Annotated in this window: 60 protein-coding genes, 1 tRNA gene, 1 rRNA gene and 1 pseudogene (1 of these 63 running past the window's edge); 51 read left to right on the forward strand and 12 right to left on the reverse strand. The window is 62.1% G+C overall.

Going from position 1 to position 54,794, the window contains the following annotated elements; translation table 11 throughout:
- Positions 1-537: ribosomal RNA gene (locus tag F604_RS0100005) — 16S ribosomal RNA — on the forward strand; the annotation flags it as partial.
- A 91-nt stretch (positions 538-628) separates the two neighbouring features.
- On the forward strand, positions 629-1,111 hold the full coding sequence (locus tag F604_RS0100010) for an NUDIX hydrolase (RefSeq protein WP_019549867.1): 483 nt from the start codon (positions 629-631) through the stop codon (positions 1,109-1,111).
- Here the strand turns inward: F604_RS0100010 and meaB are convergent.
- From meaB to F604_RS0100030, 4 genes are read right to left on the reverse strand one after another with little or no spacing between them, the layout of a single operon-like run.
- A complete protein-coding gene (gene meaB, locus F604_RS0100015; protein ID WP_019549868.1) occupies positions 1,108-2,040 on the reverse strand; it encodes a methylmalonyl Co-A mutase-associated GTPase MeaB in 933 nt (310 codons plus the stop codon). The genes F604_RS0100010 and meaB overlap by 4 nt on opposite strands.
- Positions 2,041-2,072: 32 nt before the next feature.
- Positions 2,073-2,447, reverse strand: a complete 375-nt coding sequence (locus F604_RS0100020) for a RidA family protein (RefSeq protein WP_019549869.1) — start codon at positions 2,445-2,447, stop codon at positions 2,073-2,075.
- A 4-nt stretch (positions 2,448-2,451) separates the two neighbouring features.
- Positions 2,452-4,269, reverse strand: coding sequence for a protein kinase domain-containing protein (locus tag F604_RS0100025; protein WP_019549870.1), 1,818 nt, complete (start codon positions 4,267-4,269; stop codon positions 2,452-2,454).
- Between the two features lies 1 nt (position 4,270).
- Positions 4,271-4,483 carry a hypothetical protein gene (locus tag F604_RS0100030; RefSeq protein ID WP_015716565.1) on the reverse strand — a complete coding sequence of 71 codons (213 nt, stop codon included), beginning with the start codon at positions 4,481-4,483 and terminating at the stop codon, positions 4,271-4,273.
- Between the two features lie 86 nt (positions 4,484-4,569).
- On the opposite strand from F604_RS0100030, the gene murA reads away from it, so the two are divergent.
- On the forward strand, positions 4,570-5,865 hold the full coding sequence (gene murA / locus F604_RS0100035) for a UDP-N-acetylglucosamine 1-carboxyvinyltransferase (protein ID WP_019549871.1): 1,296 nt from the start codon (positions 4,570-4,572) through the stop codon (positions 5,863-5,865).
- Positions 5,866-5,921: 56 nt separating this feature from the next.
- Here murA and F604_RS0100040 read toward each other — a convergent pair whose 3' ends face one another.
- Positions 5,922-6,368 carry a hypothetical protein gene (locus F604_RS0100040; RefSeq protein ID WP_026328879.1) on the reverse strand — a complete coding sequence of 149 codons (447 nt, stop codon included), beginning with the start codon at positions 6,366-6,368 and terminating at the stop codon, positions 5,922-5,924.
- Positions 6,369-6,451: 83 nt separating this feature from the next.
- On the opposite strand from F604_RS0100040, the gene prfB reads away from it, so the two are divergent.
- Positions 6,452-7,550, forward strand: a protein-coding gene (prfB, locus tag F604_RS0100045) for a peptide chain release factor 2 (protein ID WP_126170943.1) whose coding sequence is annotated in 2 segments (ribosomal slippage) — positions 6,452-6,502 and positions 6,504-7,550 — 1,098 coding nt in all. Because the reading frame shifts where the segments join, the coding sequence is not laid out codon by codon here.
- A 1-nt stretch (position 7,551) separates the two neighbouring features.
- On the opposite strand, the gene phoU is transcribed toward prfB, so the two are convergent.
- From phoU to F604_RS0100060, 3 genes are read right to left on the reverse strand one after another with little or no spacing between them, the layout of a single operon-like run.
- Positions 7,552-8,214 carry a phosphate signaling complex protein PhoU gene (gene phoU / locus F604_RS0100050; protein WP_019549874.1) on the reverse strand — a complete coding sequence of 221 codons (663 nt, stop codon included), beginning with the start codon at positions 8,212-8,214 and terminating at the stop codon, positions 7,552-7,554.
- A 14-nt stretch (positions 8,215-8,228) separates the two neighbouring features.
- On the reverse strand, positions 8,229-9,122 hold the full coding sequence (locus F604_RS0100055; RefSeq protein ID WP_019549875.1) for a sensor histidine kinase: 894 nt from the start codon (positions 9,120-9,122) through the stop codon (positions 8,229-8,231).
- On the reverse strand, positions 9,119-9,832 hold the full coding sequence (locus F604_RS0100060; protein WP_019549876.1) for a response regulator transcription factor: 714 nt from the start codon (positions 9,830-9,832) through the stop codon (positions 9,119-9,121). Before F604_RS0100060 ends, F604_RS0100055 begins: the two co-directional genes overlap by 4 nt.
- 91 nt (positions 9,833-9,923) lie before the next feature.
- Here F604_RS0100060 and F604_RS0100065 point away from each other — a divergent pair.
- Together F604_RS0100065 and F604_RS0100070 are read left to right on the forward strand one after the other, a co-directional pair.
- Positions 9,924-9,998 (forward strand) — tRNA-Val (locus tag F604_RS0100065).
- Between the two features lie 119 nt (positions 9,999-10,117).
- Positions 10,118-10,447, forward strand: coding sequence for a hypothetical protein (locus F604_RS0100070; protein WP_019549877.1), 330 nt, complete (start codon positions 10,118-10,120; stop codon positions 10,445-10,447).
- Positions 10,448-10,681: 234 nt separating this feature from the next.
- Here F604_RS0100070 and F604_RS0100075 read toward each other — a convergent pair whose 3' ends face one another.
- Positions 10,682-11,818 carry a tyrosine-type recombinase/integrase gene (locus F604_RS0100075; RefSeq protein WP_019549878.1) on the reverse strand — a complete coding sequence of 379 codons (1,137 nt, stop codon included), beginning with the start codon at positions 11,816-11,818 and terminating at the stop codon, positions 10,682-10,684.
- Positions 11,819-11,820: 2 nt separating this feature from the next.
- Positions 11,821-12,567 (reverse strand): S24 family peptidase, encoded by a 747-nt coding sequence (locus F604_RS0100080; protein WP_081624226.1) that lies wholly within the window; start codon positions 12,565-12,567, stop codon positions 11,821-11,823.
- Between the two features lie 88 nt (positions 12,568-12,655).
- Here F604_RS0100080 and F604_RS11690 point away from each other — a divergent pair, with 88 nt between their 5' ends.
- The 9 genes from F604_RS11690 to F604_RS11695 all read left to right on the forward strand — a co-directional run bounded on the left by F604_RS11690 (position 12,656) and on the right by F604_RS11695 (position 18,944).
- On the forward strand, positions 12,656-13,126 hold the full coding sequence (locus F604_RS11690; RefSeq protein WP_169336149.1) for a helix-turn-helix domain-containing protein: 471 nt from the start codon (positions 12,656-12,658) through the stop codon (positions 13,124-13,126).
- Positions 13,119-14,717, forward strand: coding sequence for a hypothetical protein (locus tag F604_RS0100090; RefSeq protein ID WP_155984125.1), 1,599 nt, complete (start codon positions 13,119-13,121; stop codon positions 14,715-14,717). Before F604_RS11690 ends, F604_RS0100090 begins: the two co-directional genes overlap by 8 nt.
- A gap of 50 nt (positions 14,718-14,767) precedes the next feature.
- Positions 14,768-15,127, forward strand: a complete 360-nt coding sequence (locus tag F604_RS0100095) for a hypothetical protein (RefSeq protein WP_019549882.1) — start codon at positions 14,768-14,770, stop codon at positions 15,125-15,127.
- Positions 15,128-15,221: 94 nt separating this feature from the next.
- On the forward strand, positions 15,222-15,596 hold the full coding sequence (locus tag F604_RS0100100) for a thioredoxin fold domain-containing protein (RefSeq protein WP_126170302.1): 375 nt from the start codon (positions 15,222-15,224) through the stop codon (positions 15,594-15,596).
- Positions 15,577-16,107, forward strand: a complete 531-nt coding sequence (locus F604_RS0100105) for a hypothetical protein (RefSeq protein WP_019549884.1) — start codon at positions 15,577-15,579, stop codon at positions 16,105-16,107. The genes F604_RS0100100 and F604_RS0100105 overlap by 20 nt, the downstream gene beginning before the upstream one ends.
- A gap of 333 nt (positions 16,108-16,440) precedes the next feature.
- Positions 16,441-16,950: a hypothetical protein gene (locus F604_RS0100115; RefSeq protein WP_019549886.1), complete on the forward strand. Its 510-nt coding sequence runs from the start codon at positions 16,441-16,443 to the stop codon at positions 16,948-16,950.
- Positions 16,907-17,440, forward strand: coding sequence for a hypothetical protein (locus tag F604_RS13065; protein ID WP_155984126.1), 534 nt, complete (start codon positions 16,907-16,909; stop codon positions 17,438-17,440). The genes F604_RS0100115 and F604_RS13065 overlap by 44 nt, the downstream gene beginning before the upstream one ends.
- The gene (locus F604_RS0100125; protein ID WP_019549888.1) at positions 17,433-18,131 is read left to right on the forward strand and encodes a site-2 protease family protein; all 699 of its coding nucleotides are present in this window, start codon (positions 17,433-17,435) and stop codon (positions 18,129-18,131) included. The genes F604_RS13065 and F604_RS0100125 overlap by 8 nt, the downstream gene beginning before the upstream one ends.
- An 84-nt stretch (positions 18,132-18,215) precedes the next feature.
- The gene (locus F604_RS11695; protein WP_126170297.1) at positions 18,216-18,944 is read left to right on the forward strand and encodes a hypothetical protein; all 729 of its coding nucleotides are present in this window, start codon (positions 18,216-18,218) and stop codon (positions 18,942-18,944) included.
- A 51-nt stretch (positions 18,945-18,995) separates the two neighbouring features.
- On the opposite strand, the gene F604_RS0100135 is transcribed toward F604_RS11695, so the two are convergent.
- A complete protein-coding gene (locus F604_RS0100135; RefSeq protein ID WP_019549890.1) occupies positions 18,996-19,253 on the reverse strand; it encodes a hypothetical protein in 258 nt (85 codons plus the stop codon).
- A 195-nt stretch (positions 19,254-19,448) separates the two neighbouring features.
- Here F604_RS0100135 and F604_RS0100140 point away from each other — a divergent pair, with 195 nt between their 5' ends.
- From F604_RS0100140 to F604_RS12810, 10 genes are all read left to right on the forward strand, one after another.
- On the forward strand, positions 19,449-19,694 hold the full coding sequence (locus F604_RS0100140; RefSeq protein WP_019549891.1) for a hypothetical protein: 246 nt from the start codon (positions 19,449-19,451) through the stop codon (positions 19,692-19,694).
- Positions 19,695-19,792: 98 nt separating this feature from the next.
- Positions 19,793-20,488, forward strand: a complete 696-nt coding sequence (locus F604_RS0100145) for a TrbG/VirB9 family P-type conjugative transfer protein (protein WP_019549892.1) — start codon at positions 19,793-19,795, stop codon at positions 20,486-20,488.
- Positions 20,488-21,639, forward strand: coding sequence for an S-layer homology domain-containing protein (locus F604_RS0100150; RefSeq protein ID WP_019549893.1), 1,152 nt, complete (start codon positions 20,488-20,490; stop codon positions 21,637-21,639). The genes F604_RS0100145 and F604_RS0100150 overlap by 1 nt, the downstream gene beginning before the upstream one ends.
- A gap of 2 nt (positions 21,640-21,641) precedes the next feature.
- On the forward strand, positions 21,642-23,327 hold the full coding sequence (locus tag F604_RS12805; protein WP_019549894.1) for a COG1470 family protein: 1,686 nt from the start codon (positions 21,642-21,644) through the stop codon (positions 23,325-23,327).
- Positions 23,328-23,363: 36 nt separating this feature from the next.
- Positions 23,364-24,590 (forward strand): hypothetical protein, encoded by a 1,227-nt coding sequence (locus F604_RS0100160; RefSeq protein ID WP_019549895.1) that lies wholly within the window; start codon positions 23,364-23,366, stop codon positions 24,588-24,590.
- A gap of 109 nt (positions 24,591-24,699) precedes the next feature.
- Positions 24,700-26,622 (forward strand): hypothetical protein, encoded by a 1,923-nt coding sequence (locus F604_RS0100170; protein ID WP_019549897.1) that lies wholly within the window; start codon positions 24,700-24,702, stop codon positions 26,620-26,622.
- A complete protein-coding gene (locus F604_RS0100175; RefSeq protein ID WP_019549898.1) occupies positions 26,622-28,472 on the forward strand; it encodes a hypothetical protein in 1,851 nt (616 codons plus the stop codon). Before F604_RS0100170 ends, F604_RS0100175 begins: the two co-directional genes overlap by 1 nt.
- Positions 28,473-28,475: 3 nt before the next feature.
- Complete coding sequence (locus F604_RS0100180; RefSeq protein ID WP_019549899.1) at positions 28,476-29,237, forward strand: hypothetical protein; 762 nt, start codon at positions 28,476-28,478, stop codon at positions 29,235-29,237.
- The gene (locus F604_RS0100185) at positions 29,234-29,632 is read left to right on the forward strand and encodes a hypothetical protein (protein WP_019549900.1); all 399 of its coding nucleotides are present in this window, start codon (positions 29,234-29,236) and stop codon (positions 29,630-29,632) included. Before F604_RS0100180 ends, F604_RS0100185 begins: the two co-directional genes overlap by 4 nt.
- Positions 29,629-30,201 carry a hypothetical protein gene (locus F604_RS12810; protein ID WP_155984127.1) on the forward strand — a complete coding sequence of 191 codons (573 nt, stop codon included), beginning with the start codon at positions 29,629-29,631 and terminating at the stop codon, positions 30,199-30,201. The genes F604_RS0100185 and F604_RS12810 overlap by 4 nt, the downstream gene beginning before the upstream one ends.
- A 326-nt stretch (positions 30,202-30,527) precedes the next feature.
- On the opposite strand, the gene F604_RS11700 is transcribed toward F604_RS12810, so the two are convergent.
- A complete protein-coding gene (locus F604_RS11700; RefSeq protein ID WP_019549902.1) occupies positions 30,528-31,067 on the reverse strand; it encodes a hypothetical protein in 540 nt (179 codons plus the stop codon).
- Positions 31,068-32,470: 1,403 nt separating this feature from the next.
- Here F604_RS11700 and F604_RS0100210 point away from each other — a divergent pair.
- From F604_RS0100210 to F604_RS0100345, 26 genes and pseudogenes are all read left to right on the forward strand, one after another.
- Positions 32,471-32,812 (forward strand): TrbC/VirB2 family protein, encoded by a 342-nt coding sequence (locus tag F604_RS0100210; protein ID WP_019549905.1) that lies wholly within the window; start codon positions 32,471-32,473, stop codon positions 32,810-32,812.
- A 15-nt stretch (positions 32,813-32,827) separates the two neighbouring features.
- On the forward strand, positions 32,828-33,247 hold the full coding sequence (locus F604_RS0100215) for a hypothetical protein (protein ID WP_248644078.1): 420 nt from the start codon (positions 32,828-32,830) through the stop codon (positions 33,245-33,247).
- Positions 33,207-35,666, forward strand: a complete 2,460-nt coding sequence (locus tag F604_RS0100220; protein WP_019549907.1) for a TraG/VirB4 family ATPase — start codon at positions 33,207-33,209, stop codon at positions 35,664-35,666. Before F604_RS0100215 ends, F604_RS0100220 begins: the two co-directional genes overlap by 41 nt.
- Positions 35,663-36,718, forward strand: coding sequence for a hypothetical protein (locus F604_RS0100225; protein WP_019549908.1), 1,056 nt, complete (start codon positions 35,663-35,665; stop codon positions 36,716-36,718). Before F604_RS0100220 ends, F604_RS0100225 begins: the two co-directional genes overlap by 4 nt.
- Before the next feature lie 10 nt (positions 36,719-36,728).
- Positions 36,729-37,889 (forward strand): hypothetical protein, encoded by a 1,161-nt coding sequence (locus F604_RS0100230; RefSeq protein WP_019549909.1) that lies wholly within the window; start codon positions 36,729-36,731, stop codon positions 37,887-37,889.
- A gap of 3 nt (positions 37,890-37,892) precedes the next feature.
- The gene (locus F604_RS0100235) at positions 37,893-40,340 is read left to right on the forward strand and encodes a type IV secretory system conjugative DNA transfer family protein (protein ID WP_155984128.1); all 2,448 of its coding nucleotides are present in this window, start codon (positions 37,893-37,895) and stop codon (positions 40,338-40,340) included.
- Positions 40,341-40,377: 37 nt separating this feature from the next.
- Positions 40,378-40,812: a hypothetical protein gene (locus F604_RS0100240; protein ID WP_248644080.1), complete on the forward strand. Its 435-nt coding sequence runs from the start codon at positions 40,378-40,380 to the stop codon at positions 40,810-40,812.
- A gap of 2 nt (positions 40,813-40,814) precedes the next feature.
- Positions 40,815-41,000, forward strand: a complete 186-nt coding sequence (locus F604_RS0100245; RefSeq protein ID WP_019549912.1) for a hypothetical protein — start codon at positions 40,815-40,817, stop codon at positions 40,998-41,000.
- On the forward strand, positions 40,987-41,466 hold the full coding sequence (locus tag F604_RS0100250) for a lytic transglycosylase domain-containing protein (protein ID WP_019549913.1): 480 nt from the start codon (positions 40,987-40,989) through the stop codon (positions 41,464-41,466). Before F604_RS0100245 ends, F604_RS0100250 begins: the two co-directional genes overlap by 14 nt.
- Positions 41,463-42,206, forward strand: coding sequence for a winged helix-turn-helix domain-containing protein (locus F604_RS0100255; RefSeq protein ID WP_019549914.1), 744 nt, complete (start codon positions 41,463-41,465; stop codon positions 42,204-42,206). Before F604_RS0100250 ends, F604_RS0100255 begins: the two co-directional genes overlap by 4 nt.
- Positions 42,207-42,228: 22 nt before the next feature.
- Positions 42,229-43,188 carry an AAA family ATPase gene (locus F604_RS0100260; protein WP_019549915.1) on the forward strand — a complete coding sequence of 320 codons (960 nt, stop codon included), beginning with the start codon at positions 42,229-42,231 and terminating at the stop codon, positions 43,186-43,188.
- A 557-nt stretch (positions 43,189-43,745) separates the two neighbouring features.
- A complete protein-coding gene (locus F604_RS0100270) occupies positions 43,746-43,982 on the forward strand; it encodes a hypothetical protein (RefSeq protein ID WP_019549917.1) in 237 nt (78 codons plus the stop codon).
- 430 nt (positions 43,983-44,412) lie between these two features.
- Positions 44,413-44,787, forward strand: a complete 375-nt coding sequence (locus F604_RS0100275; protein ID WP_019549918.1) for a hypothetical protein — start codon at positions 44,413-44,415, stop codon at positions 44,785-44,787.
- A gap of 17 nt (positions 44,788-44,804) precedes the next feature.
- Positions 44,805-45,023: a hypothetical protein gene (locus F604_RS12815; protein ID WP_155984129.1), complete on the forward strand. Its 219-nt coding sequence runs from the start codon at positions 44,805-44,807 to the stop codon at positions 45,021-45,023.
- Between the two features lie 53 nt (positions 45,024-45,076).
- Positions 45,077-46,174 (forward strand): ATP-binding protein, encoded by a 1,098-nt coding sequence (locus F604_RS0100285; protein ID WP_019549920.1) that lies wholly within the window; start codon positions 45,077-45,079, stop codon positions 46,172-46,174.
- Positions 46,175-46,188: 14 nt separating this feature from the next.
- Positions 46,189-47,334, forward strand: coding sequence for a vWA domain-containing protein (locus F604_RS0100290; RefSeq protein ID WP_019549921.1), 1,146 nt, complete (start codon positions 46,189-46,191; stop codon positions 47,332-47,334).
- Positions 47,335-48,021: 687 nt separating this feature from the next.
- Positions 48,022-48,267 (forward strand): hypothetical protein, encoded by a 246-nt coding sequence (locus tag F604_RS0100295; RefSeq protein ID WP_019549922.1) that lies wholly within the window; start codon positions 48,022-48,024, stop codon positions 48,265-48,267.
- Between the two features lie 57 nt (positions 48,268-48,324).
- A complete protein-coding gene (locus F604_RS11705; RefSeq protein ID WP_051080474.1) occupies positions 48,325-50,223 on the forward strand; it encodes an ATP-dependent helicase in 1,899 nt (632 codons plus the stop codon).
- Between the two features lie 63 nt (positions 50,224-50,286).
- Entirely contained in the window at positions 50,287-50,517 is a 231-nt protein-coding gene (locus tag F604_RS0100305; RefSeq protein WP_019549923.1) for a hypothetical protein, read from the forward strand.
- An 8-nt stretch (positions 50,518-50,525) separates the two neighbouring features.
- The gene (locus tag F604_RS0100310; protein ID WP_126169812.1) at positions 50,526-50,816 is read left to right on the forward strand and encodes a hypothetical protein; all 291 of its coding nucleotides are present in this window, start codon (positions 50,526-50,528) and stop codon (positions 50,814-50,816) included.
- Positions 50,817-51,086: 270 nt separating this feature from the next.
- Positions 51,087-51,512 (forward strand): annotated as a pseudogene (locus tag F604_RS0100315) (Rad52/Rad22 family DNA repair protein); the annotation flags it as partial.
- 52 nt (positions 51,513-51,564) lie between these two features.
- Positions 51,565-51,966 carry a hypothetical protein gene (locus F604_RS0100320; RefSeq protein WP_019549926.1) on the forward strand — a complete coding sequence of 134 codons (402 nt, stop codon included), beginning with the start codon at positions 51,565-51,567 and terminating at the stop codon, positions 51,964-51,966.
- On the forward strand, positions 51,929-52,171 hold the full coding sequence (locus tag F604_RS0100325; RefSeq protein WP_026328882.1) for a hypothetical protein: 243 nt from the start codon (positions 51,929-51,931) through the stop codon (positions 52,169-52,171). Before F604_RS0100320 ends, F604_RS0100325 begins: the two co-directional genes overlap by 38 nt.
- 9 nt (positions 52,172-52,180) lie before the next feature.
- Positions 52,181-53,371: a sigma-70 family RNA polymerase sigma factor gene (locus tag F604_RS0100330; protein ID WP_019549928.1), complete on the forward strand. Its 1,191-nt coding sequence runs from the start codon at positions 52,181-52,183 to the stop codon at positions 53,369-53,371.
- 1 nt (position 53,372) lies between these two features.
- Entirely contained in the window at positions 53,373-54,557 is a 1,185-nt protein-coding gene (locus F604_RS0100335; RefSeq protein ID WP_019549929.1) for an ImmA/IrrE family metallo-endopeptidase, read from the forward strand.
- 87 nt (positions 54,558-54,644) lie between these two features.
- Positions 54,645-54,794 carry the 5' portion of a hypothetical protein gene (locus tag F604_RS0100345; protein WP_019549931.1) on the forward strand. It continues 63 nt past the right edge of the window, so 150 of the gene's 213 nt are visible here — the first part of the coding sequence; it begins with the start codon at positions 54,645-54,647; its stop codon lies beyond the right edge, outside the window.

Consider the following 54,794-nt stretch of genomic DNA (forward strand, 5'->3'; position numbering starts at 1 on the left):
AACCTAGGTGAAAGCCTGGGGTGCCCGCGAGGGAGCCCCAGCACAGGTGCTGCATGGCCGTCGTCAGCTCGTGTCGTGAGATGTTGGGTTAAGTCCCGCAACGAGCGCAACCCCTGCCCTTAGTTGCCAGCGGGTTGGGCCGGGCACTCTAAGGGGACTGCCTGCGAAAGCAGGAGGAAGGCGGGGACGACGTCTGGTCATCATGGCCCTTACGGCCTGGGCGACACACGTGCTACAATGCCCACTACAGAGCGAGGCGACCCAGTGATGGGGAGCGAATCGCAAAAAGGTGGGCGTAGTTCGGATTGGGGTCTGCAACCCGACCCCATGAAGCCGGAATCGCTAGTAATCGCGGATCAGCCATGCCGCGGTGAATACGTTCCCGGGCCTTGTACACACCGCCCGTCACGCCATGGGAGCGGGTTCTACCCGAAGTCGCCGGGAGCCTTAGGGCAGGCGCCGAGGGTAGGGCTCGTGACTGGGGCGAAGTCGTAACAAGGTAGCTGTACCGGAAGGTGCGGCTGGATCACCTCCTTTCTAAGGAGCATGATGCCCCTGCTCTCCCCTTTTTGAGGTCCTTTGGGGGCGCCTTCGGGCGCCCTTTTTTGTTGCCAGGAGGCGGAACAGCGTGCGGAGGAAGCGTCAGGTCCGGGTGGCCAGAAAGCGGGTGGTGTCCGCCGGGGGTGTGGTCCTTCGGGGAAGGGTTCCCGAGGTATTGGTGGTGTCCCTGAAGGAAGGACGGGTGGTGACCCTTCCCAAGGGGCAGGTGGAGCCTGGGGAGCGTTACCCGGAGACGGCGGTGCGGGAGGTGCGGGAGGAAACCGGGGTGGAGGCGGCGGTGGTTTCCCCCTTGGGCAAGGTGCGCTACTACTTCACCGTGCGGAACGGAGGAGAACCGGTCACGGTGAGCAAGGAGGTGTACTACTTTCTCATGGCCTATCGCGGGGGCGAACCCAGGCCCCAGCCCACCGAGGTGGAGGAGGCCTTTTTCCTGCCTGCCTCGGAGGCCCTGGAGCGCCTTTCCTACCCCAACGAGCGGGAGATGCTCTTAAAGGCCCTGGCCCGCTGGCGTCCCTCCCGGCAGGATTCCTCCCCGGAGCCTGGGGCCTAGGGGTCCAGAAGGGCCAAGGCGGCTTCCTCCGGGGAAAGCTCCCCCCGGGCCACCCGGGCTACCAGGTCGCCTGCGCCTTGGGTCCGCTTCCGCCCCCACTCCTGGATGACGCTTTCCACCTCAAAACGGGCCCGTTCCAGGCGGTGGGCCTCGAGGAGCCCGTGGGCCACGAGGTGCTGGTAATGGGCCTCCAGCCCCTCAAAGAGAGCTTCCACCCCTTCCCCGGTGGCCGCCACCGTGGGGTAGATGGGAGGGTGCCATCCCCCGGGCCGGGGAGGGGCCAGCTCCAGGGCGCTTTTCAACTCCTGGATGATCCTCTCCCCGCCGGGTAGGTCAAACTTGTTCACGGCGAAGAGGTCGGCGATCTCCATGACCCCGGCCTTGAAGGCCTGCACCGCATCCCCCGCCGCTGGGGTGAGGACGAGAAGGGTGGTGTCCGCCACCCGGGCGATGTCCACCTCGCTTTGCCCCACCCCCACGGTTTCCACGAAGATGCGGTCAAAGCCGAAGGCCTCCAGAAGGGCCAAGGCGGCCACCGTGGCCCCCGCCAGGCCCCCCAGGGCTCCCCTCGAGGCCAGGGAGCGGATGTAGACCCCCGGGTCCTGGTGGTGGCGCATCATGCGGATCCGGTCTCCCAGGATGGCCCCTCCGGTGAAGGGGCTGGAGGGGTCCACCGCCAAGACCCCTACCCGCTCCCCCCGCTTCCTGGCCTCCAGGATCAAGCGGTCGGTGAGGGTGCTCTTGCCGGCTCCCGGGCTTCCCGTGATGCCCACCACCTTGGCCCGGGCCTGTCCCCGCAGGCGCTTAAGGAGCTCCTGCCCCACAGGGTGTCCCGATTCCACCAGGGTGAGGGCCCGGGCCAGGGCCCGCACATCCCCTTGGCGAAAGCGGTGGAGAAGTTCTTCCGCTTGGCTTACCTGGGGCGTCATGCTGGTATTTTACGCTTTTTTACCTATCTGCCCTAATCCGCCAGGGCGATGCAGGCCACCTCCACCCGGACCCCTCTGGGCAAGGCCTTCACCGCCACCGTGGCCCGGGCCGGGTAGGGGGGCGAGAAATAGCGGGCGTAGACCTCGTTAAAAAGGGGAAAGTCCTCCATGTCCGAAAGGAAGCAGGTGGTTTGAACCACCCGGGAAAGGCTGGAGCCTGCGGCCTCCAGGATGGCCTGCAGGTTCTCCATGACCTGCTCCGTCTGGGCGCGGATATCCCCCTCCACCAGGGTGCCGTCGGGCTTCAGGGGAATCTGACCGGAAACGAAGACCAGCCCCCCGGCCCGCACCGCCTGGGAGTAGGGGCCGATGGCCTGGGGAGCTTTATCCGTGCTCACCGCTTCCATGCCCCTATCCTACGCCAAAGCGGAAGAGCTTCCCCGCCAGGTTGGCCACCAGGATCTCCTGGGCCAGGGGCAGAGGCGGTACCTGCACCGCCCCCAGACCCGTGGCTTCAAAGACCACCTGGCCCCTTTGGTCCACCGCCAGGAAGCGCCCCTCCTCCGTGGCCACGTACACATGCCCGGCAGCGTAGGAAAGGCCTGCCGTCACCTTGCCCACCTCGAGGCTCCACACCTCCTCCCCCGTGGCCTGGTCCAGGGCCCTCAAGACCCCGTCCCAGGCGGCCACATAGACCCGCTCCTCGTCCAGGGCCAGCCCGCCCCAGATCTCGCCCTCCACGGCGGTGTTCCAGAGGGTTTCCCGGCTCAAGGGATCAAAGGCGTAGATCTCCCCCTCCCAGGTGGGGATGAAGAGCACCCCCCGGTAGGCGGCCACGGGAGCGTGCACGGGGCTGGTTTTCACCTTGTAACGCAAGGCGCCCGTGTCCGGGTCCAGGGCGTAGAGGAACCCGTCCTCCGAGGCCAGGAAGAGGAGGCCCCGGTGGAAGGTGGGGCTGGCGGAGAGATGGCCTCCCGCCTGGAAACGGTAGAGGAGGCGGTCCCGCTCAAAGGCATAGAGGCTTCCGTCCCGGCTGGCCACGAAGACCCGCTCCCCCAAGACCAGGGGAGCGGCGGTGATCTCTGCCCCCGTGTCGGCGCTCCACTCCAGGGCCTGGGCCTTGAAGCGGCGCACCCGGCCGTCCCAGGCGGCCACGTATACCCCACCCCGCACCACCGGGGGAGCGGTGACCTCCTCGGGAAGGTTTTCCCGGCGTACCGTTCCCGAGAGGAGGTCCACCTCCACCAGGCCCCGCCCCGCCCCCAGGTAGACCCGGCCGTGGGCGTAGACCATCTCCCCGGGCCAGGCGGCCTCCCCTCCCAGGTCCACCTTCCCCTTCAGGGAAAGCCTGCGGGGGTCAGGGGCCAGGGGATAGTGGCCCGAGCGGCTGGACCCGGCCCGGGGGGTGGCAAGGCGAAGGGCCTGGAACTCCTGCAGGGGGCTCTTGAAGAGGCTGGGGTGGGAGGGTCTTTCCTCCGGGTGCTTGGCCAAAAGGGAGAGCACCGCCTCCGCCACCCCGGAAGGGATGGTGGGGTTCAAAGCCTGGGGAGGCTTAGGGGACTCGTAGACGTGCTGGAAGAGGATGGCCTGATCGTTTTCCCCCTCGAAGGGGGGTTTGCCGGTAAGGGTGCGGTAGAGGACCGCCCCCAGGCTGTAGAGGTCAGCCCGGGGGGTAAGGGGCAGGCCCTTGGCCTGTTCCGGGGCCATGTAGGTGGGGGTGCCCAGGGTGTACCCGGTGCGGGTCAGGTGGCGGCTTTCCTGCAAGAGGTAGGCTAGACCAAAGTCCATGACCTTGGGATGCCCCTCCTTGGTGAGGAGGATGTTTTTAGGGGTGAGGTCCCGGTGGAGGATGCCCTGGGCGTGGAGGTGGGCCAGGGCTTCCATCACCTGGATGGCTGCCTCGAGGATTCTTTCCCCTTCCGGGCCCTCCTCAAAGGGGCCGAGGCGGTCAAAGGTACCCCCCTCCACCAGCTCCATCACGAAGTAGGGGTGCCCCTCCACCTCCCCCAGGTCGAGCACCTGGACGATGCCCGGATGGAAGAGACGGGAAAGAGCCCGCACCTCCAGGAGAAACCGCTCCCTCTCGGGGGGAAGGGCCCGGGGGTGGAGGAGCTTCACCGCCACCTTGCGGCCCAGGCGCTCGTCCACCGCCCGCCACACCTCGGCCATGCCTCCAGAACCCAAGGAGGCCTCGAGGCGGTACCGCCCGCCCAGGACCATGCCCGTCATTTTATTCCTCGGGCTCCAGCTGCTTCAGGAGTTCGGCCAGCTCCTCCTTGTTGCCCTCCAGCTCCTGCACGATCTTGGCGATGGCCAGGCGCACCACCTCCGACTTGGAAACCAGCCTTTCGGGGCTGGAAAGGGCGTAGGCCGCCCGGGTGAGGAGGGCGTCCTGTTCCTCGGAGATGACCACCTGCAGCCGCTTCTTCTCCTTCTTGGGCATACCTTCCCTTGGGAGAGTGTAGCAAAGAACGCATGCTCTTGACAATGTGGATGGCCCCTTTTATTCTCACTTTGAGTAAGGTGTGTATGATGCTCAAGGACTCGCGGCGGGGCAGCAGGATCTTGCGGATTGAGGGAGGCCAGCCCCTTTCCGGCGAGTTGCGCATTTATCCGGCTAAAAACGCCGCCTTGCCCATCCTGGCGGCAAGCCTTCTCACCCCCGAGCCCATCACCCTCGTGGAGGTGCCCAGGCTGAGGGACGTGGAGGTGATGCTGGAGCTTCTTTCCCACCTGGGCACCCGTTACCAGTGGGAAGGACGCACCCTCCACCTGCACACCCCGGAGATCCGGAACACCCACGCCCCCTATGAGCTGGTGGGGCAGATGCGAGCCAGCTTCATCGTCTGGGGGGCCCTTCTTGCCCGGGTGGGGGAGGGGCGGATCTCCCTGCCGGGGGGGTGCGCCTTTGGGGCCAGGCCCGTGGACCAGCACGTGAAGGCCTTGCGGGCCCTGGGGGCCGAGGTGGTGGAGGAGGAGAACACCTTCTACGCCCGAAGGACCCGTCCCCTGGCGGGGAGGGTGGTCTTCGACCTGCCCACGGTGGGCGGAACCGAGCAGGCCATGCTGGCGGTGGCCCTTGGGGGCGAGGCCACCGTGGTGCAGGCGGCCATGGAACCGGAGGTGGAGGACCTGGGCCATTTCTTGCGGATGCTGGGGGTGGAGGTCCACGGCCTGGGTAGCCCCATCCTGCACATCCGGGGTGCCAGGCAGCTTGGTGGGGGTACTTACCGCATCATCCCCGATCGCATAGAGGCCGGCACCTACCTCCTGGCGGCGGCGGCCACCCGGGGGTCCATCACCCTAAGGGAGGTGCGCCCCGACCACCTGGATGCCCTTTTGGATAAGCTTCAGCAGTCCGGGCACCGGGTGGAGGTGGGGAAGGACTGGGTGCGGTTCTGGGCCGTACCGGATCCCAAGCCCTTCTTCGTGGAGGCCCGGGAGTACCCCGGCTTCCCCACGGATCTTCAGCCCATCGTTACCGCCTATCTGGCCACGGTTCCCGGGCAGAGCGCCATCACCGACCGGGTTTACCCGGACCGCTTCACCCATGTGGGGGAGCTGGCCCGGATGGGGGCGGAGCTCTACCTCCGGGACCGGACCCTCTTGATTAACGGCAAGCGGCTGCGCGGGGCCCAGGTGAAGGCCCTGGATATTCGCGCCGGGGGCGGGCTGGTGGTGGCCGCCCTGAGCGCCGAGGGGGTTTCCGAGATCGAAGGGGTCTACTTTCTGGAACGGGGGTATGAGCACCTGGAGGAGCGCCTGAAGGCCTTAGGGGCCAGGGTGGGTTTGGAGGAGACCCCCTTGGCCCTGGCGGCGGACTGATACCACCCCATGCGGGCTTGGGCCCGCACGGGGTAGTATGAAGCCCCCTGGCGCGCTTAGACGTAGAGGCGTAGGGCTTCGGGGAAACGGAACAGGAGGCGGTCCCGTACCTGCTCGGGGTGGTAGGCCTTTTCCACGTAGCCCGCGGCCCGGAGGGCCTCCAGCACCTCTTTGGCCACCTGACGGTCCCCCTCCAGGCGGAGGGCGAGGAAGGCCAGGGCCTCTTCCTCCTCATCCCCCTCCCCCACGAACTCGGGGTATTCCTGGTCCAGGGCCCGCATGAGGGCCTTGAGGTCCACGGGGCGGCGGGTGAAGGCCCAGCGGGGCCTTTCGCCCGGAAGGAAGTGGGCGTAACCCTGGGCCTCGAGGGCCCGGGCCAGTTCCAGGGCCTCCGGCTGGGGTATCCCCCGCCTTAACAAGAGGGTCACCAAAGCCTCCCGCTCCCCCGGCAGGCCCTGGGGATAGGCCTCTTGTAGGCTGGCGGCCAGCTTCTGTAAGTCCATAGCATAACTATCATACATCCTTAGCCTATTAGACGCAAGGGTGCTTGTATCGGGCTTCGCCTTTCCCTATACTGGGATGCGGTATGGACCTGGAACTCTTGCGCGAACGCCTGGATAGCCTCCGGGGGTATCTTTGACATCCCCGGAAAGGAAGCCCGTTTAAAGGAGCTGGAGAAACGCCTGGAAGACCCGGCCCTCTGGCAGAACCCGGAGGAGGCTAGGCGGATAAGCCAGGAGGCTGCCCGCCTGCGGCGCACGGTGGATACCTTCCGCTCCCTGGAGAGCGACCTCGAGGGCCTCCTGGAGCTGTGGCAGGAGTTTCCCGCAGAGGAGCGGGAGGCCCTTAGGCCTGAGCTTCTGGAGGCGGCCAAGAAGCTGGAAAGCCTTTACCACGAGACGCTTCTTTCCTTCCCCCATGCGGAGAAGAACGCCATCCTCACCATCCAGCCCGGGGCTGGGGGCACAGAGGCCTGCGACTGGGCGGAGATGCTTTTGCGGATGTACACCCGTTTCGCCGAGCGCCAGGGGTTCCAGGTGGAGGTGGTGGACGTGACCCCCGGGGCGGAGGCGGGCATCGACTACGCCCAGATCATCGTCCGGGGGGAGAACGCCTATGGCCTCCTCGCCCCCGAGGCGGGGGTTCACCGCCTGGTCCGTCCCTCCCCCTTTGACGCCTCGGGGCGCCGCCACACCTCCTTTGCCGGGGTGGAGGTGATGCCCGAGGTGGACGACACCGTGGAGGTGGTCATCCGGCCCGAGGACCTGCGCATCGACGTGTTCCGCTCCCAGGGGCACGGGGGCCAGGGGGTGAACACCACCGATAGCGCCGTGCGCATCGTGCACCTGCCCACGGGGATCACCGTCACCTGCCAGACCACCCGGAGCCAGATCAAGAACAAGGAGCTGGCCATGAAGGTTCTCCGCTCCCGGCTTTACGAGCTGGAGTGGAAGAAGAAGCAGGAGGAACTCAGGAAGCTCCGGGGCGAGGTGCGGCCCATCGAGTGGGGAAGCCAGATCCGTAGCTACGTCCTGGACAAGCAGTACGTGAAGGACCACCGCACGGGCCTCATGCGCTTTGACCCCCAGAACGTCCTGGACGGGGACCTCCTGGACTTCATCTGGGCGGGGTTGGAGTGGAAGGCGGGCCGCCGCCAAGGGGTAGAGGAGGTGGAAGCCGAGTAGCTTAGTAAACGTCCTCCGGGGCCTTGTACACCTCCCCGGTGAGCCAGTAGATGACCCTTTCGGCGATGTTCTCCAGGTGGTCCCCAAGCCGTTCGTAGCTCCGGGCCACCCGCATGAGGGTGAGGGCCTTGGTGAGGGTGCGGGGATCTTCCAGCATGTAGGTGATGAGCTCCCGGGTCACCTCCTCGTAGAGGCCGTCCACCTGGTCGTCCATCTCCACCACCTTGCGGGCAAGCCCGGGGTCCCGCTCGGCCACCGCCTTGCCCAGGGTGTCCATCATCTCCAGAAGCCTCTTGCCCATCTCGGGGAGGGTGACGTAGCGCTTAAGGGGGGGTTCCTGCGCCAAAAGGAGGGCGTCCTCGGCCACGTGCATGGCGTAATCTCCGGCCCGTTCCAGGTCGGTGAGGGCCTTGATGATGGTGAAGATGAGCCGAAGGTCCGAGGCCACGGGCTGGTGCCGGGCGATGACGGCTACGGCCTGGTTCTCGATCTTAAGCTCCAGGGCATCCACCTCCTGGTCCTTGGCGATGACCTCTTCGGCCTTGGCCCGGTTCCCCTCCACCAGGGCCTCCGTGGCCTTTTGGGTCATCTCCCGAACCAGGGAGAGCATCCTCAGGGTTTCCCCCACCAGTTCGTTTAGGGCTTTGTCCAGTACCTCGCGCATCTCGCCTCCTTGCCTCAGTTTAGAGGAAGAGCCACGCCAAAAACGTTCTCGGCCCCGTCCCTCAGGGCGTAGGCCTCCCCACCCAGGCCCTGGGCGATCCGGCGTACCAGGTAGAGGCCCAAGCCCTGCCCGGCTCCTCCCTGGAACCCCCGGTGGCGGGGCAGGAAGAGGAGTTCGTAATCCGGAAGTTCCGGCCCTTGGTCCCGCACCTCCAGCAAAAGGCGCCCCCCCTCTTCCCGGGAGAGGAGGCGGATGGGATCTTGGCCGTACTTGAGGGCGTTGTCCAGAAGGTTAAGGAGGATCTGGAAGAGGGCCTCGGGGTCGGTGTGGGCGGTGTGGGGCAGGTGGACCTCCACCCGCCTTTCCCGGATTTTCTCCCTAAGAAGCCTCTCCAGGCGAGGCCAGAGCTCCTCCAGGGGGAAGGTGCGCTTGGGGCCCGGTTGGATGAGGGAGAGGTCCCGCACCAAGCGGGATAGGCGGGCCACCTCCCCCTTGAGGAGGTCCAGCACCTCCTTCTCCTGGAGGGTCCTGGGGGTGAGGGCCTCGAGGAGGGGCCCCATCCCCGCCAGGGGGGTGCGAAGCTCGTGGGCCAGGGCCTGGGTGGCTTCCTCCAGGGCCTCCAGGCGCCGGCTTAGCTCCGTTTCGTCCAGAAGGTAGAGTCTGCCAGGAAGGGCCCTCACCCTAAGGGTACGGCTTCGCACCTCCAGGGTGCGCTCGCCCCCGTGGAGGGCCAGGGCCTCGAGGCGGTGGTCCCGGAGGGCGAGGAGTAGGGGGCGGCCCACCACCTTTTCCCGGCTCACCTCCAAAAGCTCCTCTGCCTTGGGGTTCAGGTAGAGGACCTGCCCGTCCCGGTGAAGGACCAGGCCCTCCAGGGCTTTCTCCCAGGCCTCGGCCAGAAGTTCGTTCACCCTTCCCCCTTGGTCTGGCTGGGACCGTGGTTCGCTTCTTGCGGGGCCACCTTGAAGCGGTACCCCATGCCCCGCACGGTTTCCAGAAAGCGAGGGGCCTTGGGATCTTCGTCTAGCTTCTCCCGGAGCTGGAGCACGTGCTGGTCCACCGTCCTCGGGGTGCCCAGGTAGTCCTGACCCCAGACCGCTTCCAGAAGCTCCTCCCGGGAGTAGACCCGGCCCGGGCGCTGGGCCAGGAAGGCCAGCAGTTCAAACTCCCGCCGGGTTAAGGGTAGGGGCCTGCCGTCCAGGCTGGCCTCCTTGCGCTCCAGGTCCAGGAGAAGGGGTCCGCGCCGGAGCACCTTTCGCCTGCCCGCACGGCGCAGGAGGGCCTCGAGGCGGGCCAAAAGTTCTTCGGTGGCGAAGGGTTTTACCAGGTAGTCGTCGGCCCCTCGGGAAAGCCCCTCCACCCGATCCCGGACCTCGGCCCTGGCGGTGAGCATGAGGACGGGAAGCTCGGGGTAGGCTCCTTGACGCATACGCTCCAGGAGCCGGGTGCCGGGTTCGTCGGGGAGCATCCAGTCCAGGACCACGGCTTCCGCCTCCCGCAACCTTGGCCAGGCTTCCTGGGAGGTGGCGGCCTCCAGCACCCTGTGTCCGGCTTTTTCCAGGGCCAGCCGCACCCCAAGCCGCACCGCTGGCTCGTCCTCCACCACAAGGACCGTGGCCACGACCTTAGTCTAGCCCGAGCCTTGTCAGAGGAAGGTCAGGGCCTTTGCTTGACAGGCCTCCTTGGCCCATGCTACCCTGCAAAAGGCCTGGGGGCGGCTAGCTCAGCGGAAGAGCGCTCGCCTCACACGCGAGAGGTCGTAGGTTCAAGTCCTACGCCGCCCACCACGATGGGAACGGAGAAATCCCCGGGTCAGTCCCCGGGGTTTCGGTTTTTCTTACCCCCTGTCTACCCCTTATCCCGGTTGGGCTCCTTGCCGAACGGCAAATGGGGTTAGCATGGGGGTGTGCGGGAACTCCACTGGGCTCTGGTGCCCGTCCTCTACCTGTGGGGCTCGTATCTCTCCGGTAGTCCGGGCAAGGGCCTCACGGTGGAGAACTACTCGGGCCGGGGAAAGCAGGGCAAACTGCGCCTGTTCGGCGGGCTTATCCAGTCCACCGACCAGCTCAGGGGAACGATCAACCCTTCGGGGGCCCTTACCTCGGGGTACATGGAAACCTACGACTACGACCTGCGCTTTGCCGATAGCGCCCTCGCCCCGCCCAACTTCCCCACCGTTACCATCTTCGACGTGCAAAAGATCCTGCCCACCCCCCTGTCCTTCCGGGAATTCTAGCTGGCTATTTAGCTTAACTCTTCTGCCCTTGACCTGCGCCCCTCCCGGGAGCATCCGGGAAAGTCCAGCACCCGGGATATCCACCCAGGTGAAGAAGGTGTTTGCCACGCGCAATCCCTGGGAGTCCTGTTCCCGGAAGTGGGTACGCTTTGGGGAAAATGCCCACCAGGACGGCACAAAAGCGTCCCCACTTTTTCCAGGCGTACCCACTGTGATGGTGATTACATTCCGGGGCTATTCTTTCCCTTCCGGTTTGGGCAGGAGTTTCAGGGAGCGGAGGGTGGCTTTGAGGTCTTCCTGGGACACTCTGGCGTAGTGCTGGAGGGCGGTTTGGAGGCTTTTGTGGCCTGCGAGGGCGGCGGCGAGTTTGGGGTTTCCGGTTTGGCGGATGATGCGGGTGATGAAGGTGCCCCGGAGGTCGTGGAGGCGGGCTCTGGGCACGCCTGCTTTTTTGAGGATGTCCAGCCAGACCCGGCGGAGGTTTTCCGGGCGGATAGGGGTGCCGTTGAGGGAGGGGAAGACCAGGCCGTGGGGGTGGTAGAGGCCGTCTTCCCGCAGGTGTTCCCGGTGCTGGCGGAGGAGTTCCACGGCTTCCTGTGGGAGGGGGAGGGTGCGGTTGGAGCCGGAGGTTTTGGTGGGTCCCAGGACCACCTTACCGGTGAGGAGGTTGGGGACGAGGGCCTGGCGGATGTGGATTTCTCCCTTTTCCAGGTCCACATCGGGCCAGGTGAGGCCCAGGACCTCACCCCTTCTGAGGCCCAGGGCGGCCAGGAGGTAGAAGGCGGGGAAGAGGCGGTGCCCTCGGGCGACTTCCAGGATGCGGGCCAGTTCCTCCTCGGTGATTTCCCTGCCGGTTTCCCGGCTGGGGAGTTTGGGTAGCTGGGCCAGGTCCACGGGGTTGTGGGTGGTTCTGCCGTAGCGCACGGCCCGCTCATACGCCCCGTGGAGGAAGTTGCGCACGTGGGTGATGACGCTTCGGGAATACCCCCGGCCTGCCAGGTGGCGGAAGAAGGCTTCCAGGGTTTCCGGGGTGATACGGTCCAGGGTGGGGTTGCCGAGGTGTTCCTGGACGAGGGCGATGTAGCGGGTGTAGTGGTAGAGGGTGTTGTGGCGGCGGCCTTCGGTGCGGAGGGCTTCGGTGTGGGCTTCCAGCCAGTCCAGGAGGGGTGGGGGTGAGCCTTCCAGGGGTGTGAGGCCGTAGGCGAGGGCGAGTTTACGGCGGAGGAGGTCGGCCCGTTTGTCGTTTTCCCGGGTTTTGGGGCCTTTGAGGTAGAGGCTTTTGCGCACCCCGGCCACGGTGATGCGGATTTCGTAGGCCCGGAGGTCCTTGCGGTAGCGGACAGAGCCTTCGCCTTTGGGACGGCGGGGCATGGTTACCGAAGCAGATGGCGGCCCGGTTTGCCGTTGGGGAGGGACCGGACCACCTGGATTACCGGACCCCAGATTTTGGAGCCTTCGGGGACGGGTTCATCGGCGTATCTGGGGTTGAGGCTGTGCATGATGGCTTCACCTTTGGGGCCGTAGTAGAGTTGCTTGACGGCGATGCCGTTGCCGGGGATGCCGATGGCTACGATGGTTCCCGGGCCGTAGGCTCCCTCGGTCCAGACGATGGCGATGTCGCCTTCGTAGAGGAGGGGTTCCATGGAGTCGCCTACGATGCGGACCCCGAACACCCGGTTTTCCTTGCCCCTGAGTTCGGGGAGGTAGAGGGTGAGGGTTTCCCGGGCGTCGTCCCATGCGGGGGAACCGGCCCCGGCTTCCACCACGGGGAGGTGAAGGGGGGTAAGCCTGACCTCGCTTTCCGCCAAAACATTGGTCACTTCTAGCCTTTTAGCCATTTCCTTGAATGGCTCACTCCAGTGTTTGATAACCTCCATAATCAGTTCCTCGCTCAGACCGTAAGCCCTGAGGATGGGTATCGCCATCTGGGGCCTTGCCTTGCGCAGGTCCTTATTCCCCGCCTCCAGGTGGGATATGTAGGACGGGTGCACCCTGGTCCTGGCCGCCACCTCGTGTTGCCTCAGCCCTCTCTTTTCCCTGATGTCCCGCAAAAACTTCCCGAACTCCATGGGGGACATCTCCGCTAAAAGTTTCGGGTCCAACCCCTCCATGCCGCTCATGCATATATCCTATCGGGCCATTGCCAACTGTCAACATCTTTCCCTTCAGGTCATGATGACTGGTAGGGACTTGACAAACTGGAATGACATGATTACTGTGAGGGGCATGGTAGGGGAGCGGTTGTGGCGTTTACGGGAGCGGCTGGGCATCAGCCGTGGGGATTTAGCGAGGGCGGTTGGGTTGGACGAAACCACGGTCTGGCGGTTGGAGCGTGGGGAGAGGAGGGGGTCCATTGAGGTGGTGGTGCGTTTAGCGAGGTTTTTAGCGGAAGCTCTTGGGGAGGATTTCAAGGAGGTTCTGGCCTATCTGTTGGGTGAGCCGTCCAGGGTGGAGGGATGGAGGGAGCCCGTGGGGCCTGTTCGTTATCTGACGGTGAAGGAGGCCGCCAGGTTTCTGGGTATCCCCATTTGGCAGGTGAAGCAGGCGGTGCGGTCCGGTTTGATGCGGTCCCGGTCCCGGCCAGGGCCACGGGGGGCCATCATGATTTCCATTCAGGAGGTGGAGCGGTACGCCCGGGAGGTTTTGGACAGGGACGAGCACGAGGTGGTTTATGGGTAAGACTCGTGTGGAGAAGGCCCTGGATATTCTTCAGCAGGAGATTGTTCTTTGGCGGGCGGAGGGTACCGGGGAGGTTTTTGCGGATTTGCCCGGGATGCGGTTTTATCCCGTGGGGGACCCCAGGTTTTACCAGTGGGGGTTGAGGCTGGTTTGGGAGCGTTCGGGGGATGGCACGGTTCTCCGCCGGGATGAGTGGCAGACGGTGGTGGACAATCTGAGGGCACGGGTTTCTGACACGGCGTTCCCGGTTTTTGTGCGGGTAGGGGGTGTGCCCGGGGCCGTCTTCTGGGACCTTGGGGAAGGCTTGCCGGTGGTGCGCATCACCGGGAACGGGTGGGATTTGGTGGATAAGCCTGAGGCACTCCCCGTGCGCTTCAGGCGTTCGGCGTACATGCACCCTCTGCCTGTGCCCGATTCGGATGCGAAGCCGGAGGACGTTTTTCTCATACGGGAGCTTCTGAACCTTTCGGGAGAAGAAGAGGAGAAAGTCAAGGAGTCCCTGCTTCTCCTGGTGGGTTGGCTCCTGGGGACGCTCAATCCGTTTGGGTCCTATCCCGTGCTCCTACTTAAAGGGGAAAAGGGGTCGGGGAAAACCACGGCGGCCAGGATTCTCAAGGGGCTGGTTGACCCCCACCAGGTTCTCTCCATGGCCCCCTCCAGGGATATGAAGGACCTCATGGTGGCTGCCTACTGGTCGCACCTGGTGGTTATGGACAATGTTTCGGTGTTTTCCCAGGAGTTTGCCGATGCGCTGTGCCGCATGGCAACAGGGGAGGCCCTTTATCTCCGAAAGCTTTACACCGACTATTCGGAGGAGGTTGTGGTCTACCGCCGTCCCCTGGTCATAACCTCCGTGGTGGACCCCATGACCCAACCTGACCTCATTGACCGGGCTCTTTCCGTGGAACTCTACCGGGTGCCCGATACAGACCGCAAACCGGAGGAGGACCTTTATGCCCGCCTGACCGAGTTGCGCCCCAGGATTATGGGGGCCTTGGCCCACCTGGTTTCCCATGCCCTGAAGGAAACAACGGAACCCCAGTTTCTCCCCAGAATGGCGGATTTCGCCAGGTTTGTCTGGCGGGGGTTGAAGGCCCTGAACCTGGGGGATGCTTTCCTGAGCGCTTACGAGAAATCCCGGGGCATGATGGAACTCAGCGCGGTCTTTGACGATGTTGCCATGTCGGTTCTGGTGGCGTACATCCAGGAAAAGGGGTCTTTCAGCGGCACTGCCCAGGAACTCTTGACGGAACTGGAGGGCTTCGCCGGGTATACCAGGCAGAAACCCCGGGGGTGGCCGGGTTCCCCCGTAGCCCTTGGACACCGTTTGGCCCGGTTCAAGGCCTCCATGGCCGCTCTTGGAATAACGGTGAACTACCACCGCACCCGGGACGGAAACATCTGGACCCTCGGTTTGGGTCACGGGCAAAGCCCGTACCTTGAAGGGTTTGACCGGACTGATTCCCATTCAAATCCGCAAGCAGGGGGGGTTGCTTTGCCCTACGGGCAAACACATTTGCGTGAGCAAGATGATGAGGCGGTTATCCTTCTCCCAAGGGAGAAGGGGCAGTTAAGGGCGGGGTTGGTGTGAACCATGTGTTTTACTGCAGGAGTTGAACATGCTACTGTAAAGTCAGGAGTATGCTCAAGAGGCATGAGGCGGAAAAGCTTTCCCGATACCTGGGTTTGTTGGGTGCCCGGGGGGTGAAGGTGGTATCCAGGGGTGGGACCTGGTGGGCCGAGCAAGATGCGGGCTATGCCCTTGACCTGGGGGGTGTTTTGGGGGAGGTGGACCGGTTTTACCGGGTTCCCCTGGTGGAGCTTTTGATGCTGGCCGGGGGTTCGTTGGAGCCCGAGGCTTTGCGGTTGCTGAGCTATGCGGGCAGGCACCGGGGTTGGAGCGGTATGGTGGAGGCGGCCAAAGCGATAGGCATTTTGCGGAAGTACAGCCTCTTGGAAAGGGAGGTGGCTAAGGTTGTGGAAGGGATTCCCGTGGCCTAGGGTCTTGGTGGCGGGAGGTCTTATCCTTGCCCTGGGTTTCCTTTGGGCCTGGACTGGGGTACCCAGGGAACCTGTAGTTCTCACCCCGTGGCTTATGGCGGAGGCGTGGCCCAGGCGGGGGGAGCCCTATGTTCTGGTCTTTACGGACCCCCTGTGTCCCTTTTGCCAGCGGTTGGAAGCGGGGTTGGCGGGGGATGATGCCCTGAAGCCCTACGTGCGGTTTGCTCCCGTGTTGGGGCACGAGGGGTCTTATGAAGCGTGGTTGTTTAGGCTTGTGCACGAGGGTTGGAGTGAGGATGAGGCCAGGGTCTGGTTGGAGCGTGGAGCGGAGGAAGCGAGGGCTTCCGGGGTGCGTCTGACCCCCACCACGGTGGTGGTGGATGGGGGTGTGAGCAAGAAGACCCTGGTGGGGTTCACCGCCTATGCCAGGTGGCGGAAGGAGGTGATGGATGCCCTTGCTGGCCGTTGACCCTGGGGTTCACCTGGGTTATGCCCTGATACCCGCCGGGGAGGTGGGGGTTCTGGTTTTGCCGAAGGATGTGGAAGGGGCGGTTAGGGGGATGATGGAAGAGCTTCGTCCCCTGCTCCTTTCCTCCACGGACCTGGTGGTGGAGGGGTGGCAGGTGCGGGGCAGGCGTCCGGGGAGGGACAGTTTGGTTCCCCTGGCCCTCATTGGAGCCCTGGTGGCCCTTGGGGGGAAAACGGTTCCTCCCACCTGGAAGAGGGAGTTTGCTCCAAAGGTGCCTCAGGATTTCAGGGGGGTACCCGGTCTTCGCTTCCCCACTGGGTTGGACCCCACGGACCGTGGCATCTGGCTAAGGCTTTACCTTGACGGCTGGTTGCCTCTGCTGGACAGGGTCAGGGCGCTTCCCAGGAAGCATCGTCCTCATGCTCTGGATGCTCTGGGCCTGGCCCGGTATGCAAGTTTGTTGCAGGGCAAACATGTTGAAGGAGGTTGGGCGGATGCCAGGGCAGTTTGATTACGCTCAGGTTTTCACCGCCGTTGGCCTGGCTTTTCTTCTGGGGATGCTGGTGGGAAGTTTGGTGCGGACACCGGTGCGGGTTTTTCTGGGTCTTGTGGGGGTTGTAATTGGGGTGTACTGGTTCCTCAGCCCAGGGGAAGTGGAGGGGTGGTTGAGGTCCTGGGCTGGGTACTTGGAGCGGCAGGTACCTCTTTGGACCGAGTGGGGTGTCCGGTGGTTGGCGTGGATGCTCAGGAATCCTCAGGAGGCCATTGCCTACATCGGGGGGGTTTTGTTGAGCGCTGGACCCACCTACGCTTTCTGGGCCGGTCTTTTGGGGAGGGTTTTGGTGTGAAGCCGGTGGTGCGGTTGAGCCTTGAGGTGTTGCGTCTTTTGAAGGGTGGGAAGGTTTTTCAGGGCCTGGCCCTTTTGGAGGCCGTGGGGGTGTTGTGGCGGAGGGAGGTGCGGGAGCTTTTACGGCTTGTTGAGGAAGGGAAGACCTGTGATGCGGCGGTGCTTTCGGTGATGATGGTGCGTTCTCCCTGGTTTCACAAGGACCACCGGGTCAGGCCCCTGGGAGGCTGGAAGGAGCTGGACCCTTTGGCGGCGGAGTTGCTTCGCTTAGGGGAGCGGGAGGCTTTGGAGGGTCTGTACCGGTTGAAGCGGGAGGGGACCTGGCCCGAGGCCAGGTGGTTGGAGCTTTTGCATCGCCGATATGGGCATGAGGTTTCCGCTGACGACCTACTTTTTGCTGTGAGGTTCCTGGCTTCTCGCAGGGTTATGGTGGAACGCCTGGGCATAGGTGTGGGAGGTTGGCATGAGGGCCGTTCGCTTGCGGAACAAGCGGGAGTTGGTGGTTAAGATTCTGGAGGTTCTTCGCTCGGACACTTTCCTGGGAAAGGCGCTTATCCTGGGGTACAAGGTGCTTCTCAACCGGGAGTTTGAGCGGTTTGAGGACTTGTTGAAGAAGGGCAGGGTAGGGGAGGCCGGGGTGATGGCCCTGGTTCTGGCCCACAGTCCTTACGCTTACAAGCTCCCCAACCGCAAGGCCCCCCGTGAGGGGTGGCGGGAGCTTGTGCCTGTGGTGGAGGCGGTCATGCTTACGGGGGATGTGGGTGCGGTGGAGGCGGCGGTGCGCCTTCGGGCGGAGGGGGATGAGGCGGAGGTTCTCTTCCTGCTGGAGCTTCTCGCCGCTGAAGCGAGTCCCGGGGATTTGCGGGACGCCGTCTTGCGCCTGGCCCGGCATCTGCCCGAGGACCGGCGGCATAAGGCCAGTGAGCCCGTGGCTCCCTATGTGGGGCCATCCGGCAAGCAGACGGATTCGCGTAAGCAGGAGGTAACTCATGCTTGAGGTGCTGACGCTGGTACTGATGGTCTACCTCATCCTGGGCCTGCACGAACTGGGCCACTTTCTGGCCTTGCGGCGCTATGGAGTCAGGGTGGAGGTTTTCGCCCTGGGCGGGCCTCCCTGGGTGTGGCGAAAGCACTTCAAGGCGGTGGAGTACCGCCTGGGCCTGGTGCCCTTTCTGGGTTTTGTAGCCCCTGACCAGCGGGAGGTGGACCGTCTGTCCCCGGTGAGGCTTACCTGGGTTTTCCTGGCGGGTCCTGCCATGAACTTTCTGGGAGCCCTTGCGGGGGCTGTTCTGCTTTCCCTGTGGATGGGAAGCTGGGGTCCTCTGGTTCGGACTTCGGAGCTTATGTTTTCCCTGCCTTACCTGCTGGTGCAGGGGTTGGTGGACTTCTTCAGGGGCACTGCCCCGGCGGATGCCACCGGGTTTCTGGCTTTCTTCAAGCAGGGGGCATCGGTGGTGGGGAGTATAGAGGGGGTTTTAGGGCTGTGGGTGGCTTTGCACCTGATTGTTGGGTGGTACAACCTTTTGCCCATAGCTCCCCTGGATGGCGGGCAGGTGCTCCTGGCCTGGCTGAAGGGATGGCGGTATGCGGAGGCGGTGAAGCTGGGCTTCACCCTTCTGGGTGTGGGCTTCCTGCTGGCAACCCTGGTGTTTGCCCTGGGGTATGACCTGGGATTTTTAGGGAGGTGAGGCGTGTCTGGGAGCAGGTGGGTTTTGTTCCTGGCTCTTCTGCTGGCTTCCTGTGCGCCCACTGTGGGCGGTTTTTTAGGTGAGGTGGACCTTCTCGGGGTTCTGCCTGGGAGCGGCACGTATCGGGGTCCTGAGCCGCTTCCCCAGGTGGCGGAGAGTTCCCTGGAGCACCCGGACTACCGGGTGAGGGACGAGGCTTTTGCCCTGCTTTCCTCGCAGAAGAGGAGTGCGGATGCTTCCGGGCGTGGGGCCGGACCGGAGTTCATGTATCTCTATGGGGTCTACCATGCGGCTTCCGGGGACTACGGCCAGGCGGCATTCTACTTCAACTCCGGGCTGAGGAGGCTTGCACCCTATGCTTTTGACCGGCAGGGGAGGGACATCTGGCTTTACGGGTACCGGCGGACGGAAGCCTACTTGCAGGTGGAGCCTGTGAAGGCGGTGAGGGATGCCCGTATCCTGATGCGGTTCGCCGCTCCACCGGTCCAGGGGCGGATGCCTCAGAAGCTCCTGGCCCTGGAGCTTCTGGTAAAAGCCCAGGTGAGGACAGGGGATTACGGTGGAGCCCTGGACACCGCCCAGGAGTACTTCAAGGCCTGGGAGGAACTCAAGGGGATGTTGCCCTATGTCCAGGGGTTCTACTCCTTCTACCGGGTGGTCCTGGAAAGGGCCAAAGCCCTGGAGGGCCTTGGACGCCTTGACGAAGCCCGTAGCGTCTACCGGGCCATCCTGAACTCTCCTCCCAAAGTCCCGGTAGAAAGCACTGTCCTCAAGGAAGCCGAGAACCGGCTGAAGGCCCTGGGACTGGAATAGCCAAAACCGAAAACCCACCCCTGGGGTCAGGGGTGGGCTGGGCTTCTGAGGTCAGAAGCCGAGCAGTCTGGCCACCAAGGCCATTGCGAGCCAAAAGCCCGCAATGGCCCAGAAAATGGTTCCCCAAAACTTGATAAAGTTCAAGATGCGGGAACCCTCCTGACCTTTCCTCTTGACCTCAACCACCTCTACGGGTATCACCCGTAGAGGTCCCCTCTTGACAAGGGGTTCTTCCCTTGCCACCTCTACCACCTCTACCACTTCCCTCCTTAAAGCAGGGAGGTCCTCATGCCACTTCCTCTTCCTCATCTTCCCCTCCTTTCGGATCGTTCACATCTTACTACTTCAGTAGCGGTTGGTCAACTTTCGCCTACCGTGTATAATCTATGGCGGATGGGCTCTCTGCTTAGGCGATGGATGTGGGTTTTGGTGTGTTTAGCCCCGATGCTTATCCCTTTGGGGTCAGCGGCGGGGTCTTTTGGGTTTGAGCGGCGGGGGGTTCGTGTGTACCAGGTGGATTTGGTGCCTTATGCCACCACGGTGCTTCGTTTTGGCGAGGGGGTGAGGTATGTAGCCACAGGGTGGCCTTATGTGCAGGTTCAGGTTCTGGAAGGAGCCCTTGTTCTCCTACGCCCCCTGGTGAAGGAGGGAGAAGGGGAGCTTTGGGTGATGCTTCAGGATGGGAGGGAGTATCGGCTGAGGTTGGTGGTGAGAGAGGGCGTAATCGCCAGAACTTACCGCTTTTTCTAGCCAGGAGGTAGCAGGTGAAGCTGTCGGCGTTTCACAAGGTGCTTGCAATCGGCATTCTCGGTACGGCTTTAGGCGCTTGGGCACAGTTGGGGCCTTATGTGGAGCGGGTCTACGATGTCCGGGATTTGATGGTGCGTCCCGGCATTGTGGTTTTGACCCCGGGGTTCCTGACGGTGGTGGATGTGGACGAGCAGGTGGAGCAGGCGGTTTCTGCCCGTTCGGACCTGTTTGAGCTTCGGGTCTTTGGCAACAGCATTTACCTGAGGCCCACGAAGCGGGCGGGAACCACCGATTTGGTGGTGACGGCTGGGGGAAGGGTGTTTCTGCTCCGCCTGGTGATAGACGAGAAGAACTTCACCACTTACCGCTACCGCGTCCGGTATCCTCAGCAGACCACGGATTTCCCCACGCCGCTCCCGGAAAGCAAAACGGCTTCCAGGGGAGATGCGTCTGTTAAGGGGGATGTCCCCTTCAATCCCCTTCAGGGGGAGTTTACCCTTACCAGGGCGGGGGGAGGGTTGCTTTTGGAGTACCGGGTGCTGAACGTGGGGCGGGATCCGGTGGTGCTGGACCCTGCCCGGCTTTCCCTCAAGGGGAAGGATGGGCCTTTTTCCTTCCGGCTTCTTTGGCGGGAAGGAGCGGCGGTACCGGGTAGGCTTCTGCCCAACGAAACGGAGCGGGGGGCGTTCCTGATTGAGCGGGGAACGCCGCCGGTGGAGCTTACTTGGACGGCCACGGTGGTGGGCAGTGGGCGGCAGGTAGTGTTGAGCCAGCGGTGGGGTGAGGTGAAGTGATGAGGCGTTGGGTAGCCCTTCTGGCCCTGGTTTCTTTAGGGATGGCGCAGGGGTGGTCTGAGGAGGCCGCCAAGCAGTTGGCGCAGGAGGGCATCCTTTACGGGTATCCCGATGGGTCTTTGCGGTTGGACATGAACACAACCCGTGGGGAAGTGGCGGCCCTGTTGTGGCGGCTTATCCTCCAGTACCGGCTCAAGGAGTTGCGGGAGCTTACCCAGGAGGATGTGGAGAAGCTGAAGGAGCTTGTCCAGGCGGTGGAGCTTTGGCGCAAGGAGGCCCTGGCTTCCCAGGAGGCGGTAGGGGGTTTAGCGGACAGCCTCAAGGACCTTCAGGCCAAGCTGGCTTCTCTGGAGGCGGAGCTTTCCGCCCTGGCCGGTAAGGGTGTGGAAGGTTCTCAGGAGGCTCTGCGCCAGCTTCAGGAAGTTTCTGCCCGCCTTTCCGACCTGGAAGGTCTGGTTTACAAATCCCTCAAGGACTACCGGGAGGAGTTGAACACCCTTGGTGAAGCCTTGCGGAATGTGGATGCCAGGCTGAGGGATTTCGGTGAGGCCCTGAAGACGGCAAGGGAAGAGGACCGCCGGGTTTTGGAGGAAAAGTGGGCCGGTGTTAATGCCAGCCTTACCCAGTTGAGCGGGAAGCTGGCTTCCGTGGAAGCCCTTGGGGCCAAAGTAGGGGAGTTGGAGCGGAAGGTTTCCCTTTTCACGGACAGGTTGGACTCCGTGGAAGCCCAGGTGCGGGCGCTCAGGGAGGACCTCAGCCGTCTTAGGGGGGAGGTTCCCAAGGTGCGCTATCCGAAGGCCTTTGGCCTGGGGGTGTACCTCACGGGGTTGGACTCAGGGTTCGCCATAGTGGAGTACACCTTGCGTTCGGGGCTTTCTTTGAGGATATTGGGGGCTCTGGGAAATCCCGGGCCGTATGTTTCCGCCGGGGTAGGATACCGGTTTGAGGGCGAGGGCGTGGGGTACCGTCTGGGCCTGGGTGTGGGCCGGGGATTTTACGGTCCCGGCTTCAACTATGGTGAAGGTTCTTTTGGCCTTAAGGCGGATTTGATTGGCGGGTTGTCGCTGGCGGTAGAGGGGGTGCAGTCGTACCCCTTCGGGAGCGGGCCTATTGTGTCCCGTTTTGGTTTGGGGGTGGTGTACCAGTGGTAAGGATGCTGTCCCTTCTGCTTCTCCTGCTCCTGGGGGCCTGTACCAGCGTGCAGGGGTCTTTGACGGGGAAGCTGTCCGTTCAGGTAGATGGGCTTCCATCGGGAGTGGAAGCCCGGGTGGTGGTCCAGCCTTTGGGGAAGGCGGTTTCCGCCTCACAGGTCCTTGAGGTGCCCGAAGGCACCTATGAGGTGGTGGCGGAGGCCGTGGAAGGCCCCTCTGGGGAGCGGTATGTCCCCACGGTGGAAGGGAGCCCTGCCAGGGTGGAGTACGGGAAGGTGGTGCAGGTGAGGGTCAGCTACCAGGTGGACCGGGACACCCTTCCTGCCACTCTCATCCTGGTGATAGAGGGGTTGCCCGAGGGAGCGGAGGGAAGCCTTCGGGTTTCCGGTGAGGGTGTCAACCAGGTGGTGAAGTCCACAGGGCGTCTGACCCTACGCCCCGGGGTGTACACCTTGCGGGCCGATGCGGTTTCCTACGCCGGGGAAAGGTACATCCCTTCCCCAGCTTCCGACTATGTGGTCCTGGCCCCGGGAAGCACGGTTTCCAAAACCTTCACCTATGCCAGGGAAGTCCGCACCGGGGAGCTACTCATCACCATCCAGGGCCTGCCCACGGGCACCCAGGCCCGGGTGCGGGTGCGGGACGGAAACGGGACCGGCGTGGCCTCCCTCACGGAAAGCCGCCTCCTTACCCTGCCCGCAGGCACCTACTTTGTGGAGGCCGACCCCGTGGGCACCTATGTACCTCAGGTTTCCGGCTCCCCGGCCAATGTCCAGGCGGGAGGCCGGGCCGAGGTGCAGGTGGCCTACCAGAATCGCCCGGCATCCCTCAGCCTGACCCTGGAACCCACCAGCCTCACCATCCCCAGGGGAGCCACCGGTACCCTTCGGGCGACCCTGACTCCTCAGAACTTCCAGGGCCAGGTGAACTTCAGCCTGCAAGGAGCACCCAGCGGGGTTAGCGTAAGCCCCAGCACCGTGCAGGTGAGCGGCACCACCCAGGCAACCCTCATCCTGAGTGTGGGCACCGGCGTGGCCCCGGGCACCTACCCCATCACCCTCACCGCCCAGGGACAGGGCGTCAGCGCCAGCGCCGGTTTCTCCCTGGTGATACCCCAGCCGGACTTCACCTTCTCCCTCTCCCCCCAAAGCGTGAGCGTATCCCAGGGGCAGAGCGCCACCCTCATCGCTTCGGTAAGCCCCCAGAACGGCTTCAGCGGGCAGATTAGCTTCTCCTTGGTCAACCCGCCTGCTGGGTTCAGCCTTTCCGGGGGACCCGTGAGCCCGAACGGCCCCACGGATGTGCCCCTGGTCCTGAGCGTGGGGATCGGCGTGGCCCCGGGCACCTACAGCCTGGTGGTGAAGGCCGAGGGGGGTGGCGTGAGCCGCACGCAGACCCTGAGCGTGCAGGTATCTCCCAGCACGGGCCAGCTTGCCCTGTCCATCCTCTTCCAGGGTGCCCCCGCAGGCACCGAGGGGTATGTGGTGGTGTCCGGCCCCGGTGGGGACCAGATAATCACCCGGAGCCAGGTCCTCACCCTTGCTCCCGGCACCTACACCATCACGGCTTACTCGGTGGTGGTGGGCGGAACACAGTACAACCCTGAGCCTCCTGGGGGAACCGTTCAGGTGCTGGCAGGGCAGACGGCATCCTTCACTATCACCTATAAGCCACCTACTGGGCCATAAGTCTACGATAGTTGTATAATGGCTCCCGAGGTGAGTATGCGTTTCCTAGCCTTGGGAGCCGTTTTCCTATCCCTGGCCCTGGCCCAGACCTGCCAGGTGCAGATGACGCCTCCCGACTACAAGGAGCTTCCCGTGTACATGCCCCAGATTTCCCTCCAGGTGTTCCCCAACGCCCTGACCCAGAGGGGGAGCTTCACCGTGAGCGCCAGCACCACCAACCCTTCCGCCACCGCCTGGGTGCGGGTGCGCTGGAACGGGGGCCAACTGGCCCTGAAGGACGTAAACTGGGGCACCCCGGGGTACAGCCCGCCCCTTCAAGGGCCGAACAGGAGCCAGTGGGTGCAGGGGTGTCCCTCGGTGAGCACCAGCACCCGTGAACTGGACGACCGGGACAACGGGAAGCACACCTTCTACGCCGAGGCCCTGGTGTACTGGCGGGAGCAGTGGGCAACCTTCAAGTGCACCACCCAGCAGTGGAATGGGAGCAACTGGCAAACGGTTACCTACAACCAGAACTACCAGGTTTACCCCAGCTACACGGCTCCCTCCTACTGCCAGGAGGTTCCCAACACCCGGTACTGGCAGGTGCGGAGCCAGGTGGTGAGCACCAGCCAGACCGCCTACGCCTACATCTCATGGGAGCAGAGGGCGGGTACCAGCTATGACGCCGTCTTAGCAGACCTTGCCAACCGCATCGTGGAGGACCACAAGCGGGCCACCGCCAGCATGGTGGCCTACGCCTACGCCAAGGAGATCAACGACCCGGTGAAAAGCGCCCTCGCTAAGGTGGCCCAGGGGTACTTCTACGACTGCAACTGGCTGGGCATCTGCCAGAGGGCAGACCCCGCCGGGGAAATCAAAATCCTCACCGATGTGCCCAGCATCCTCACAGGCCTCCTCTACACCGGAAGGCTTTGCGGAGGCTTCATCACCTTCTGCTTTGGGGCTCAGAACAGCCGAGGGGCGGACATCGGTCCCAAGGTGGAAATCAAGACCTTCCTCATGGTCAAGGGCTGGAGGCACGACTACCTCCTCCTGGACCGGCTCATCCCCCGCAAGTACTACGACCCCTCGGACCGGGAGTACCCCGGGGTTCCCGAGGAGGAAAGGAACCAGGTCCTCCAGTCCTGCCGCCTCTACAAGGACACCCAGGAGGGCAGGCGGTGCCTGGCCCTGGTGGAAACCCCCACGGGCATCGTGCCCACCCTGAAGGCCCTCCTGATGATTGACCCCATGTTCCAAAGAGGGAGGCAGTACCCATGAGGCTTTCCCTTCTTTCCTTCGCCTTCGGTTTGGCCCTGGTACCCCTGGCCCCTGTGATAGGGCTTTCCCTGATGGGGTATGGGCTTTTTAGGACACAGCAGGAGGGTTTATGCGGTTGCTAGCGCTTTTGCCCTTTCTATCCTTAACCCTGGCCCAGGTGGGCCTTCTGGACGGCCCCAGGCCCCCCACGGAGGTGCGGGGGTACCTGGAGGGCAACGCCCAGGAGGGCTACCGGGTGCGGGTGGAGTTCTACCTGGAAACCGGGACCAACCCCATCCAGGGGACCAGCTACCAGTCCCTCACCTGGAACGGCAGGCTCTACCTGTGCGTGGGGGGGTGCGACACCTTCAGCCTTTCCGGCTTCACCCCGGGCACCTACCCCAACGGGCAGGTGTACGACCTCTACGACAGCCAGAACCGGCTCAGGGGCAAGGCGGGCGTGACCACGGAGTACGACGCCTACAACAAACCCTACCGCTACCGGGTGGAGTACGCCGTCTGGCCCCTTCAGGGCACCAAGACCTGGCAGGCTTCCCCGGACAACCCCGTGCCCATGGAAACGGGAGGGTGGCTCACGGCCAGGCCCCCAGGGGGAAGCCCGGAGCGCTACCGCTACCCGGGAATGGAAAGCTACCGGCCCCCTTCCGGGGGGAGCATCTTCGCCGGGATTAGCCCCCAGGACCGGGACCTGGCCCAGAAGAGCCTGATTGACAGCATGGCTAAGCTGAGGGCCTTTTTCGGGAGGCTGGTGCGGGGGAGCGAGCTATGGTTCTTCGTGCCCGAGGTTACCCCCTGGACCTTCCAGCTGGCCCAGGAGTTCCAGGCCCGGGTGAGGGGACCGGTGCGCTTTGTGGTCCCCGAGGGCACGGCCACCAGCTACTGCCCCACGGTCTACCGGTCTGACCCCCGCTTCCACGTCCTTCCCAGGCCCTCCCTGGACAAAAAGGACGCCCTGGCGGTCATCTGGCCTCCCCAGAACGCCAGCCAGAAGGGGGCGGCCATGGCGGGGCGGTACCTGGTGGACCGGCCCGACTGGCCCGACGGACCAGACTGCCTGAGCCAGACCGTGGCCCTGGTGCCCACGACCTCGGACCTGCCCGAGGCCCGGGCGTACCTCTACGGGTGCATCTCCCAGGCCAACCTGAAGGCCCAGGTGCAGTTTAAGGAAACCAGCCTTGGTCCCGTGGGGTATGTGGACTACCGCACCTATAGGGGGAACTGGGACGGCAAGGACAGCTTTGACCTAGGAAACGGCTGGGAAACGATTCGTCTTTCGGTGAAGGGGGTGAGCACCAACACCTGGATCCGGGTAGAACCGGCGCTGGATGCCCAAGACCGGAACCGGGGATATGCGCGGGTATACAAGCAGGGTACTGTGAGCGTGGACACTAGCCAAACGGAAACCGCTACAACTCCCTGGTACATCAATCAAGGTCCCCCCCATAGCTACCTCCACAACGGGGAAAGCCTGACCATCAGGGATTGTCGGCTCACGAGGCAAATAGGAATCGAACACAGCTACGATAGCGGATTTGACGAAATCACGTACATCTACGAAGCCGTCTGCCAAATCTACGACACTGCCGGAAGGTGGAGAGGGACTACGGTCAGCGAATACCGCTACACCTATCGGTTCGTGGATTGGGAAGATAGGTTTTACTCCTACGTAACGGATAGCCGTTGGAAGCACAACCTTACTGTTTACCCCCTTCGGGAAACCATTCAAGGCTACTACGTCTACTGGTACCTCTCCCGCTGGCAGACCACCTGGCGGGCGGCCAAGGACAACGACCGGCCCGTGGAGGCGGGAGGGTATGTGACGGCGGAAGGGAAGCGGTACCGCATCCCTGGCCTCGAGGGGTACCTGATGCCCCAGGGCAGGGAGATTGAGGCGGTGGAGGGGGACCCCTACGTGACCTACATCACCCGTAGCCTCCTGCCCGACCGGAATCCCTACGCCGCCCTGAACCGGGAGGAGGGGAGGGTATGGTATAAACCCCTCTCCCAGTGGTGCCAGGAAAGGGGGAAGTAATGAGGGCGTTGTTCGCTCTGCCTCTCTTGGGCTTGGCACTGGCCCAGCAGAACCCGGGGCCTCAGTACCAGGACTGGACCAAGTACCTCCTCTCCCAGCCCGACTACCGGCTGGAGCAGGTGCTGAAGGGGAAGTGGCCCTACCTGGAGGTGTTGAGGAAGGACCGCTTCCGGGACTACCAGAAGGGTCCATGCGACTCACAAAAGGACCCCAACCAGTGCAAGGACCGGCTCCCCTGGGCGGAGGCCCAGGCCCACGAGTTCCGCCTCCCCATGTCCAGCCTGGAGGCCACCCGGGAGGTAGCTAGGGACCTCCGGAAGGCCTGGCAGAGGTTTGAGGAGCGGTACTACTGGCGGGTGATAACGGCCCTGAACAACCCCGCCTTCTACCTGGCCTACTGCACCTTCGGCCTGAAGGGGCCGGACCTGAATCCGCCTCTGCCGGACTTCCGCCTGAACATCCCCTCGGAGAGCTTGGACACCGCCATGCTGGGGAAGCTCACCCCCTTTGACCCGGGAAAAATGGCCTCGGCGGGGCTCCACAGCCTGGACCGGTACCTGCCCATCCCCCAGATTCCCAGGCAGGACTTCTGCGATGACCTGGGGCTGGAAATCCTCCCCATCATGTACATCCCGGGGTTTAAGGTGATGGTGCAGGGGTGGGAGGTCTTCCGCACCCCCGGGTACCCCTCGAGACCCCTCTGGTTTAACTGGGACGCCGCCGATGCCCGGGTGAAGGCGGCCATGGAGCACGCCTGGCAGAAGTACTACCCCGAGTACCTCCGGGAGGTGGCGGAAATCCTCCTGAAGCCCAGGCCCTCGGACCCAGGGAGTTTCGTCAGCAACTTGGGTATAACGGACTTCGCCAACCTGGGAGCCCCCAAGGTCTACCTCCCCATCCCCTGGCAGGGGCACCTCCTGAACGGTGGGGCGGTGGTGGCCCCGGTGTACACGGAACTGGTGCCCCGGGACCCCCAGGCCCTGTGGCAGTCCCTGGAGGGCATGTGGAACACCTACAAGGGGCTGATTGACCGAACCGGGAGCGAGGTGGAGAAGGTCTACTACTATGTGCACTTCTACCGCTCGGCGAGGACCCTGTACAACTCCCGGGCCTTCTACGGCATCCCGGGGCTGGCGGACACCCTGAAGCAGGGCCTGGTGCGCCTGATTGAGAGCCCCCTGCGCACCCTGACCCAGGGGATACCGGTCCTGAAGGGGTGCACGGGAAGCCTGGATGAGGTGGCGGATTGCGCCGCCAGCGCCCTCATGAAGGTGGACTGGGCGGTGAAGGCGGGGAACGATGTGGCCCAGCTTACGGGCAACAAGCCCCAGAACGAGCCCATCAAGGCGGGGAAGGAAAGCCCCGGCCTCTGGAAGTTTGAGGAGGCCAAGCGGTGGTTGGGCCCAGCTTCCTTGCCGGTCTATGAGAGTTTCGGGTACACCACCTTCTTCCAGGCCATGAACATCATGGAGGCCACCAACATCCCTGACGTCCGCAACATTGACCTTTCCCAAATCAACGCCAGCAACTGGGTAGGCTGGGCCTGGAGCCAGCTATCCCGGCTCATCGTGTACTGGCACGTGCCCATCACCATTGACATCCGCATGGAGTACTGCCCCCCATGCGTGCTGGCCTACCCGTCCCCTCCCCTGGAAGGCCCGGCCCAGCCCCTGGGGGTGGCCCCCTACACCCTGCCCTTTGTGGCGGAGAGGACCCACTGGCGCTGGGTTTCTGTGCCCGAGGGGTATGAGATACCCGGGGTGAAGGGGACGCCCTACAAGGTCCTTGGGGACCTGGGGGGCATCGCCCCGGACCTTTCGGCCCTGTACCGGCCTCTTTTAGGGAGGTGAACCATGCGTAGGATGCTCGTGCTGGCCGCTTTAGCCCTAAGCCCCGCCCTGGCCCAGTTTGACTGGCTCAGCAATCTGGACTGGGGGGGCATCAGCAACAACCTACAACGGGTGGGGGCGGTGATGAGTTGCAACCCCCAGTCCCTTTCCCAACTGGACTTCAGCCAGCCCAGCCTGGTCTTTCGGGGGGTGTACAAGGTTACCAAGTGCGTGCTCTGCCTGACCCTCAAGATGTGCGGCTTTCCCGACGACATGCTCTACCCCGCCGGGTGGAATGAGGTCCTGTCAGGGTTTAACCGGGGGGACATCATGATTGTGGGTTCGGGAGCCGGGGTGGAGGCCATCCTGGACTACCTCATCCTCATCGCCAAGGGGGGCACCTGCCAGAACATCTCCTACGGGGGTGTGCCCATCTACACCTGTCCCCCTGGGGGGATGCGGATCAGCAAGGCCTATGTGGTCACGGACACCACCACCGCAAGGCGGCTTAAGGAGAAGTTGAAGTCCCTCAATGACCCCAACCTCTTCAAGGTGGTGGGGGTGGGGGGCGAGAGGGACAGCCCGGAGCTTTCCCGGGTTCTGCTGGGCCTGCCCCTGGTGTGGTCCGGGGGGAAGCCCTACCTGTTCGCCCCGGGGTATTCCACCCCGGACCGGTGGCTCTGGCTCACCTTTGACGGGCCGGTGAGTTCCAAGGTGGCCCTGGTGGTGAACATCGCCACCCGGTATGTGGCGGACGCGGCCAGGAGGGAGGAGGAAACGAGGTGAGGCGTGCGCTTTTGAGCCTTGTGGTGCTTTTGGGCCTGGCCCTGGCCCAGGGCCTGCCGCAGGTAAGGGAAGTAGACGAGGACACCTTTTACTGGTTTGTGGTGAACCAGGTGCGGGAGGCCTTTGTGGTGGGCCTGCCTCCGGAGCGCATCGGGGATGCCCTTAAGGGCAAGCGGATTACCCTGGTCCTGGGCAGTGAAAAGCCCCCCGCCTGGGCCAAGGACGCCAAAGTGGTGCGGTTAGGGGGCACCCCCTTCAGCGGGGGGTTTATCCTGGCGGATAACCGGTGGTTTTTGGGCCGGAAGGTGGAAAGGGGGAAGGCCATCTGGGTTATCGTGGACAGCCCCCAGGTGGTGGCGGTGCTGAGGGGGTACTTTTCCATGGTGGTGAAATGAGGAGGGTCCTTGCGCTGAACTATAAGGAATACCAGAACAATCCCCTGGATAGGGCCAGGTTTTTTGGGGTGTTGCCGGTGTGTGAAGGCGAGGTGCGGGGCCTGAAGAGGGAGCGGTACCTGTGGGGTGAGGTCCTGGTGCTGGACAGGTACGGCAGGGAAGGGTACTTCTCTTACCCGCACTACACGCCGTCTTCCGATGGGGCCAGGAACGCCCTCGTGCGGTACGCTTTCGCCAAGGTCCTGGAAGCCAAAGGATACACCCTGAAAGGCAGGATAGGGGAAGTCCTGGTCTTCGCCTCCCCCGTGGGACAAACGGTTTTCCTTGCGGTCAAATGGGGAGGATACAGCCCTTCCGGGGTTAAGCGTTTGTACGAAAACCTTGCCCGGTATGTGTTTCAGACGGGAGGGGTGTTCTGGTTCCTCCCCGCCCCACACAGGCGGTTCGGGAAGTTTCTCAAAAAACACCCTTCAGCCGAACCTATCCCACAGGAGGTAGCCACAGCGGGGTTAGAGGCGTTTGCAAGGTTTGCGCAAGCGATTGAACCCAGAGAAGCCGTGAGCGGCTAGGGGAAGCCCAGAAGAGCCTGTCGGCGTTCTTTGTGAAGAAACGCAACTTATCCCTGACCACCTCCCTGGTGTAGTGGCCGGTGTCCACTTCCAGGTAGGCTTCTCCCCAGGGGAAGACCATGTAGGCATCGGGGGTTAAGGTATCCCCGTAAAGGGGGATTTCCCATTGGGAAGGAGCCAGCAGAAGCACCGCCTGAGTAGCCAGGAGAGCGTGGTAGAGGGCGGTGTCCGGGAGTTCGGCAAAGGGGGGGAGAGGGTAGACATCCAGAACCACCCTATTCCCCCCCTTGGCCTTTTCCCTGGCGATTTCTATCCGGCGAGAAACCCTACCTTCCAGGGGAAGCCGGTGTTTGGAGGCCATTCCCCTGGTCAGCACCGGGTAAGAAGAGGACATAGAGGGTTGTGCCACGGTCCACCTTCACCGTGCGGATGACCGCCGTCTGGTCTTGGGGAAGGGCCACAAGGTTTGCGGCCCGTGCCAGAAGGAAAAGTTCCAGCGAAGGAACCGTCTTCTGAACCGCCTGTCCCCCACCGGGCAGAGGCACCACGGTGGTGGCCTCCAGGGTGGCCTTGACAAAATCCGAGATGCCCCCCAAAGACCCCCGAACCAAATCGGCCAGCAGGGTGGGAGCCTCTTCCCCTACCCTGGCCGGTAGTCCATGGGTGGCCTCGGTAGCTTCCAGGGCCACGGCGTTGACGCTGAACACCTGCTTTTCCTTGACCATGGTGTCCAGGTCAATCCAAACCCGCCCCGTGGGGTCAAACCTGGCCCTGCCCACCAGCACGGCCCCGTCCTCCAACTCCACAGCCACCGGGACGGTTTTCCCGGGAACAAGATAAACCCCGGTGAGGAGCTTGCCCTTCATTAAAGTCCCCGGCAGGGGGTGTTTCCCTGACGGGAAAGCAGCCTGGGCCGGAACAGGAGAAGGAAATGAGGGCATACCGGGCAGAGAAGGCAACCCTGGGGTGGGCAGTGGGGCTGAAGACGGTGGAGGGGGCGCAGGCTGGGATTCCGCAGGCTTGCTCTCCCTGGGCGCTTGGTACAGCACCCAGGGGTCCTCAAGGTACGGGCTTTGCCCGTGACGAACAGACTGGGCCAAAACGGCCCCCATCAACAACAACCCCCAGGTCAAAGCCCGCATCACCGACCACCTCCCGGCATCTCAGATGGGTAGCTGGGCGGGTTTACAGGCGGTAGCGTAGGGGTGGCTTCCTGCCCCACCCCGGATACGCTCATGCCCGAGGGAGCGGGCGAGGAAACCACCAGCATCCCCCCGGTCTGCCCCGTGTAAACCTGCATGCCCCCCGGAAGGCTCTGACCGGAAGCCGTCTGCTCCACCGTAGGAGCGGGAGCCGGTGAAGCCGCTTGCGGAGCAGGTGAAGCCCCCTGAGGCATACCAGAAGCCGCATAGAGGACCATGGGGGGCGGGGAAACCGTGTACCCGCCAGTCTGACCCGAAGCCAGTGAAGAATCTGGTGGCGGCGGAGCACTGCTCCCGTAAGAACCGTACACAGGCGGTGGCGGAGGCGGCAGGTTGGGAACCGCACCGGTCCCGCCGGTAGCACCGGCGGTTGCCGAAGCACCGTTTGCACCTGTTGCCGAAGGGGTAGACGAGGACCCATCCGTGGCGGCAAGGGAAGAAACCGCCCCCGCTACGGACCCCTCGGATGGCGAAGCGTTTACCACCGGTAAATCCTTGTTTGGACCTTGGGTGTTTTGAGCACTCTCCTTGGTGGAGCTTTGGAAACTCTGTTCCCCTTCCCCCTTTACGGAACCGCCTTCAGCCAACTTTCCAGCCGCTACCGCTCCTATACCACCCCCTTTGGCCTCCTTCTTGGGGGCGGTGCCGAAGAAGAAGGCGAAAGCGAAAAGCCCCCCGACCACAAGGAACAGAAGAAGCCCGATCTTCCTCTTATCGGGAACTTTGCCGGTGGGGTGTTCCCGCATGAAAAGGCGGGAAAACAGGTTGTTGATGGCGTCCCGGCGCTGTGAGCGGGCGATTTCCCTCTGAAGCGCCTGGGTAAGACCGCCCCCCAAAAGGAGAGCAGAGCGGTAATCCTCAGGGGCTTCCTCCTTAAGCCTCTTGAGGAAGTTCACCCAGGCCGGTGTACCCGGCTCGGGCATCTCCGGGTACTTCTCCTTCAAGGCCGACTTGATGGCTTCCCTGTCCACCTTCTTCTTACTTTCCACGATTGAATATTACGGCATCACTAGGCAAGTTGACAACCCCAGGAGATATGTGCTAGCGTTTGGATGAGAAGGAGGTGAATGGTGAAGGCAAGGAACGTGCTGAAGCTGGTGAAGGCCAATCCCGGTTTGGCCCTGGGGGTTCTGATGGTCGTGGGGAGCCAGGTGCTGGCCCAGGCCGCCAACCCCCTTTCTGCCCCGATGACCCGGATTCAGAACATCATTTGCGGCATCGTGGATGCGGTCACCGGGCCTTTTGGGGCGGCTTTAGCCATCATCATGCTGGCCCTGGGCTTTGGCGGGTTGATTATCGGGAACCGGAACTCCATGGGGCTGATTATCACCGCTATTGCGGGCGGTGCCCTTCTCCTTGCGGCGAAGACTTTGGGCAACACCATTTTGGGTGCCACGGGTTGCGCATAAGGCGGTACCTGGGGTGTGGAAAGGGGGACTTCGGTCCCCCTTTCCAAGGTTAGGAGATTGGAGATGAGGAGGAGAGTACCCAGGTTAGACACTTCCCTTACGCTTTTTGGTCTTCCCCTGGGGATAGTTGTTGCTTCTCTGTTTGGAGGATTCCTGGCGCTTCAGGTGGTGCAGACGCTGGTGGCGAACATCTGGGTTCGTGGGCTGGTGTCCCTGGCCGCCGTGGTGCTGGTGTACAGGGTGAGCATCTGGATTAACGACAACTACGGGTACGGTTTTGGCTGGCGGTTTATCCGGTTTATCACGAAAGCGGATGTGTACTACCCTTCCGAACCCCAGAAGGAAATCCCCTTAACCCTTTCCAGGGCTGGGTTGCCCGATGAAGGAGCGGACCATGAGCCTCTTGGGAACGAAGACCTTGCCTTTAGCCGATGAGCTTAACCAGTGGGAGTTGGAGAACGGGGTTATCTTCACCCGGGACGGGAGGATGGAAGTGGGGGTGCGGATTCACCTCCCCCCCATGCTCCTGTTTTCCGACCAGGACCTTCTGGACTTCACGGAAAAGTTCGCCCAGTTTCTCCGGTTAACGGTTCCCGAGGGGGAACGCTTCCGCCTCCTGGTAGAGGCCCGCAGGGAAGCCCAGGAATACCTCGAGGCCATCCGAAGGGAAAGGGGAACCTTCACCCACCCCATGGGGCAGGTGTTTTTTGAAGAGAAGCTCCGGCTTTTTGAAAAGCTGGCGGCAGAAGGCATTTTGCGCACCTGGCGCTATTACGGGTTCTTAAGCCTCACGCCCCCCCGGGGGAGGGTAAGGGGGATGTTTTCCGAGAGGGAGTTGCGGGAAGCCATGGACAAAGCCCAGGCCGTGAGGTCTGAGATGGCGGTCCAGTTGGCTTCCGCAGGGGTAAAGGTGGAAGTGGCGGATGACGAGGAGCTTTTCAGCGTCATGTGGCGGTGGTTCAACCCCGAGAAGCCGACCCCCAGGTACGAGCCGCCCAGGGAGCGGGCACCTTACGGTACCCCCGATTACCGTGGTTTGACCCAGCAGTTAGCCCAGACGGAGGTGGATAACGCTTATCCCACGTACATCCGGGTGGGCAACTACTGGATAGGCGGAATAGCCATGGCTACCTCCCCGGATGTGACCTGGCCGGGCATAGCGGATGCTCTGCTGATGACGGAAGGGGAGTTTTACCTGGTGGTGGACTGGTACCACAAGCCGATAGAGCGGGAACTCCGAAGGATGTCCACCACCTTGCGCACCGCCACGGCCATGAGCAAGAGCGATACCGTGGTGGACCCCAGCGTGCATGTCAAGGCGGAGAACTACGGGGAAGCCATGAGGCGGGTGCAGGGGGAGAACCGCCACATCTTTGAGGTGGGCATCCACCTGGTGCTCCTGGAAAACGATTTGCGGAGCATCAAGCGCAAAATCCCCATGGCGAAAGGCAGGTTTGCCAATGTGGGAGCCGCCAGGGCTATTCCCGTAGCCGATTTCTTTGAAGCCTGGGTTTCCCTTTCCCCCGGGTCGGGAAGGGTGCCCTACTACAAGGCCACCCTGCTGGAGGACAACGCCTCGGACCTCATGCCCACCTGGACCCCCTGGCGGGGATTGGACCGGGCCATGGCCGTGTACGAGGGGTCTGGGGGTGTGCCGGTGCAGATAGACCTCTTTTCCGACCGGTTCCCCGCCAAGCACGGGATTGTGGTGGGGGGCAGTGGACGTGGCAAGAGCTTTTTCGTGCAGTCCCTCATCAACCAGGTGGCCCTCAGGGGGATAGAGGTCGTCATCGTGGACCGGGGGTTCAACTATGTGTCCCTGGTGGAGCTTCTGGGGGGGAGCGTGGTGGTACTGGACCCAATAGAGGGAGCCAGCATCAATCCCTTTGAACTCAGGGAAGGTGAACTCTTCCCCCCGGAAGAGAAGAGGGACCTGATACGAGCCCTGTTCCGGGCCATGGTGCCCCCGCCCCAAAACGAACAGGAGGCTTCCGTGGAAGAAGCCATCTTCATGAGTGCCGTGGAGCAGACCTACCTCATGCAACAGCAGGAAGACGTCCACGGGAACAAAATTCTGGAACCCTTCACCCTTTCCACCGTGGTGCGGAAGCTGAGGAACATGGAGCAGGTCAACGGCAAGCCCATGGGTCCCCAGGAAAAGGAAATCGCCAACCGGCTGGCCTACGTTCTGGACAACTGGACCGGGGATTCGGTATACGGCAGGTTGATAGACCGCCCCTCCACGGTTAACCTGGACAGCCCCATCATCTACTTTGAAACCAGCAGGTTGGGAAGCGATGGGCCGCTAACCCAGGTGGGGCTTCTCCTCATCTCCGACCTCATCTGGAAGAAGATAGCCAAGAAGCCGGGACCCAAACTGGTGGTCCTGGACGAAGCCTGGGCGCTTCTGAAAACCCGGTACGGGGCTACGGTGGTGGAGAGCCTGTACCGGCGGAGCCGGACCTTCGGTGCGGCCATCTACGCCATCACCCAGGAGCTTAAGGACTTCACCACCGGGTACGCCCAGGGCATCATCAGCAACACCTACTACCACTACTTCCTTCCTGCCCCCGGGCAGGAAGAACACATCATGAACCTCTTCAACATCCCGGAGAGGGCCATCCGAAATGCCTACAAGAACCTGGAGTTTAAGAAGGGGCAGTACTCGGAAGTGCTGGTGGTGCTACGGACGGGAACCGGTTTGGAAGGGGGAGTGGTGCGGGTGAGGGTTTCCCCCCTGGAGTACTGGGCCTATACTACGGATGCGAAAGACAAAATCCGTAGAGAGCAGGCAGTGGAAAAGTATGGTAGTCTAAAGGAGGCCCTTCTTGCTCTGGCCCGAGGGGAAGCATGAAGCGGTGGGTAGTGGTTCTGACAATCGCTATCCTCTCCCTGGGAACCCCTTCCCGGGCGCAAACCTTCTGGGACACCCTGGGCAATCTCCTGAACCAGGGGTGCAACCTGACCGGGCAGTTCAACTTCGGGAGCAACTGGGAATGGCTCTGCACCATTAAAAGCGTGTACAGCAACTTCAAGTGGATTGCGGACAACTTCAGCCAGTACATGCAGGACCTCACGGTGCAGATGTTTATCGGTGCCCTGGAGGGCACCATGCAGTCCCTGGGGTGGTACATCGGTCCCGGGGTCAACCAGTTTGCGGAGGACCTGGCGAACTTTGCCAAGGATGTCCGCCGGGCTCCTCAGCTTCTGCGGCAGGCCATTGCCAGAGCCATGCTGGAAGACGCCAAGCAGAAATACCTTCCCTTAACCGGCAGATACCCCGCCTACAGTCCACCTGACCTTCTGGAACGGCAGAAGAACACCAACCCCACCATCGCCACGGGATACCTGGGGCAGTTTATGAACCAGGTGAAGCAAATCGGTAAGCGGGCGGGTGCGGTGGAGGCGGTGTCCAATATAGCCAAGGAAATGGAGAAAAAAGGTGAGTCCCTAACCAATGTGACAAAGCTGACATCGCAGATACTCACACCGAAAGAAGCCGAGCAGAGCACCAACGGCGTGGTAAAAACCGGTGTCGCGGACACGCTTGTGGAGAGGGCTAAGACGGCGGCTTCCGCCCGGGAGGTGATGGAGATAACCGTGGAGGCCATTTCCTACCTCCTTCGCCTGCAGGCCGCCAGCAACCCCCTTCTGCTGGATTTCATGCAGGCCCAGTTGCAGGCCCAACTGTACAGCAACGGGTCCATTATCGGGCTCTACGACCAGATGGCGCAACAAGCTGAGAACGAGGTGGGGCAGGCCGAGTTTGAGCTTCAGGCGTATGCCATTGCCGCCAATGAGGGAGCAAGGGAGGCGGAGCTGGAGCTGGGCAACATCAGCAACATGTTCGTTGATATAGCCAGCATGGCCGACAACCTGCCGGACGGGGGGTCCTTGCAGTGGTAGGAGGTGAAGCATGAACCTTCCCGGAATACCCGACTACACCTACTTCATCTCGCAGTTCATCAACGGGGTGCAGGGTATAGGTCTGAGTACCTGGTTCAATGTAGCGGCCCAAACCGCTATTGTGTTCGCTTTCGTATGGGCCATAGCCCTCTTCGCCTGGGGAAACCGCATGGCGGCTCAGGCCACTTTCATCCGGGCTATGGTGGCCCTCCTTCTCTTCAACCTGGGCACCCGCCCGGAAGGACAGGCCCTCAGGGCGGCCCTTTACGACGGGTGGAAAGCCGCCCACCAGAGTGCGGTAAGGAAAGGTGTGTCCCCCGTGGCTAACGCCATGGGCAATGCCCTGAACGACCTGAAAGACATGACCAAGCAAACCCTGGTGGTAGCCAGCACCTTTGCGGTGGGTGGGTTCACCGCCCAGGTGCTGAAGGGTGGAGTCAGGGGAGCGCAGGTGGCGGTACGGGCGGCTACGGAAGCCAAGGGGAAGCTGGGTGGAGCCCAGAAGGGTATTGCGGGAACCGGTGTTTACCAGGCGGTGAGGGCCAGCACCCAAAGGATAGGATGGGGAGCCCTCATGCTCACCGTTCCCTATACCGCCGCCATGATGATTTCGGGAATCATGGTGTACATGGCGCTGGTACTGTTTCCCCTCGCCGCCACGGGTCTGGCCCTGGGGTATTCCGGGCTGGTTCGGGCCGTGGCAACCCTGTACCTGTCCGGGCTTCTGTTGGGGGTGGCATCCCCCCTGGTGTTCGGGGCATCCGTTCAACTGATGATGCACAATAGCGTCCGGCAGATACAGCAACAGGTACAGCAGGTCATGGCCCAGGCTGAGCAGATCAAGCAGGTGAACGAGGCCAACATCGCCCGCTTGCGGAGCGAGGTGGAAACCTATGCCCAGGAAGTCATCAGCTCCTCTGGACAGCAACAACCGCAAAATGCCTGGCAGAGGTTCGTGGACTGGATGGGGGACCGGGTGTCCGGGGCGGCCAATGCGATTAACAACGCCTTCAACGCCCTTCTCACACCCCTCAACAACATGCTGAATGCCCTGACCACCTGGCTGGTATCGGGGTTAGTGAGCATCGCCCTTCTCATCATCTCTACCCTGGCTATCATCATAGGTTCCGCCTGGACCGTCAACCGCTTGGCGGGGGCCATCAGGGTATAGCCCATGAAAGCCGGTGTGGGGAACAACTCGGGAAAGCGGATTTGGCTGGCGGTGTTCGTCCTGACCCTCCTCCTCATCTTCGGGGGGATGGTCTACGGGTTCTGGACCTTTGTCCGGGGGGTTATGGAAGCCGCCGGGGAGTTGCAGGCACGGGGTGTGAGCGTTTTTCAATGCCTGGGCAACCGTGCCTGCAACCAGTGGTTCCAGAACAAGGCGGCTTCTCGCTTTGACGCCAACCTGCCTTATTACCTGCTTCCCCTGGTTCCCCTGGCGGCCTTAGCCAGGGTGAGGCTGAACGAGAAGCCCAGGAAGGCTCCCGGGCTTTCCCGCTTCGCCACCAAGGACGACCTGAGCAGGTACCTGCACGGAAAGGACCGGAGCGGGTGGTTGGGGCTTTACGAGGGCAAAGTGGTTCGGTATCCCTTCAGGGCCAGGTTTGCCCACACCCTGGTGCTGGGCCAGCCCGGGGCGGGGAAGACCAGCCGTTTCTACGAACCCAACCTCCTGATGGATGCCCTGGACGGCAACAGCGTGGTGGTCATAGACCTGAAATGGCCCAACACCCAGGGCTTTCCCCGGTTTATCCCCGTCTTTGAGAACACCGGGCACAGGATAGAGCTTTTCCTGCCGTACACGGAAGGTACCAAAAAGCTCCCCCTGCTTCGGGATGCCGCCGACCCCCTGGTAGCCATGGAGATTGCCGAGGGGATTATCCCCGTAGACCAGAAGGCCACCACCATGACCTTCTACAAGGAGCAGGAACGGGCTATCCTCTCGGTGCTCCTTCGGCTGGAAGCCACCGTAGGCACGGGGTCCATGGGAAGGCTGGTGCGCCTGCTGAAGCAGGGGTACAAGGAAGTGGAAAGCTTCGTGGAGGACCTGGGGGACGAACGGGCCAAGGAAGAGATGGGCTTTTTCATTGACCTGACCCCGAACCAGAAGACGGGGTTGATAGCGGGCCTTCTGGGCAAACTCCAGCCCTTTGACGACCCCCGCCTTGAAAGGGCCACCAGCCGGGGCACCGAGGAGGAAGAGATTGATGTCACGGAAATCGCCCGCACCCCCACCTTCTTCTACATCGGCATTCCCCAGGACCAGCTTATGGAGGGTGTGGGGCAGGTGTTCCTGCAAATGGTGGTGCGCTACATCAACCGTACCCTGTTGCGGGAAGCCCGCTACCACGGTGGGAAGTGTCCCGTCCCGGTAATCATCTACCTGGACGAGTGGGCCAACCTGGGATACCTGCCCGGCATGGACGTAATGTTGGCAACGGTGCGGGAACGCCAGATAGCCTATGTGCTCACCTTGCAGAACCTCTACCAGGGCATCAAGGACTACGGGGAAGCGGAGTTCCGGGCCATCGTGAACAACCTGGGACACTGGGTCATCTTCCCCTACGCCATCTCCATAGAGGACCGCATGTACCTCAGCAGGTTCATGGGGGAAACCACCGCTTACGAAACCGCCGTAGCCCGGGGATGGTCAGGGGTTATCCCCGTCTTTGACCCCAGATTGCAGGTGGTGGAGAAGGAAGTGGCCCGGGCACTCCTATCCCCCCTGGAGATGAACGAGTTTCAGGAGGGCCAGGCCCTGGTGATCGGCCCCGGCATCTATCCCGTGCAGGTGTGGCTACCCCGGGTGGACGAAAGAAAAATCGGGGGGTACCGCAATCCCCTGTACGCCTACGGGAAATACCTCGGGGAACTCAGGAATGCCCCGGAAGAGGTCATGGCAGAGGTGGAAAGGAGGCTCTTCGCCGTCCCGGAAGAAGCAGAGCGTTCCCCCGTGTCCCGCTTCCGGGAATGGGTAGAGGCGGTGCTGGAAGGCCAGTACCCTGTCAGGCTCTTCCGGGACCCCAAAACCCTGGCCCTCACCAAGGTCCATGTGGACCGGGAGCAGTTGCCCGAAATCCTGACCTCTCCCCCTTTCTTCCCCGAGTGGAAGCGGCAGGGGTGGGCTAGGTTTGAGAAAAACGACAAGGCCATCGCCATTCTTCCCAAAGGGATGGATGTTCTCCCCGGGGAAACCCTGAAGGCCCTGGAGCGCCTCGGCCTGGCCTGGAAGCTCATAGATTGGGTCAAGGACCACCGCAACCTCATCAAGGGAATATCGGAGGACGTCAAATCTCCCATGGCCTACTTTGAGGAAGCAACCCTGATTATCCCCGAAACGGTATACCGGGACATCTTCGGCGAAGAACTCCCCAGGGTCAGGGAACTCCTGTCCCCCCAGAAGTCTACTCGCAAAGGAATGAAGGGCGTAAAACTACCCGCTGTGGTAGAATACCCCTGGGATAACAGGGATGAGCCCGATAAGGAAGCGCCCCGCAACCCACGCACCGACCGAACCCCCGGAGAACCCCAAGGGGTTCCCCCGGGAGAAGGGGATTCACCCAAGCAGGGCGCTGATAAGAAGCGGCATCCTGGCGGTTTGGATTGGCTTTTTGAGTAGCGCCTGGGCGTTTTCCTGGGAGGGTTTTCTACCCCTGGTGGAGAGGGGTCAGCACGTGATGGTGGTGGCCCCTGTTTTTCGGGAGAGGCCTCTGATGGAGGCCATATGGAGGCGGCTGAGGGATGGGAAAGGGGGGGTGTACCTGGTGGGGTCAAGGGAGGCCCCCAACGATGGGGCCAGCTACTTCCTGGTGTTTTCTTACTGGGGAGCGGGGCTGTATTTGGTGGACCCCTGGCCCTTGAAGCCTGAGGGGTCCTTTGTGCTGGTGGATGGGCGGCGTGGGGTATTGGGACCCCAGGTGGCGGGGCTTTCTGACCCTGACGGGAAAACCCGGGAGTTGAGCGAGGAGGAGGTCAAGGTCTGGTGGGAGTACGGGAGAAAGCTGATAGCGGCGGGCAGTGAGTACCGGTATGACCTGAAAGCGCAGGCTCTTCTGCATGTGATGCGGCGGTTAGGGCTGATTAGGAGGTGAAGATGAGGTTTCCCCTGTGGGCGAAGGTGCTCCTGTGGTTGGAAGTACCCATGGTGTTCCTGCTGAACATCTGGCTCACCCCGTATGCCGTTCTCGTGGCCTGGGGTGTACCCATCCTCTGGGACCGGTGGGTAAACCATCTGGAGCTTATGGAGGAGATGGCCTATCTGAAGGATGAGGGGCATTAAGGCAGTCATCCCGGTAGCCGTTCTCCTGGGATTGGGATACGCTTGCGGGTATGTCCCGCACAACCTTTGGGAGAAAACCTGGCGCTACGCCATGGGATTCGGGGTAGACCCCTACCTGGTGGCGGCGGTGGTCTGGGTGGAAAGCGGCTACTGCACAGGTGCGGTGGGTAAAGCCGGGGAGCTTGGCCTGGGCCAGTTCATGCCTGGGACCTGGAAGCGGGTGACGGGAGCCCCCCTGGAGTGGCGGGCTCATCCCGATTGGGCGCTCTGGGCCACGGCCAAGCATCTGAGGGAGCTTTGGGAGGCCACCCGGGACTGGCGGCTGGCCCTAGCCGCTTACAACGCCGGGCTGGGGGCAGTTAGGGCGGGGAGGATACCGGCCTCCACCCGGAGGTATGTGGAGAAGGTGCTGAGCACCTACTGGCATTGGGTCAGACGGGTTCAACCCGTGAGGGGAGAGAGATGAGGCTGAAAGGCTTCCTCAGCGGGCTTCTCATCCTGGCTTACACCTTTGCCCTGGTGATGTCCACGGGGCACCTCAGCGAGTGGTACCGGCTTACCCTGGGCAGTCTGCCCGGGTGGTTTGCCGTGGGATTGGCCGCCGCCCTGGAGATGAGTGCCTTCTTGCTTTCCCTATTGTCCAACTCCCTGCTAAAGGGGTCCAGGTGGGCTTCCTGGGGTGCAGTGGTAGCCCTGGGATTGGTATGGGTAGGCAACTACTTCTCCATGCGCCGGGCCGGAGAAGGGATACCGGAAGTGGAAATCTTCCTGTCCTCCCTCTTCGTGCCTGTGTCTACCTATGTGGTAGCAAAGGTTCTCGGTGAACTGCTGGAAGTAGACCCCAGGGTCGCCCGGGTTTCCAGCGTAGTTGCTTTGCCCGAGTCAGCGAAGCTATCTTGTGGGCAAACACATTTGCGTAAGCAAGGAGACCAGGATACGGGCTACGCCCATGACACGGGTTCCGCCCGTGATACGCCCGTACCCCCGGTTTTACCGGTAGACCGGGACAGGCAACCGCCCCGAAGGGATTGGCGGAGAGCGTACCTGGAAGCCCTGGCAACGCCCAGGGGAGCCCGGGAGCTTGTGGAAACTCTCGGGGTAGCCAAGCCCACGGTGTACAAGCAACTGAAAATCCTGGAGAAGGAGGGCAGGGTGCGCAATCTGGGAGGCAAGTGGGTAAGGGTGGAAGAGGTTCATTTGGGGTAGGGGCCCAAAGCGGAGGCCGTCCATGTGGGATGATGCCGAGCGGCTCAGGAAGATTGAAGAGGCGGAGAAGCAGGGTACGGAGAGGTTGCTTTCCTACTTCCCCGCCTGGATACGCAACATACTGACCGAGAACATTGACGGGGTGGAGGAAGTAGCCATGGACCTGGGTCGTCCCCTGGTGGTGCGCATCCGGGGCGAGCAGATACTCTACCGGGAAGTCAGCCAAGGGGACATTGAGTACTTCTACAACAAAGTGGGGAGCTTCCGGTCCAACGGGAGGGCCGGTATACCGGGAACCCTGCACCGCATATCGGTAATCCGGGATGCGGACGAACTGGCAATAGGGTTCACCATACGCTTTGGGAGGGCCATCCCGGGCATAGCCGCTCCTCTGAGGGAATGGATAGGAGGCAGGGAATCCACCCTCATCATCGGACCACCCGGTGTGGGCAAAACCACGCTCCTTCGGGGCATCGTGGAAGAAAAAGCGAAAACCCTGAAAGCCCGTTTGGTCATCGTGGATACCTCCAACGAAATCGCCGGGGACGGCACAGTACCCCACCCCATCATCGGTTCCGCCCGCCGCATGATGGTGGGCGACCCCCGCAAACAAGCCAACATCATCATGCAGGCCATCACCAACCACTCCCCGGAAACCATCGTGGTGGACGAAATCGGCTACCACGGGGACGTGGAAGTCCTGGAAACCGCCAGACGCCGGGGCGTGGACATCGTAGCCACCGTCCACGGCGAAGACCTCCGGGACGTCCTGGAAAACCCCGTCCTTAAACCCCTCCTGGGCTACCCAGACCTGGAAACCGGTAAACGCCTCACCCGCCCTACCTTCCAAATCGGCATCGTCGTCCTGTCCAAAGGCATCTACAAAGTCTACCCCAACTTTACGGGGGCCATAGACCAGGCCCTGCGCAAGGAAGACCCCGAGGGTATCACCATCAACACGCTCACTAAAGCCCAGCCCTAGGTTAAGCGAGATACTTCCTAACACAGAAAATAAGCCCATCAGAACACCACGAGGTATAATCCGTGGTGAAACCATTTTGGATAATGGCGGTTTAGGAGCTTAGAGGGGCGTTTAGGGGCGGGAAAAGCCGGGGGTTTTCCGGTGTTTTTGGTGCGCCCCGGGTGGGGATGTGTCCCCCCTCCCCTGCCCCTCCCCCCAAAGGGGGGAGGGGTTAAAGACGGCAGGGCACCCGGTGGACCTGGTGTGGGGGTGTACCAAGTGAGCCCGATGTGCCCCTGATGTGCCCTGCCGGTCTGACAGGTGAAAGGAGGCAAACGATGGAGCGAGGCATAGGTATGGCCTTCGCCCCTGCGTTCCTGCTAGCACTCTCCCTCCTCAGCTTCCTGCTGGGAAGGGAGTGCACCCCAGAAATCCTGAGCGGCATCTGCGGAATGCCAGAAGCCAAAACTCCAGGGTGGTTCCTCCTGGGAGCCACTCTGGTGGCTCTCATGACTTACCGGAAACAACGGCGGGGGGCTTAAGCCCCCCGCCTGTCTGAGAAGCGAAGGAGGTGGAAAATGGTCTTCTATCTTACCACCGGTAAAACAGCCTTCGGTTCAAAACGGGTCAGCGACAAACAGGTTCTCTACCACGCCCTCAACACAGGTGTGGTGTTCGTCCACCCCGATGCTATCCGGGATGGCACCGTCCACCCCAATGACTTCCCTGCCGGGGTGGAACTGGTGCTCACCGACACTCCACCACCGGATGCCCTGATACTGGCCCCGGCCCCAAAAGGCTGGGTGGTGAAGTAGTCCAACAAGCGTGGTTCCCCCTGGGAATATCCCGGGGGTGGGATTGGCCTGAGAGGGGAGGGGCTCAGGCAAAACACTTATGGGCAAACGTAAAACACCTCTTCAGAGCCTTCCCCGTGGCCCCGAATGGGGACGGGGAAGACCAACCGAAATCCATCTGGACCGCAGAACAAAACGGCAACGGTCCCGTGGGGACCAAAAAAGAAAAGCTATCCGGGAAGCCCTGGAAGACCTGGATTAGCCGCATGGGGAAAGCTATGAGAGAATACAAGAGCCTCAGAACAATCTCCCTCTTCCTTCAGTCCCGTAAACACACTAAACCTGTGGCCGGTCTTGGTAAGGAACTTAAAAAGCGGGCTCACAAAATCACCCGCCGTCGGAACAAGATCATTACCGCCCTGGAAACTGAAACCCTCTAGGAGGTGAAACCATGGACAAAGTGAGGGAAACCGTTAGCAGGCTAGTGTCCCGGTTCCTCGGGGAAGTGTACCCAGAAGACCGGGACGTGCTCGTGGATATCGGCGAAAAGCACATCGTGATAACCCTTTTCCTGTCCTCCGACAAACTCCAACTCGTGTACGACTTCTCTACCCAACTCGGGAAAATCATTGTTGTGGACAAGGAATATGTTTACCTCGGGGACGAGGTAGAGGAAGAAAGGGAGGTGGTAAAGGAAGGAATACTGAAAAACTCCCAGGACCAGGTCCTATTCACCTGGATAGGGCCAGGCAACCTTCCTTTCTGGGTTGAGAATATCCTCACCCAAGAGGGGATTAGGGTCCTCATGCCTGGGAGTACACAATAGACCCGGTACCCCCAGGCATGCGGTACAAAGAATACCGGAGCTTAATCCTGTTCCTGTTCGCAAAGGGGAAAACAGATGTGCTTGCTGTCGTGTCTGTACCTCAAAGAAAGGACCTTTTCCCCAGCCAGCTTTCCTGGCTGGAAACCATGGCCTGGTTGGCGGGAAAAGCCGGCTTCTCGGGCACCAACCAGGCCCTGAAAGCCATGCTCCTGTTCCTCAACACCGACCTTGATTAACCCCACGGCGGGGGCTTTAGCCCCCGCCAGTCCAATAAGCGAAAGGAGGCAACATGTTCAGAGAAAACGTGGAGGCCCTCTACACTTGCCTTCTGGGCAACATCCCGGTCATCCTCTGGGGACCGCCAGGGGTTGGCAAAACCGCCACTGTGTCTTATCTAGCCAAGACCTTGGGGTGGCACCTGGAAGTGGTCATTGGGGCCACCCGGGACCGCACCGATTTCGGAGGGTTCCCGGTGGCCCGGGACGGAAGCGTGGACCTCGTTCCCATGCCCTGGGTGAAGCGCCTGATAGAGGCAGGAGAGAGGAGCATCTTATTCTTGGATGAACTCTCTTCCGTCCCGGAGGACGTGAGGCCCGCCTTGTTACGGGTCATCAACGAACGGTGCGCCGGGGACGTCTACCTCCCCGGCAGAATCGTGGCCGCCGCTAACCCCGGAAATGTTGCAGTGGGGGGCCTGGACCTGGAACCCCCCATCGCTAACCGCCTCCTGCACCTGGAATGGACCCTGGAACCCAAGGAATGGGCCTTGGGCATGAGGGAAGGCTTTGACACCCTCTACCCACCCCTCCCTGACCCCAAACCCTTCGCCCATGAGGTGGAATGGGCCAGGGAAATGGTGGCCCTGTACGTGGAGAGGAACCCTCTCCATGCTTACATGGCCCCCAAGGGCGAAGAGGCTGGGAAAGCCTGGCCCAGCTACCGCACCTGGGATATGGCCGCCCGTGCCCTCGGCGTGGCCCGCGCCCTGGGCTTCAAGGAAAACATCCAGGCCACCCTGGTAGTGGGAGCCGTGGGGAAGGTGGGGTACTCCTTCATGGCCTTCCTGCAAGAACTGGACCTCCCAGACCCCAGGGAGGTCATGAAAAACCCCAGCCTCCTGCCCTCCCGGGACGACCGCACCTACGCCACCCTCATGGCCGTGGCCTCCACCACAGCAGGGGAGTGGAACGCTGAAGCCTGGAGAGCGGCCTGGCGGGTTATCGGCTACGCCGCCGAAATGGGTAAGGCAGACCTAGCCGTACCCGCCGCTGGAAGACTTCTCCGGGCTCTGGCCCAGGCAAGGGAAGAACGAAAGCCCTCCTTCCCCGTGCCCAAAGAAGCAGAACGGTTCCTGCCGCTACTGAACAAGGTGGCAGAGATGCGGTAGACCGGGAGGTAGCCATGACCCAAAACGAACGCATCCGGGCCGCCAGGACCGCCCTGGTGGCCCGTTTCCCCTACCTCTACCCCGTGGCCTACCTGCTGTCCCTGGTGGAAAGCGAAAAGCTACCCACCATGGCCGTGGATAAGCGGGGAAAACTGTACTACAACCCCCGCTTCGTGGACGCCCTCACCGATACCCAACTGGTGGGGTTGCTGTGGCACGAGGTCCACCACATCCTGCGGGAACACGTGGGACCCAGGGGGGAAGAACTCAAGAAACACCCCCTGGGCAACATCGCCCTGGACCTGGAAATCAACGACGACGCTGAAGAAGCCGGGGTTGACCTGCCCCGGCCTCCTCACCCTTACGGCGGCTACTTCCCCCAAGACCTGGGCCTGCCCCAGGGACTCCTGGCCGAGGAATACCTGGAACTCCTGAAGGACCAGCCCCCACCTAAGGAACAGGGAAGCATGGACCAACACGGTCCTGGACCCTGGGAAGAGGAAGAAGGCGGAGAAGAAGGGGTGAACGAAGGCACCCTGGAGGTGGCCCGCAGGGCCGTGGCCCAGAAGGCTAAAGAGTACGAGGCCAAGGGCAGGGGAACCCTACCCAGCGGTATGCGCCGCTGGGTGGACCAAATCCTCAACCCCCAGGTGGACTGGCGAAGCGTCCTCCGGCGCATGGTCAAGGGAACCATCGCCCACCACCTGGGCAAAAAACGCCCCACCTACACCAAACCTAACCGCCGGGGACACGCCTACCACCCGGTAATCATGCCCGGCTACTACGGCCTAAAACCGAAAGTAGCCATAGTGGTGGATACCTCCGGGTCCATGGGCAAAGAAGAACTCGCCCAGGCCCTGGGGGAAATCCAGGGCATCCTCCGCCAGGTTAGGGAAGTCACGGTCATCTCCACCGACGCCGCCGCACATACCGCACAAAAAGTCTTCCGCCCGGAACAAATCACCCTCATGGGCGGCGGCGGCACCGACATCACCCAGGGCATCAAAAAGGCCGAGGAACTCAGGGCCGATATCGCCATCGTCATCACTGACGGCGATACCCCATGGCCCACCAAACCCCCCAAAATAACCACCCTCGCCATCATCATCGGCAACCACCAACCACCCCCACCCTTCATCCCCCACATCACCATCCCCTAAAAACCCACATCCCAACAACACCTGTGGCAGTTCGTCCTTCCGTGGAACCACTTTACACACCTGTGTAAGTTTGCCCGTGCCCTCCAGGACGGCATTTGTGATAGTTGACCCCCCGTGTGGAACTATGCTGACAACATACTTCCACACTTTTTATGCCGTCCTGGACGGCATCTGTGATAGATGGGGGTTCATAGAGGGGGAAACTTTACCCTTTTGTAGTTGAGTGCATCACTGTCAACACAGAAGTCCTTCACAAGGCCAAAGTGGGCTACCGGTAGGCTTTTCTGCACCACCGGTAGCCCCATAACACTGAGTACCATGATATCAAGAGGGGGGAAAGTTTTCACAAACCCCCCTCTTCGTACCCCCTACCCCTGGTTCCATCTATCACAGATGCCTTAAGAAAGGCACTTTGGTGCACTTTGTGTACCAAAAATGCCTTGTGTGCACGCCTGGTGCCTTTGGGGCACCGGTGGTGCACCTACTGCACCACCGGTGCCAGGGGTAAACCAGGTTCTTTCAGGAGCCTTCTGAAGAAGCAAAGAGAGAGGGGCAACACTTTCCCCCTCTCTCCAATCCACCCTTTACGGTTCTCAGGTTAGCAGGTAAGGGGCGGTTTGTCAACTGATGTAGGCAAAAACGGTGGGGCGTAAGCCCCACCGGTCTGAGTGGTGAAGGAGGTGAGTGATGAAGAACGGCAAGAAGGCAAAGGAGCGGGAGCAGTACAGGGTTTTCACCACCCGTGAGTACACGGAGGGTGAGGAGGAGCGGACCTTCTGGGTCCGCATCGGCACGGCGTTCAAGGGGGAGAAGAGCATCCAGGTTCTCCTGGACGCTCTGCCTCTGAGCGGGAAGCTGGTCATCCTCCTGGAAAACGGGGAGGATGAGGACGACCAGGAGGCGGAACTCACCCTGCCCAAGCGCCGTAGGTAGTCAGTAGGGGCACCCCGGGTAAACCCGGGGTGCCCGCATTTGCCCAGGGGGATAACCATGCTAAACCCTGAACAGCTTGCGGTGGTAAACCACACCTGGGGGCCTGCCCTGGTTATCGCAGGTCCCGGTAGTGGGAAGACCCGTACCGTGGTTCACCGGACTGCCAGGCTTATTCAGGAGGGCATCAACCCGGAGGAGATTGCCCTCGTGACCTTCACCCGCAAGGCGGCGGGGGAGATGCGGGAGAGGCTTGCCCGCCTGGTGGGGGAGGAAGAGGCCACCAGGGTCTGGGTTTCCACCTTTCACTCCCTGGCGGCTTCCGTGCTCAGGGACGCCTACGGCAACAACCTGAAAATCCTGGATGCCGAAGCCGCCAAGAAGGTTATCGCCCAGTTCCTGGAGGAGGAAGGGGCTCCCCACAAGTTAACCCCCAAGGCGGTCCAGGGAGCCATCTCCCGGGCTAAAAACGCCGGGTGGGACCGGTCTACCCTTTCCTCCCAGTACGCTGATATGGAACCTTACCTGACCCTGGTCTACGACCGGTACGAGGAGTTTAAGCGGGAAAAGGGCTACCTGGACTTTGACGACCTCCTGGGGACCGCTGTGGACCTGCTGGGACACGATGCGGAAATCCGCCAGGTCTGGTCCAGCCGAACCCGCTTCCTCACCGTGGACGAGTACCAGGACACCAACCTCCAGCAGTTCCGTCTTCTCCGCCTCCTCCTCGGCCCGGAAGAGAACATCGTGGCCGTGGGGGACCCCAACCAGGCCATCTACTCCTGGCGGGGAGCGGACTACCGCCTCATCCTGGAGTTCAAACGCCACTTCCCCCACGCCCGGGTGTACAAGCTGTCCACCAACTACCGGTCGCACCGGGGCATCACCGAGGCGGCTTTGAGCATCATCCGCAACAACCGCTACCGGGAAGACCTGCCGCTTCAGGCACTCAGGGACGGCGAACTGCCCCTCAAGGTGACTGCCGAAACCCGGGAGGGAGAGGCCCTCTTTGTGGCCGAGGCCGCAAAGCTGGCCCTGGAAAGCGGGGTGCCGCCCGAGGAAATCGCAATCCTCATGCGCTCACTGTCCCACTCCCGTTCCATAGAGGCGGCGCTTCGCCAGTACCGCATCCCCTACACCGTGGTGGGCGGGGTGGGGTTCTGGGCCAGGCGTGAGGTGAAACTGGTCCTCTCGTTGCTTCAGGCTTCTTACGGGGACCAGTTGGCCCTGACGGAGGTTGTGGCCCAGACGGTACCGGGGTTCGGCCCCAAGAAGGCGGCTAAGGCGGCGGCGGACCCGGTGCTTCTCAAGAAGGTGCCCGAGGGGGCGAAGCTTCTGGAAGTCCTTACCTCCGCCCAGGAGCTTCACGGCCACCACGGGTTCGCCCTGGCAAATGCCTTCGCTTCCTGGCTTTCCGAGTGGCGGGAAGACTTCTTCCTGCCCATCCTCCTTGACCTGGCCGAGGGGGTTCGGGAAGCGGCAGAAGACCGCTGGGCCAACCTGGAAGAGGTAGCCAATGCCCTTAGGGGATTTGCCGAACGCACCCCTAAGGGGGACCTGGCACTCTTCCTCCAGGATGTTTTCCTGAGTCTTGAAGACCCCGAGGAAAAGGAAGAGGGGGTCAAAATCATGACCCTCCACGCCTCCAAGGGCCTGGAGTTCCATACGGTCTTTCTGGTGGGGCTAACCGAAGGCTTCTTCCCCTCGTGGCAATCCACCAAAAAACAGGACTCCCTGGAGGAGGAACGCCGTCTCTTCTATGTGGGCATCACCAGAGCTAAGGAAACCCTCTACCTCACCACCTACCAAATGGGCGAAAGAGGCCCCATCCAACCCAGCCGCTTCCTGAACGAAGTCCTCGGCCAACACCTCCACTACAACCCCGCCATCGGCTACCACGGCAAAGATACCACCCAGGCCGCTAACTCCCTCGCTAAAATCGCCTCCTTTGACTGGTAAAACGGGCGGGGCCTAGGCCCCGCCCGGTCCAGTCAGGTGAGCGTACATCCACGGAGGTGGTGGATGAACCTGAAGCCATTTGTTCCCGAGCGGTACGAGAAGATTGTGGTTTCGGTGGTTTTTGAGAACGAGGAGGAACGGGCGACCCTGGCGTCCGATGCCGGGTCGCTTAAGGATGCGCTGAGGTTCCTCCAGCGGGGGTTGGACAGAGGAGCTGTGTTGGCGGAAATCGTCTGGGTGCTGGAGGAAGCGGAGGACTATCGGGTGGAAAAGCGGGTGGTGATTTTCCCCTAGGAGGTTCCATGACTGTAGCCAGAATGCACCAGGTCGCCACAACAGACCCCGTGGTGGTGGTTCGCCACCACCACGGTAGGGTGGATACCATCGGCGGAGAGGCTGTCTTTGTAGATGAGGAAAGGCTTCTCATGAAAGGAGCCGTCCTGTACGAGCTTCACTACGATGACTACACCGACATCTACGATAAACTCTACCCGGCTATCCTCGCCCTCTGGTACGCCCACCAGTCCGGCTACAACGCCTACCTCCTCGCCCTCAACCGAGAAGGCGAAGCGGTAGACCGGATTGAACTTTAGCGCACCCCACTCAACTACAAAATGGTAAAGTTTACCCCCCTCTAACCCCCCATCTATCACAGATGCCGTCCAGGACGGCATAAAAAGTGTGGAAGTATGTTGTCAGCATAGTTCCACACGGGGGGTCAACTATCACAAATGCCGTCCTGGACGGTGTAAAGCAACTTCCACAAGTACAAAGAATGGTTCCATAAGGAGGTCAACTACCACGAATGTTGTCAAGATAGCCCCTACGGGGCTGACCCAGAACGGGACAGATGGAGGTGTGAGATGGCAAACGAGGTCTTTGAGCGGCTTGCGGCACCATTTCCGCCCGATGAGGTGGGGTGGAAGGTTCAGGCCACCAATCGGGACCGTACTCGGGGGTTGGTGGTGGCCTATGTGGATGCCCGTACTGTGCTGGACCGGTTGGACGAGGTGGTGGGTCCCGAGGGTTGGCAGGATGCTTACGAGGTGTTGGCCGACCGGGAAACGGATAAGGGCCGCATTGTGGAGGTGCGGTGCCGTCTTACCATCCTTGGCACAACCAAGGAGGACGTTGGGGAAGGCGATACCCTCAAGGCCGCTTTCTCGGATGCCCTGAAGAGGGCCGCCGTGAAGTTCGGGGTTGGGCGGTATCTTTACCGCCTGGAGAAGCTGTGGGTGCCTCTTAAGGACGGGCAGATAGAGGAGAAGACCCTGGCTAAGCTCAGGGAGCTTTTGACCTGATTTCGGGGGGGTGCTACAGCACCCCCCCAGGGGGGTGGAGATGTTTGTTCTCTACAGGGGTAGATACCCTTATCGGTCCTTTGCTTCTTTGGAGGAGGTTCCCGAGGGTCAGCTTGTGTACTACTTTCCCGAGGAGGACCACCCCGTACCGGTGATAAGGGCTGGCGACCGCCTTCTGTACCCCGAGCCCAGTGGGGTTTACCGGTACTGGGTGAAGTACGAGGAGCCCAGGGACTTTACCGTTCCCCGGGCACGGGGGGATGCTCTGGTGGTCTTCTATGACCCTCAGGAACCCTTTTTTGGTCTGGAGGTATGGCTTGGGGAAACCCTGGTAGCCAGGGAGGTACTGCACCAGGGACCCCTGGCTTTGGAGGCCTTCAAGGCTGTCTTTACCGGGAGGAGCCATGAAAATGGTGGAAGCTTTGGAGTTCATAGAGGCTAATGCCCGCCTCATCCGTTTGGAGGCGGTTAAGCTTATGGAGTTCTACCAGAACAACCCCCAGGCTTTGCGGGTGCTTTTGCCGGAAGTCAAGGCCCTGGCAGAGGAACTGAATGCCTTGCGGGACCGGTTGTACCGCCTGCATGTTCGGGTCAAGAAGCCTCTGGAAGATAACTCCGCAGAGGCTTTGCGCAGGGAGTTTTTCTAGGAGGTGCAGATGGTAAACCACATCTTAGCACCGGAGCCCGTGTCTATCAGCCCAGACCTTGACCAGGAACTCATCCCGGAGCCAACGCCCGAAGATTTGCTTGCCATTGAGGAAGAACTTCCCCAGGGTGAAGGGGCTGACCCTGGTCACGGGCAAAGCCCGTATCCTGACTTTGTTCGCCTGTACCTGCACGAAATCGGCCAGGTTCCCCTTCTCACCCTGGAGGAAGAAGTGGAGCTTGCCCGTAAGGTGCGGGAGGGTAACGAGGCGCTGGAAAGGCTTTCCCAAGCTACGGGGTTGGACCGGGGTTTGATTCAAGAGGTGGTGCGGGCCAAGATTCTGGGCACGGCCCGCATTAGCCAGATCCTTGGCCTCAGGGACAAGCTGAATCCCAAGATGGTGGACGAGGTGGACGCCAAGCTGAAGAGTCTTCTCAAGGAGCTTAAGCGGTACCTTCACCTTGTCCGTGAAGGCGAGGCCGCCCGCCAGCACCTCATCGAGGCCAACCTGAGGCTGGTGGTGTCCATCGCCAAGAAGCACACGGGCCGGGGATTGGACCTCCTGGACCTTATCCAGGAGGGCAACCTGGGCCTTATACGGGCAGTAGACAGGTTTGATTACCGCAAGGGCTTCAAGTTTTCCACCTATGCCACCTGGTGGATTCGCCAGAGCATCAACCGGGCCATTTCGGAGAAAGCCCGCACCATTCGGCTTCCTGTGCACATGGTGGAAACCATCAACAGGCTTTTTCGTGTGATTAGGGACCTGGAGACGCAGTTGCATCGGGAGCCTACTCCTGAGGAGGTGGCCCGGGTTATGGGTGAAAACTGGGATGCCCGGCGGGTGGAGGAGGTGCTGAGCTACGCCCAGCACACCATTTCCCTGGAAATCCCCGTGGGGAATGATGAGGAGAACTTCTTTGGGGACTTCATCCCCGATGAGTCTTCCCCTTCCCCCATGGACAGGGCTTTCCAGTCCATTCTGAAGGCCGAGGTGGAGAAGGCGCTGGAGCACTTGACGGATAGGGAAGCCACGGTTATCCGCCTCCGCTACGGGTTAGCGGATGGGGTAATGCGCACCCTGGAGGAGGTTGGGGACATCCTCCACATATCCCGGGAACGGGTGCGCCAGTTGGAAAAGAAGGCACTCAGGAAACTGCGCTACGGTCGCTTCTCACGCAAACTTCAGGGGTGGAGGTAGCATGCCGTACGATAACGAGGCTGAGGTTTTGGACCTCTGGAGAAAAGAAGAGTTAGACGATGTAGAGGTACCCATCAAGCCAGAAACCCTCCGGTGGGCCATGGACTGGGCGGGCCTCGAGGCAGAAAGCCTCGCCCGGAAGGTCCAGGTCAAGCCGGAGAAGGTGGAGCGCTGGCTAGAGGGGAAAGAGAAGCCCACCTACCCCCAGGCCCTGAAGCTGGCCCAGGCCCTTCATTTGGGCTTGGGGCACCTCCTCCTGCCCCCGCCCGAGGTCAAGCTTCCTTTGAGGGACTTTCGTCGGGGAAGAGGGCGGCAAGCCCCCCCAAGCCCGGAGCTCCTCGAGGCCTACCACGACGCGCGACGTAAGCAGGAGTGGTGGCGGGAGCGCAAGGGGAAGCCCCTTCCCTTCGTGGGAAGCGGCAAGGGCGCTTCCCCGGCAGAGGTGGCCCGCGAGATGGCGACCTTCCTGCAAGTGGAAGCCTTGCGGAGAAGGGCCCGGGACCATCAAGGCTTCCTCAAGGCCCTTGCGGACAGGGCGGAAGCCCTTGGGGTTCTGGTCCTCCGGCAAGGGCACGTGGGCACCCACACCCGGAGGACCTACGACCCGGAGGAGTTCTCCGGCTTCGCCCTGGTGGACCCCGTGGCCCCCGTGGTCTTCCTGAACGCCCGCGAGCACCCTTCCCGCCAGGTCTTCACCCTGGCCCACGAGCTGGCCCACGTGTGGCGGGGAGAAGGGGGACTGGAGGGCGGGCTGGAGGAAGAGGCCCGGGACGAGGTGGAGGTCTGGGCGGACCACGTGGCCGCGGAGCTTCTGATGCCCGAGGAGGAGTTTCGCGCGGCTTGGAACGGGCACCTTCCCCCCTTGGAGGCCGCCCGGGAGGCTTCCCGGCGCTTCTTCGTGAGCCCGAGGGCCGCCCTGGAGCGGGCCTTTCGCTTGGAACTTGTGCACCGGGAGGGGTACATGGAGGCCCTCGAGGCCCTGCGGAAGACCGCGCCTCCCCGTCCCAGGAAGGGGGGCGGGGACTTCTGGAAGACCCTGGTGGTCCAGAACAGCCCCGCCTTCGTGCGGGAGGTCAGGCGGGCGGCCCTAGAAGGGGAAGTGGACGCCAAGGACGTGGCCTTTCTCCTCAATGTGGACCTCAGGACGGCCTGGGCCTTCCTGGAGGGCAAGGGTGTACCTACTTGACGCCAACGCCATCATCACTCCCTTCGTCCCAGGCTTCCTGGAAGCCCTGGAAGATATTGAGGACATTGTGAACTCCTGGGAGAAAGAATGAGCCACCTTTTGTTCCTTACCCTCATTCCCCTTCCAGATAGGCCGGGGACTTACCAGACCACCATTAGGGGATACTCCGCCCTCTTTGCCCCGTGTGAGAGGGGCTATAGGGTGGAAATCCCCCAACTGGGCCTCACCCTGGAAAGG

Source organism: Thermus scotoductus DSM 8553 (genome assembly GCF_000381045.1).
GTDB lineage: Bacteria > Deinococcota > Deinococci > Deinococcales > Thermaceae > Thermus > Thermus scotoductus.

Excerpts from the sequence above, each read along its gene's own strand:
- phoU (WP_019549874.1), bottom strand. The coding sequence starts at position 8,214 with ATGCGCGAGGTACTGGACAAAGCCCTAAACGAACTGGTGGGGGAAACC.
- F604_RS0100080 (WP_081624226.1), bottom strand. The coding sequence starts at position 12,567 with ATGAGCGGCATGGAGGGGTTGGACCCGAAACTTTTAGCGGAGATGTCC.
- F604_RS0100275 (WP_019549918.1), top strand. The coding sequence starts at position 44,413 with ATGGACAAAGTGAGGGAAACCGTTAGCAGGCTAGTGTCCCGGTTCCTC.
- F604_RS0100330 (WP_019549928.1), top strand. The coding sequence starts at position 52,181 with ATGGTAAACCACATCTTAGCACCGGAGCCCGTGTCTATCAGCCCAGAC.
- murA (WP_019549871.1), top strand. The coding sequence starts at position 4,570 with ATGATGCTCAAGGACTCGCGGCGGGGCAGCAGGATCTTGCGGATTGAG.
- F604_RS0100285 (WP_019549920.1), top strand. The coding sequence starts at position 45,077 with ATGTTCAGAGAAAACGTGGAGGCCCTCTACACTTGCCTTCTGGGCAAC.
- F604_RS0100320 (WP_019549926.1), top strand. The coding sequence starts at position 51,565 with ATGTTTGTTCTCTACAGGGGTAGATACCCTTATCGGTCCTTTGCTTCT.
- F604_RS0100325 (WP_026328882.1), top strand. The coding sequence starts at position 51,929 with ATGAAAATGGTGGAAGCTTTGGAGTTCATAGAGGCTAATGCCCGCCTC.
- F604_RS12805 (WP_019549894.1), top strand. The coding sequence starts at position 21,642 with ATGCTGTCCCTTCTGCTTCTCCTGCTCCTGGGGGCCTGTACCAGCGTG.
- F604_RS0100075 (WP_019549878.1), bottom strand. The coding sequence starts at position 11,818 with ATGCCCCGCCGTCCCAAAGGCGAAGGCTCTGTCCGCTACCGCAAGGAC.
- F604_RS0100025 (WP_019549870.1), bottom strand. The coding sequence starts at position 4,269 with ATGACGGGCATGGTCCTGGGCGGGCGGTACCGCCTCGAGGCCTCCTTG.
- F604_RS0100100 (WP_126170302.1), top strand. The coding sequence starts at position 15,222 with ATGGCGGAGGCGTGGCCCAGGCGGGGGGAGCCCTATGTTCTGGTCTTT.
- F604_RS0100260 (WP_019549915.1), top strand. The coding sequence starts at position 42,229 with ATGTGGGATGATGCCGAGCGGCTCAGGAAGATTGAAGAGGCGGAGAAG.
- F604_RS0100235 (WP_155984128.1), top strand. The coding sequence starts at position 37,893 with ATGAAAGCCGGTGTGGGGAACAACTCGGGAAAGCGGATTTGGCTGGCG.
- F604_RS0100290 (WP_019549921.1), top strand. The coding sequence starts at position 46,189 with ATGACCCAAAACGAACGCATCCGGGCCGCCAGGACCGCCCTGGTGGCC.
- F604_RS0100175 (WP_019549898.1), top strand. The coding sequence starts at position 26,622 with ATGAGGGCGTTGTTCGCTCTGCCTCTCTTGGGCTTGGCACTGGCCCAG.
- F604_RS0100310 (WP_126169812.1), top strand. The coding sequence starts at position 50,526 with ATGACTGTAGCCAGAATGCACCAGGTCGCCACAACAGACCCCGTGGTG.
- F604_RS0100270 (WP_019549917.1), top strand. The coding sequence starts at position 43,746 with ATGGTCTTCTATCTTACCACCGGTAAAACAGCCTTCGGTTCAAAACGG.
- F604_RS11700 (WP_019549902.1), bottom strand. The coding sequence starts at position 31,067 with ATGAAGGGCAAGCTCCTCACCGGGGTTTATCTTGTTCCCGGGAAAACC.
- F604_RS0100295 (WP_019549922.1), top strand. The coding sequence starts at position 48,022 with ATGAAGAACGGCAAGAAGGCAAAGGAGCGGGAGCAGTACAGGGTTTTC.
- F604_RS13065 (WP_155984126.1), top strand. The coding sequence starts at position 16,907 with ATGAGGGCCGTTCGCTTGCGGAACAAGCGGGAGTTGGTGGTTAAGATT.
- F604_RS12815 (WP_155984129.1), top strand. The coding sequence starts at position 44,805 with ATGCGGTACAAAGAATACCGGAGCTTAATCCTGTTCCTGTTCGCAAAG.
- F604_RS12810 (WP_155984127.1), top strand. The coding sequence starts at position 29,629 with ATGAGGAGGGTCCTTGCGCTGAACTATAAGGAATACCAGAACAATCCC.
- F604_RS0100335 (WP_019549929.1), top strand. The coding sequence starts at position 53,373 with ATGCCGTACGATAACGAGGCTGAGGTTTTGGACCTCTGGAGAAAAGAA.
- F604_RS0100160 (WP_019549895.1), top strand. The coding sequence starts at position 23,364 with ATGCGTTTCCTAGCCTTGGGAGCCGTTTTCCTATCCCTGGCCCTGGCC.
- F604_RS0100230 (WP_019549909.1), top strand. The coding sequence starts at position 36,729 with ATGAACCTTCCCGGAATACCCGACTACACCTACTTCATCTCGCAGTTC.
- F604_RS0100305 (WP_019549923.1), top strand. The coding sequence starts at position 50,287 with ATGAACCTGAAGCCATTTGTTCCCGAGCGGTACGAGAAGATTGTGGTT.
- F604_RS0100245 (WP_019549912.1), top strand. The coding sequence starts at position 40,815 with ATGAGGTTTCCCCTGTGGGCGAAGGTGCTCCTGTGGTTGGAAGTACCC.
- F604_RS0100170 (WP_019549897.1), top strand. The coding sequence starts at position 24,700 with ATGCGGTTGCTAGCGCTTTTGCCCTTTCTATCCTTAACCCTGGCCCAG.
- F604_RS0100150 (WP_019549893.1), top strand. The coding sequence starts at position 20,488 with ATGAGGCGTTGGGTAGCCCTTCTGGCCCTGGTTTCTTTAGGGATGGCG.
- F604_RS11690 (WP_169336149.1), top strand. The coding sequence starts at position 12,656 with ATGATTACTGTGAGGGGCATGGTAGGGGAGCGGTTGTGGCGTTTACGG.
- F604_RS0100255 (WP_019549914.1), top strand. The coding sequence starts at position 41,463 with ATGAGGCTGAAAGGCTTCCTCAGCGGGCTTCTCATCCTGGCTTACACC.
- F604_RS11705 (WP_051080474.1), top strand. The coding sequence starts at position 48,325 with ATGCTAAACCCTGAACAGCTTGCGGTGGTAAACCACACCTGGGGGCCT.
- F604_RS0100220 (WP_019549907.1), top strand. The coding sequence starts at position 33,207 with ATGAGCCTCTTGGGAACGAAGACCTTGCCTTTAGCCGATGAGCTTAAC.
- F604_RS0100095 (WP_019549882.1), top strand. The coding sequence starts at position 14,768 with ATGCTCAAGAGGCATGAGGCGGAAAAGCTTTCCCGATACCTGGGTTTG.
- F604_RS0100125 (WP_019549888.1), top strand. The coding sequence starts at position 17,433 with ATGCTTGAGGTGCTGACGCTGGTACTGATGGTCTACCTCATCCTGGGC.
- F604_RS0100180 (WP_019549899.1), top strand. The coding sequence starts at position 28,476 with ATGCGTAGGATGCTCGTGCTGGCCGCTTTAGCCCTAAGCCCCGCCCTG.
- F604_RS0100040 (WP_026328879.1), bottom strand. The coding sequence starts at position 6,368 with ATGGACTTACAGAAGCTGGCCGCCAGCCTACAAGAGGCCTATCCCCAG.
- F604_RS0100250 (WP_019549913.1), top strand. The coding sequence starts at position 40,987 with ATGAGGGGCATTAAGGCAGTCATCCCGGTAGCCGTTCTCCTGGGATTG.
- F604_RS0100020 (WP_019549869.1), bottom strand. The coding sequence starts at position 2,447 with ATGGAAGCGGTGAGCACGGATAAAGCTCCCCAGGCCATCGGCCCCTAC.
- F604_RS0100090 (WP_155984125.1), top strand. The coding sequence starts at position 13,119 with ATGGGTAAGACTCGTGTGGAGAAGGCCCTGGATATTCTTCAGCAGGAG.
- F604_RS0100030 (WP_015716565.1), bottom strand. The coding sequence starts at position 4,483 with ATGCCCAAGAAGGAGAAGAAGCGGCTGCAGGTGGTCATCTCCGAGGAA.
- F604_RS0100225 (WP_019549908.1), top strand. The coding sequence starts at position 35,663 with ATGAAGCGGTGGGTAGTGGTTCTGACAATCGCTATCCTCTCCCTGGGA.
- F604_RS0100135 (WP_019549890.1), bottom strand. The coding sequence starts at position 19,253 with ATGAGGAAGAGGAAGTGGCATGAGGACCTCCCTGCTTTAAGGAGGGAA.
- F604_RS0100210 (WP_019549905.1), top strand. The coding sequence starts at position 32,471 with ATGGTGAAGGCAAGGAACGTGCTGAAGCTGGTGAAGGCCAATCCCGGT.
- F604_RS0100105 (WP_019549884.1), top strand. The coding sequence starts at position 15,577 with ATGCCCTTGCTGGCCGTTGACCCTGGGGTTCACCTGGGTTATGCCCTG.
- meaB (WP_019549868.1), bottom strand. The coding sequence starts at position 2,040 with ATGACGCCCCAGGTAAGCCAAGCGGAAGAACTTCTCCACCGCTTTCGC.